We start from the raw sequence: 56,134 nt of genomic DNA, 5'->3' as shown, positions 1-56,134 counted from the left end.
CGTTGACCTGGTGGTTTTGCCGGGGGGTCCCCACCCGATCCCATTCCGAACTCGGTCGTTAAGCCCCTCTGGGCCGATGGTACTTCGTCTTAAGGCGCGGGAGAGTAGGTCGCCGCCAGGTCTACCAAACGGATGTGAGATTCAGACCCTTCAATTCACGATGCCAGACCCAAGGCTTTGCCGCGGGGTGGAGCAGCCCGGTAGCTCGTCAGGCTCATAACCTGAAGGTCACAGGTTCAAATCCTGTCCCCGCACCCAAGTTTGAAAACGGCCCCTGCTGACGCGGGGGCCGTTTTTCGTTGTGCGTGTTCCGACCCCATGAATATTTGGCTTAGACTTGATCAAGCCGCAGCCGGAGCGCGCGATGTACAATATCCAAGGCCTAAAGCGACTGTCGCTGGGCGCTTTCCTCGCTATGGCGCTTGCCTTTCCTGCCGGCGCGCAGGCGCCCGATGAAGGTCACTACGTCTCTGCGGCGGAACTCGCCGGCCTGGTCGAAAAACCCAAGGACGGTCTCGCAACGGCGCCGGTGCCGACCGGGCCGGGTGCGACGGTTCTGGCTGCGCGCCGCGATGGACCGGGCGAGGTCGAGGTGCACGAACGTCTCAACGATGAGTTCGTGGTCCAAGCCGGCCATGCGACGGCGCGGGTGGGTGGAAAGGTCACGGGCAACCGTCGGACCGCGCCCGGCGAGTGGCGCGGCGGAACGATCGCAGGCGGCCGCAGCTATCAGCTGGCGCCGGGCGATGTCCTGTGGATTCCGGCCGGGTCACCCCACCAGGTGACGCCGAAGGGCGGGACTTTCCGCTATCTGGCCTTCAAGTTCGAGGCGAAACCCACCCCTGCACCGCAATAGCGGCGCCTCCCCGTGTTTAGGCTGAGGCCCGGGAATGACCGGGGGAGGGGCTTGCCATGTTGATGCTGATCGCCTCAGTCGTGGTGGCGGGAACGCTGGGCTCGCTTACAGACTGGCTGTTCATGGGCGTCCTTTTCCATGACGCCTACAACACATATCCGGAAGTCTGGCGGCCGGGTGTGCGCGAGGGCCGCAGCCGCGGCGCGATCATCTGGTCTTCGATCCTGGGTTATCTGATGACGGCCGCGGTCGTTGGCCTATGCGTCATCGCCCAGGTCACTTCGATCGCTGGCGGTCTGGCGGTCGGCGCGCTCGCCTGGCTTGCCGGACCGCCGGTCGTGATCATCGTCGCCAATATGTTCGTCAAAATGGACCCGAAGATTACGCTCGCCCACTGCCTTGGCTATGGCGCACGCCTGCTGCTCGCCGGCCTGGCGGCGGGCTTCGTCCTGGGGCGCGGCGTGGGCGGCTGAGTTACTTCGAGAAGATCGCCTTGGGCATCATCACGTGGACGCCCTTGTTTCGGTCCACCACCTCGGTGATGTCGACGTCGCCGGCGACGCTCACCAACATGTAGGCGTCATCGCGAGTCATCCCTTTGGCGGCGACCAGAAAGTCGACCATCTCGCGCACCGCCTTGTGCGCGGCGATCGAGAGGTCGTCGTCGAAGCCCATGGCGACGTAGTGGGTCGGCGTCTCGGCGCGCGGGTAGGAAGACGCCTGGCCCTTGTGCAGAACGAACTGAAGCGTGCCGACAAGCGAGGTCTCCATGGCGGTGACGTCAACCTCGCCGTTGCCCTGGCCGGCGTGACCGTCTCCCACCTCGAAGAGCGCGCCCGTCGCGTGAACCGGCAGGAACAGAGTCGTTCCTGCGACCAGCTCCTTGTTGTCCATATTGCCGCCATTGATGGTCGGAGGGGTTGAGTCATAGCGGCCGAAGCCAGGCGGGGGCGCGACGCCCATGCTGCCGAAGAACGGGTGCAGCGGGATGGTGATCCCCGGTCCGAACCGGGCGACCATCTTTGCCTTGTCGAGCGGGATGATCTTGGTCCGCGAATACGGGAAGTCGTCGGTCAGGATTCCCGCGCCGTAGCGGAACCCGTTGTAGGCGTAGGGGATCGCCAGATCGATCTTCAGGATCCGAATTTCCAGCGTGTCGCCGGGCTCGGCGCCGTCGACAGCGATCGGGCCAGTCAGGATGTGGCCGCCAGGGCCACGGGCTGAGGCGGGGACATTGGCGTAGACATCGCGCAGCGAGGCCTCCACCTGGTCGGGCGGTACGCCGTTCCGCTCAAGACCGGTCGGGCTGTTGGTCAGGAGCGTGTGGACCACGACGGTGTCGCCCGAGTGAACGGTGAGCGCGGGCTTGGCTGCCGCGTCATAGTTGCCCCAGGCGATGGTCTGGGGCGTGGCCTCCAGGGTGAAGGTCTGGCCTGTCGCCTGAGCGCTTGCGACGCCCGCAAAGAGAACAGCGGCCAGGGCCACGGCGGCCGCGGGCTTAAAATAGTCGGACATTCAAGAGGCTCCCTGGGGCCGCATCAGCGGTGAGCCGACTATTGGTCGCGGCCGGACAGCCATGCAAGGCGGCCGTGTCCCCAAAGAATTTGCCGGTCCTGTCGGCCTGGAAGATGGTGGACCGTCTTTCAGATGAGCGTCTGGACAAGGAGAGTGGATGTCATGGCCGGATCAATCACCGCCGACGTATTCCGCGTAGAGCGTTCGACGACGATCGCCGCTTCGCCACAAGCGATTTTCCCCTACATCGACGACTTCCACGCCTGGGAAGTCTGGTCTCCCTACGAGAAAATGGATGCGAACCTCGCCAAGACCTACTCCGGGCCGCCCCACGGCAAGGGCGCGGCCTACGGCTGGGTCGGTAAAAAGGCGGGGTCTGGACGGATGGAGATCCTCCAGTCGGATGCGCCGTCCAAGATCGTCATCCAGCTCGACTTCAGCAAGCCGATGACGGCGCACAACACCGCCGAATTCAGCCTCGAGCCGCATGCCTCGGGGACCAAGGTGACCTGGGCGATGTACGGCCCGAACACCTTCATGTCGAAGGTCATGGGGCTCTTCTTCAGCATGGACAAGCTTGTCGGACCGCAGTTCGAGGAGGGGTTGGCCAGCCTCAAGCGCGTATCAGAGGAACGGGCGGGCGCGGTCTCTACCTGACGAGTTTCCTTTGAGCGCCGGTCTTCGTTGTTGCGGTATGGCGCATGCGAATGCAGCCTTGATTGTCGCCGCGTCACCCCTAGCCTTATGGCGAAAACGCCGAGGGAACACGTAGGCCATGACCGACACGCTTGACTCCGTGGCGACCGACACCACGCCCGTCGATGACCTCGGCTTCGATCCTGAAGCCCTGCATGCGAAGTATCGCGAGGAACGTGACAAGCGCCTGCGGGCCGACGCGAATGCCCAATATCGCGAGATCACCGGCCAGTTCGCCCACTACCTCGACGATCCCTATGTGGAGCCCGGCTTCAGCCGAGCGCCGCTGACCGATGAGGTTGAGGTGGTGGTGGTCGGTGGCGGGTTCGGCGGCCAGTTGGCCGCAGCACGCCTGCGCCAAGCCGGCCTCAGCGACATCCGCATCATAGAGAAGGGCGGCGACTTCGGCGGCACCTGGTACTGGAACCGCTATCCGGGCGCGGCTTGCGACATCGAGAGCTATGTCTACCTGCCGCTGCTTGAAGAGATCGGCTACGTGCCGAAGGAAAAATACTCGCGCGCGCCGGAGATCCTGGCCCACAGCCGCGCCATTGGCGAACACTTCGACCTCTACAAGGGCGCCCTCTTCCAGACCGAAGTCACCGGAATGCGCTGGGACGACACCTCGGCGCGCTGGATCGTGAGCACCAACCGAGGCGACGCGCTTCAGGCGCGCTTCGTCGTCATGGCCAACGGGCCGCTACACCGCCCGAAGCTGCCTGGAATCCCGGGCATCGAAAGCTTCAAGGGACACTCATTCCACACCAGCCGTTGGGACTACGGCTACACCGGCGGCACAAACGAGGGGGGGCTGAGCGGTCTGAAGGGCAAACGGGTGGGTGTAATCGGCACCGGCGCTACCGCGGTGCAATGCGTGCCCCACCTGGGCGAGGCCGCCGCCGAACTCTACGTCTTCCAGCGCACACCGTCTTCGATCGATGTCCGCAACAACCGACCCACCGATCCGGAGTGGGCCAGGAGCCTCGAGGCCGGTTGGCAGCAACGGCGCATGGACAACTTCAATGTCCTGGTCTCCGGCGGTTTCCAGGAAGAGGACCTGGTCAACGACGGCTGGACGGACATTATCGGCAACATCCTGCTGCTTGCCCGCAAGAAGATGGCCGCCGGCGAGGTCGTCGAGGACCCGGCCGCGCTGATGCAGCTCGCCGATTTCAGGAAAATGGAGCAGGTCCGCGCCCGCGTGGACAGTGTCGTCGCCGATCCGGCGACGGCTGAGGCGCTGAAGCCCTACTACAACCAGTTCTGCAAGCGGCCGTGTTTCCACGACGAATATCTGGCGACCTTCAATCGGCCGAGCGTTCACCTGATCGACACGCAGGGCAAAGGCGTCGAGGCCATCACCGAAAAGGGCGTGGTCGCCAATGGCGTCGAGTACGAGCTCGACTGCCTCATCTACGCGACCGGTTTCGAGGTGGGCACCGAATACACCCGCCGCTCAGGCTATGAGTTGCATGGGCGCGATGGCCTGACCCTGTCTGAAAAGTGGCGGGGCGGGGCGTCCACCCTGCATGGCCTGCACAGCCGTGGTTTTCCAAACTGCTTCATCATCTCAAACACGCAGTCGGGGTTCACAGCGAACTTCCCGCACATGATCAACGAACAATCCAAGCATATCGCCTACATCCTGAAGCACGCCGCCGACCATCAGGTTCGGCTGATCGAAGCTTCGGAAGAGGCCGAGAACGCCTGGGTGCAGACGATCATCGACCTGTCGATAATGCGGCAGAAGTTCCTCGAGGAATGCACGCCCGGCTACTACAACAACGAGGGCAACGTGCAGGCTATGAGCGCGCGAAACGGCTCCTATGGCGCAGGGCCGGTGGCGTTCGTCAAGCTGTTGGAGGACTGGCGGGCGGAAGGGTCTTTGGCCGGACTGGAGCTGAACTAGCCGTAGCCTTCTTCACCTTTGCGCCGGTGTCGGCCGGGACGTTTGCCGGCTCTTGGTTCCCCCGTGCTGGTGCATTCATAGATCGGACCCGGCTCAGTGCGGGGGATCTTCCAGACCGCTCATTGCGGCGCTGCGCTGCGCGTAGGCCAAAGCCAGATCATTGGGCGGGTGTGGCTTGTATTTCTTGTGCGCCGTCTTGTGCGCCACCGGCCTCGCCGCCCACCGGGACTTCGCCACGCGCACGGCGGGGGGCTTGGCTATCGGAGCAGTCTTCGGCAGTGGCTGGGCGGCGGGGGCGCTCTCGGCCATTGGCAAGGCCGGCGGGCGCGCCTTCGCGCCGAGCGGGGGGGCAGCCTCGATCTGCGGGGGTGGAACCCCAAGCTCTGTCGCGGGCGTAATGAGGTTGGGCGGTGGCGCGTTCGTCAGGCTCGCGACGGTGGCGATCGGCGCCGGCCGCAGGATCGGCGTCAGCCAGACCCCAAGCCCTACCCCAACCGCCAGCGCGAGGAACACGGCGAGCAGGGTGGCGAGGCCGGAAATACCGGCGGGGGCATCCTCCAGGGGATCCAGATATTCTTCATCTTCCTCCGCTTTTTGCGGAGGCCGCGTAAGGTGCGGTGGGAGCGGCCCTTCATAGATCATGTAGGGCTGGTTCATGTCGTGCACGGCCATAGCGTCGTCGCCCCTGCCGGTTCTATTTCGCCAAGAAGCACCAGCCTCCAGTTCGCGCGATGACTTGACTAGTCGCTCGTTTGCCAGACGCGGGCCCAGAATCACTCTAGATACCGACATCACAACTTAGGATAGGCGTCAAATCTTGTGTGATGGCAATCTATCACACCCAGGGTAGACGAAAACTCCAGACGTGAGCTTTTTGGGCCCCATAGTCGGCGAGAAATCTCGTAACAGCTTGCCGACACCTCCCGCGCCCGCCTGCGCCTCGTCGGACTATTCGCTGACGTCGACGGTTTCCGGCGCGCGGCCCTCTTTCTCGGCGTGCCGGGCGCCAGCCAGAATCCCGGGCAAGGCATAGTTGCCCTCATGACAGGCGTACTCGTAAACGGGGCCCTTGGTGGCGTTCAGGGGCATCTCGGCCTTCCAGACCTGGCTGTATGTGGCCGGGTCGTCGATGGCGAACTGATACAGGATCTGGGTGGGGGAAATGCGCGTGAACCGCTCGGTCACCCTGGCGTTCGGCGACAATAGGATCGAGTTGTTGAAATAGGGCCGAAGGCTCTCGCCTGGATTGAAGTTGGTGGTCTCGACGACCAGGCTGTCGCCTTCCCACCAGCCGACGCTGTCGCCCATCCAGGGGCGGATATCGGCCTGCGGGTGCTTGCGGTCAGTGAGCCGTACGATGCGCGCGTCGTGGTTCATCTCGACCAGGATCGCCACGGCGTCCTTCGATTGTACGATCTGGTAGTTGTTGTTGTAGAGCACGTTCAGCATCGGGGGGCCGGCCGTCGAGCCGAAACCCAGGATGCACCGCTCGCCCAAGGGGCGGTTTTCCGGGCCATCCCAGCTGTTCCGGGCCTTGCGCAGGGCATCGACATAGGCCTTCCGTCCGGCCGGGCTGTACGGCAGCTGGCCGTTCGCCGGGTCAACGATCCAAGACGTGCGGACCTGGCCGTTGATGCGTCCCAGCGCAATGCCTGGGTCAGTCCACGAGGCGTTATAGCCGCCCGGATCATTGGCGGCGGGCGGGGCGCCGGACTTGGGATCGGTGGGCCGGTCCTGGGCGGCGCGAGCCGCGGCCCGGCGCTTTTCCAATGCGACAGCCTCGGCCTCTGTGAGCGTCAGGGATTTGAACATCGCCGGCCGCTGCAGGCTCGTCAGCGAAGCATTCGTCCAGGTGCCCTGTAGGTCCGGCTGCCCGAAGCTGTTGTGCGGCGCGTGGTAGTCGGCGGCGTGGGCCGCAGCCGAGGCGCTCAGCAGGGCGGCGAAAGCAAGGCGGGCGAGGGGTCGCGTCAGGCTGTGCATGGAGGGGATAGTTCGCCCGCATGGCTCGGCTTGCAAGTCGGCTCGTGTATCGTCGAGCGAACGGCTCAAAGGAGACATAGATGGAGGAGCTCTTCGACAGAACCTGGGCGCACATCGCGCTCAGCCGCCGCGAGGCGATCGTCGAGGTGAGGCTGGCCAGGCCCGAGGCCCGCAACGCGCTGAACGGCGAACTGATGGAGGAACTCACCGAGGTGGCGCGGCTCCTTCGGCGGCGGACCGACGTGCCGGCGGTGATCCTGACCGGGACCGAGAGCTACTTCTCCGCCGGGGCGGATCTTTCGGCGAGCCGGACCCGGGCCGCCCAACCAACCCTGCTGGAAGCCAGGCGAACCGTGATGGCCGGGCCGGACCTCTGCGCGGCATGGGAGGAGATCGAGGCCGTGACCATCGTCGCCATCGAGGGCTACTGCATCGGCGGCGCCAGCGCGTTGGCGGTTTCCTGCGACTTCCGGGTGATGGGGGCTTCCGCCTACATGCGCCTGCCGGAGGTCCCGCTGGGCATGAACATGAGCTGGCGCACGCTGCCCAAGCTCGTGGCGCTGGCCGGGCCTTCGCGCGCCAAGCAGTACGTGATGTTCGGCGAGCCTTGCGATGCCGGGCGTTGCATCGCTTGGGGCCTTGCCGACGAGGTGACGGCGGATGGCCAGGCGCTCGCCGCCGCTCGCCGCTGGGCCGACAAGGTCGCTGCTCTCCCGCCGTTGCCGGCGCGAATGACCAAGGAGGCGGTCAACGCCATCGCGGCGGCCAACGCGCAGGCGAGCATCTACATGGACCGTGACCAGTATCTGCTCATGAGCCGGACCGGCGATTATCGCGAGGGTATCGCGGCCTTCCGTGAGAAGCGGCCTGGCAAATTCAAGGGCGATTAGGCCGACGCTCCGGCGCGACTCCTAGGCGTTGCGCGCCATCAGCCCGCCGTCCACCGGGATCGTCGCGCCGGTGATGTAAGAGGCGGCGGGCAGGCAGAGGCTGAGCGTGATGTGGGCCACCTCATCGGGGCGGCCATAGCGCCCCAGGGCGGTGCGGCGCTTGGCGAAGGTCTGGCGGTCAGCCTCAGGGATGGCCTCGGTCATGCCGGTGAGGATCGGGCCGGGGCAGATGCAGTTGACGGTGATCCCCTCGCGCCCGAGCTCAACGGCGAGCGCGCGAGTCAGGCCGGTGACGCCGGCCTTGGCCGCGGCGTAGGCGCTGTCTCGGGCGGTCGCGCCAAGCGCCTCGGTCGAGGCGATGTTGACGATGCGCGCGGCGCCCGACTTGCGCAGATAAGGCAAAGCCGCGCGCACGATCCGCTGGTGCGAGGTCAGCATGACGCCGAGCGCGCGCGTCCAGACGGCTTCGTAGCTGTCCGCGTCGATTGCCGAGAAGCCGCCGACGCCGGCGTTGTTGACCACGATGTCGAGCCCGCCGAACCGCTCGGCCACCAGGACGACGACACTGGCGATGGCCTCGCCGTCGGCGACATCCAGCGTCCAGGCCTCGGCGCTGAAACCGCGGTGGACCAAGTCGTCGGCAACTTCTCGCACGCTCTCCGCGGCGATGTCGGTGAGCGCCACGTGCGCGCCCTCGGCTGCGAACACCTCGGCGGTCGCTCGGCCCATGCCGCTGGCCGCACCGGTGATCAGGACGGTGGATCCGGCGACGGAACGCGCGTTCTCGGTCATAGGCTAAGGCCTCCGTCAACGATCAGGGTCTGGCCGACCACGTAGGCGGCCAGAGGCGAGGCGAGGAACAAGGCTGCTCCGGCCATATCCTGCGGCGTACCCATGCGCCCGAGCGGGATCGATCGCAGGGCGCCTTCCCGGCGCTCGGGATGCTCGGTGGTGACCTTGGTGAGCTTGGTGTCGACCAGGCCCGGGGCCAGTCCAACCACGCGGATCCCATCGCGCGCCCAGGCCTCGCCCAGCGTCTTTGTCAGGCTTACCGCGCCGGCCTTGGACGCTGCATAGGCCGGATTGCCGCGATTGGAGGTGTAGCCGGAAACCGAGCTCACAATGATGATGACGCCCCGGCGGGCGGCCAGCGTGTCGTGAAACTTCATGGCGCAGGCCATCAGGCTGTCGAGGTTGACCGCCATCACCCGGTCCCAGCCTTCGGGCTGGAACTCTCCGCGGCGGTAGACCACGGTCCCTTGGCAGAGGACCAGGATGTCGAGGGCGTTCGGGCCTGCTGCCGCCTCGACCTGGCCGCGGTCGCCGACGTCGACCTGCTGGTAGGCCAGGCCGTTGAGGTTCGACCCCTCGACGCCGTCGTAGTCCGCCGCGCCCGGCCGCGTGCCCCAGACATGGACGGCTGCGCCACGCTCCACAAAGGCGTGCGCGATGCCATTGCCGATGCCGCTCGAGCCGCCCACCACCAAAGCGGCCTTGCCGCTGAAATCGAGCTCACCCATGACCTAGCGTCCCCTGAACACCGGCTCGCGTTTTTCCAGGAAGCTCGCGACGCCTTCCTTGTGGTCGTCCGTCCGCATGAGCTCGCGGATGGCCGCGATCGCCCAGGTCCCGATTTCGCGCGGGTCGCCATGGGCGGTGCGATTGAGGCCCTCCTTCAGGCGCTGCACGGCCAGTGGCGGGTTGGCGGCGATGCGGCCGGCGAGCGCGCTCGCGCGCGCCATGAGGTCGCCATGTCCGGTCACCTCGCTGACCAAGCCGATCCGCAGGGCTTCTGCGGCATCGATGATCTCTCCGGAGAACAGCAACTCGGCGGCCTTGGCCGGGCCGACGACCGCCGGGAGGCGGTAGAACCCGCCGACGTCGCAGACCAGGCCCCGCTTCACGAATAGCTCGGCGAAGCGCGCCTTTTCGGAGGCGATGCGAATGTCGGCGAAGAGGGCCAGCTCCATGCCCCAGCCCACGGCTGCGCCGTTCACCGCGGCGATCACCGGCTTGCCACATTCCAGCGCCGCCATGGCGGCGGGCGTAGGCTTGGGTTCGGCCGGCGCCTTCTGGGCGGAAAACGACTTGGGCCCGGCCATGATTTCGGCGACGTCGTCACCTGAGCAGAACGCCGGATCGGCGCCGGTGACGATCACCGCGCGCACCTGCGGGTCCGCAGAGGCGGCGCGAAAGGCGGCCTCCAGCTGGTCATAGGCGCGATAGTTCAAGGCGTTGCGCCGCTCAGGCCGGTTCAGGGTGATGGTGGCCACGTGCGCCTCGAGCGCGCAAAGCACGCAGTCGAAATCCGCCGTTCGTTCGACGAGCTGACCCATATTTTGTTTCCTTCCCAGGATGATCGTCGCACGGCGGCAGGTCAGGTCAACGCTTCCCCGAAGTCACCCTTGCCACGGTCGCGCCCAGCGCGGAGCATGGCGGCAATAGGGAGCGAGGCGAAATGCCCGAGTTCAAAACCATCGACGCCGGCCAGGTGCAGCTTCGCGTGGCGTTGCAAGGCGCCGGGCCCCTGGTGGTGCTGGTGCACGGCTTCCCGGAGAGCTGGTTCTCCTGGCGCCATCAGCTCACCGCGATCGCCGAGGCGGGATTCACCGCCGCGGCCATAGACGTGCGCGGCTATGGCGGCTCGGACAAGCCAGGGGAGGTGGCGGCCTACGACATGGAGAGCCTGACGGCCGACGTGGTGGGCGTCGCGGCGGCTCTGCAACCGGGCGCGCCGGCGATCCTTGTCGGGCACGACTGGGGCGCACCGATCGTCTGGAACTCGGCGCTCTCCCGGCCGGAACAGTTTTCGGCGGTGGCGGGGCTCTCGGTGCCGTTCTCGGGCGTACCGAACCGGCCCTTCACGGAGATCTTCCGCGAGGCCTTCACCGACAAGGGGCGCTTCTTCTACCAGGCCTGGTTCCAGGAGGTCGGCCCCCCGGAGGCCGAAGCCCAGGCTGATGTGCGCGGCTTCCTGCGCAAATTCTACTACGGCATCTGCGGCGACGCGCCGGACGGGACCTGGCCGCAGAAAAAGCACGGCGCGACCTTGCTGGAAGGCATGGTCGATCCGCAGGTGTTCCCGCCCTGGCTGACGTCGGCTGACCTCGACTACTACGTGGGCGAGTTCGAACGCTCGGGGTTCTTCGGTCCAATCAGCCGCTACCGGAACCACGAGCGCGACTACGAATGGCTGCAGCAGTTTCGCGGCCGCAAGCTCGAGATGCCGTCCTTGCTTATCGGCGGCGATCGCGACCCGGCGTTCAACGGCTTCGGCCGCATCCCCGATCCCGCCGCGATGATGCGCCAGCACGTCACCGATCTGCGCGGGGTCCATGTCCTGCCGGGCTGCGGTCACTGGACCCAGCAGGAACGGCCCGCGGAGGTGAACGCCATCCTCGTCCCCTGGCTGAAAGGACTCTGAAATGGCCGATCTGGACCTGCACCAGGAGGGCGAAGTGGTCTGGGCGACCATGAATCGGCCGACCCGCTTGAATGCCCTCAGCCGCGGCCTCGTCACCGAGCTTCGCGAGTTCTTCGTCGGGCTCTACTGGCGGCGCGACGTCCGTGTGGTCGTGCTGCAGGGCGCCGGCGAGGCCTTCTGCGCGGGCCTGGACCTCAAGGAGCGGGGCGACCCACAGGCTCCTCGGTCGATCGGCTCCGGCCTGACCCGCCAGCGCGAGATCAGCGAGATCGTGATCGCGATGCGCCGGTGCCCCCAGCCTATCATCGCGTGCGTGAACGGGGCGGCGGCGGGCGGTGGCTTCGCCTTGGCGCTGGCCTCCGATGTCCGGATCGCAACGCCCAGCGTCCGAATGAACGCCGCTTTCATCCGCATCGGGCTTTCAGCCTGCGACATCGGCGTGAGCTACTTCCTGCCGCGGATGGTGGGGTCCTCGGTCGCCGCGGAATACATGCTGACCGGCCGTTTCATCGACGCTGAGCGGGCCTATCAACTGGGTCTTGTGAGCAGGGTTGTGCCCAAGGACCGCTTGGCGAGCGAGGCGCGGGCCTTCGCAGACGATATGCTGCACGCCACTCCGCTTGGGCTTCGGCTCACCAAGGAGGCGCTGAACCACGCCCTCGACGCGCAGGGGCTCGAGGCTGTCATCGCCATGGAGGACCGCAACCAGATCCTGGCGAGTTCCGACGGTGACTTCCAGGAGGGTGTCGCCGCCTTCCTGGAGAAGCGGTCGCCGCGCTATGCAAAGCGGGAGGGCTAGGTGTGATCCGGCTCTACCACTGCGCTGACGCGCGCTCGTTCCGCCCACTCTGGGCGCTCGAGGAGCTGGGCCTTGGCTATGAGCTCATCGTAATGCCGTTCCCACCGCGCTATCGGGCGAAGGAATTCATGGCGGTAAATCCGCTCGGCACCATTCCAGCGCTGGTCGATGGCGAGACCTTCATGACCGAGTCCGCCGCCATCGTGCAGTACCTGGTCACACGCTATGGGCCGAGCCCGCTTGCGGTTCCGGTGGAGGACGCGGCCTACGGCGCCTGGCTGAACTGGCTGCATTTCGGCGAGGCGACCCTGACCTTCCCGCAGACGTTGGTGCTGCGCTATCGCCGCTTCGAGCCGGGCAAGGCGGAGGTCGTCGCCGATGACTACGCCAAGTGGTTTCTGGCAAGGCTCAGGGCCGTGGACCGGGCTCTCCAGGACCACGACTGGCTCTGCGCGGGCCGGTTCACTGCGGCGGACATTTCCGTCGGCTACGCCCTGTTGCTCGCCGCCCAGTTGGGCCTCGACGGGGAGTTCACGCCTGCCATCGCCGCCTATTGGGCCAGACTGCAGGCGCGACCCGGCTTCGTGGCCGCGAAGGCCTCGCAGTTGCGGCACGCCCCAACCGGCGCCGAGGCCTTCCCGGCGTGAGGACACATCGATGATCACCCTCTACGACCATCCGCTCTCGCCCTACGGCCAGAAGGTCAAGATCGCCCTGCGCGAAAAGGCCGTGGCGTTCGAGACGGTCTCGCCCGGAGGTTTGGGCGCCGGCGGCGCGCAGGGCGCTTTCGCTGAAGCCAATCCGCGGACCGAGGTGCCGACCCTTGTGGATGGCGATCTGGCGGTGTTCGATTCCACGGTGATCCTGGAATACCTCGAAGACGCTTACCCGACCCCGCCGTTGCTGCCGGCGTCGGCGGCCGAAAAGGCCCGCGTGCGGATCATCGAAGAGGTGATGGACACCCATTTCGAAGCGATCAACTGGGGGCTTTCGGAACTGCGCTGGTTCAAGCGCGCGGAGGGCGATGCCGCCAAGGCGATCGAACAGGCGGCGGGCCGCCAGCTGGACGGCTTTTTCGCGTGGCTCGAGCGGCAACTCGAGCGCCGCGAATGGTTCAACGGCGCCGCCTTCGGCTGGGGCGACCTGGCAGTGGTCCCGTTTCTCAACGGGTCGGCCGGGCATGGTCATCCGCCGCCGCAGGGGTCCAGGCTGGCGGACTGGCTGGCCCGCGCCAACGCGCGGCCCTCAGTCGTCGACACGGTGGCCGAGATCGCCGCCATGCCGCGAACCGCGGGGATGACCAATGTCGCCGAACTGGTCGAGCAGGGCCTGTTCAAACGCGAGTACCGCGACCATCGCCTGGAGTGGATGATCAAATCCGGCGGGATCGAAGTGGTGCTGAAGGGCCTGGAACGCGGCAATATCCGTTTTTCGCCGAGTTTCCGGTAGGCCGATGCCCGGGCAGGCCCCACACGTTGTCGAACGTCACGACCTCGACACGGCTTTCATCGATGACCGCCTTTACGAGTTCAACTGCCAGGCGACCGGCTACCGGGACGGCAAGGACTTCGGGCTCGTCATCGAGGAGGCCGGCGAAATCGTCGCGGCAGCCGCGGGCAATACCTGGGGCGGAACCGGTGAGCTGAAACAATGCTGGGTTCGCGCTGATCGCCGGCGGTGCGGACTGGGCTCGGCCCTTCTGGAGCGGGCGGTCGAACTGGCCCGGCGGCGGGGTTGCAAGGTGATGTACCTCGCCACCCACAGCTTCCAGGCTCCGGACTTCTACGCTCGCCACGGGTTCGAGACCGTGGCCACGATACCCGACAAGCCGCTCGGGCACAGCGATCACATCATGCGACGCAACTTGGGTGATGAAAGATGACCGACGAAATTATCCTGCACCACTACGACACCTCGCCGTTTTCGGAGAAGGTGCGGGTCATGCTGGGGATCAAGGGGCTGTCCTGGCGCTCGGTGATCCAGCCGGTGATCATGCCCAAGCCCGACCTGATCCCGCTGACCGGCGGCTATCGGCGCATCCCGGTGATGCAGATCGGAGCCGACGTCTACTGCGACACCCAGGTGATCCTGGCGGAGATTGAAGCCAGGTATCGCAAGCCCGCCGTGGTCCGCGGCGCCGACTGGGCCGTCAATCTCTGGGCCGACCGGTTGTTCTTCCAGGCGACGGTGGCAGTGGTGTTCGGCGAGATTGGCGCAGCCGTGCCCAAGGAATTCGTGGCCGACCGCGAGAAGCTCTCCGGTCGCCCCTTCGATGTTGCCGCCATGCAGGCGGCTGCGGGGCCGATGAAGGCCCAATGGCGCGCGGAAGCAGCTTGGATCGAACAGGGACTGGCCAGCAACGATTTTCTTGGGGGATCAACGCCCTCGCTGGCGGACATCGCAGCTTACATGAACATCTGGTGGCTTGGGCGCGCCGCGCCTTCCATTGCCGGCGTGCTGCTCGATGGTTTGCCGAAGACCACCGCCTGGCGTGAGCGGATCAAGGCGCTCGGACATGGCCGACGCACTGAAATGACCGGCGCGGAAGCCCTGCAGGCCGCCGCGGCCGCAGCGCCCGCCAAGGCGACGCAGTGCGATCCTGCCGACCCCTCCGGCATGAAGCCCGGCGCGGCGGTCACCGTCCGGGCCGACGACTATGGCCGCGATCCCATTGAGGGGCGGCTGGTGACGGCTAGCGCCGAGCGCATCACAATTGCCCGCGAATGCGGCGAGCTCGACGTCGTGCATGTGCATTTCCCGCGCGTCGGCTACCTGCTGGCCGCGGCCTAGGATCAACGGAGGCTTTTCGATGAACGACCGTGTGACGGTGGATATCCAGGGTGGGGTCGCAGACGTACGGCTGGTGCGCGCCGACAAGATGAACGCCCTCGATGACGCCATGTTCTCGGCGCTCATCGAGACCGGCGAGCGGCTGAAAACCGAGCCCGGCCTGCGGGCTGTGGTGCTGTCCGGCGAGGGCCGCGCCTTCTGCGCGGGTTTGGACATGGGCAACTTCCAGGCGATGGCGTCGGGCGAGCGGACCGGCAACCGGGATACCTCTTCGGCCCTGCTCACGCCCAAGCGCACCGAAGGCGGATCGAACCGGGCCCAGCATGCGTGCATGGTCTGGCGCGAGATCCCGGTTCCGGTGATCGGTGCGGTGCACGGCGTAGCCTTTGGCGGGGGATTTCAACTCGCCCTTGGCTGCGATCTAAGGTTCGTCGCCGCTGACGCCAAGCTGGCGGTCCTGGAGATCAAGTGGGGCTTGGTGCCCGACATGGCCGGAATGGTGCTGATGCGCGGCCTGGTGCGCGAAGACGTAGCCCGCGAGCTCACCTGGACCGGACGCATTTTCTCAGGCGAGGAGGCGGTCGCCATGGGCCTGGCCACCCGCGTCTGCTCCGACCCCCGCGCAGAGGCGCTGGCGCTGGCGAGCGAGATCGCCTCGAAGAACCCCGATGCCATCCGCGCGGGCAAGCGGCTGCTCAACCTGATGGGCGAGGGCGATCAACATGCGATCCTGCTTCAGGAGAGCAAAGAGCAGGGCGCATTGATCGGCTCGGCCAACCAGGTTGAGGCCGTGACGGCGAACCTGCAGAAACGCAGCCCGCAGTTTGCCGATTAGGGGTTACCGGCGGGCGAGCCTTAGGTCCGGATTGGACGTCTGGGCGTAGGTGGCGCGGGTGGTGGTGTCGACGCAGGCGCGCATTTCCTCGACCCGGAAGGTGGCGCCGACGGTTTCCTGGGCGCACAGCCGGTATGCCGCCTTGAAGACCTCGTTGCGCACTTGTGTGGGAGTCTTGCCGACCGTCGAGATGCGGATCGATTCCGCGCTGGCGGGAAGGGCGATGAGGGCGGCCGCGGCCGCCAGCAGAGCAATACGGTTCATGATTTCTGTCCGGATTGAGGTTGCTCACAACCCCTTTCACGGCGTTCCCTTCGGCGGCGGCTCGATACTGACGTCAGCCTGTCGCCGGAACGACCCATAGCCGGGTCGCCCCATACCGATCAATCGAAAATGGTGCGACGCAATAGCAGGCGCTGCATTGCACAATATTGTGGCGTGCGCTGCTCGAACGGATAACGTCGGGCTAGCCCCGGCCGATGAAAGGCATGTCAGTGGCCATCACGGTCATGAACTGCACGTTGGCCTCGAGCGGCAGGCCGGCCATGTAAAGAACAGCATCGGCCACAGCGGAGACATCCATCACCGGCTCTGCAGCGATCGAGCCATCTGCCTGCATGACGCCCTTGCTCATCGCCCGCGTCATGTCGGTCCCGGCGTTGCCGATGTCGATCTGGCCGCAGGCGATGCCGTAGGCGCGCCCGTCGAGCGAGGTCGATCGGGTCAGGCCTGTGATCGCGTGCTTGGTGGCGGTGTAGGCCACCGACCGGGGCCTGGGGACGTGGGCCGAGATAGAGCCGTTGTTGACGATCCGGCCACCGCGCGGATCCTGATCCTTCATCAGCCGGAAAGCGGCCTGGGTGCAAAGGAACGCGCCCGTCAGGTTGATGTCCACGACCCGCTTCCAGTGCTCGAAGGAGAGGTCCTCCAGGGGCACGGGCGGCGCGCCGGTCCCGGCGTTGTTGAACAACAGGTCGAGGCGACCGAAGCGGGTTTTCGTAGCCCCGAAGAGCGCCGCGACCGAGGCTGGGTCGGCGACATCGGTGGGATGGGAGAGGGCGCAGTCCCTTGCGTCTCCGGACAGGGCCGCGGTTTCTGCCAGCAACTCGCTCCTGCGGCCCGCCAGGACGACTGACCAGCCGGCCCTTAGTAGCGCCAGCGCCACAGCTCGGCCGATCCCGCTACCTGCGCCGGTGACAACCGCGACCTTGACTGTTGCGCTCCGCATTCTCGCTGGATAGCCCTTACGTCCGCGAATGCCCAGCATCGCGCTCGCGAGGTCCTGTTCCATGTTCGCCGACACGCCGCCGCCCGCTCCGACGGTTGAAACGGTGGTGGTCTACCCGCCGAGGCTCAGCCCGCTTGGTGGCGACGCCGCATTCAGCGCCGTGCAGGTCGGGCCGCAAATTTTCAAGCAGACCCCAAGGCTCGACCAGGCCCTCGAAAGCGTGCCTGGAGTCTCGCTGTTCCGCCGCACCACATCGCTTTCCGCCAACCCGACGACCCAGGGCGTGTCCTTGCGGGCCATCGCAGGGTCGGGCGCAGGCCGTGCGCTCGTGACTCTCGACGGGGCGCCGGTGAACGATCCGTTCGGCGGCTGGGTGATCTGGACCGCCCTGCCTTCCGAAGGTCTGGAAGGCGCGAACATCACCCGTGGCGCAGGGGCCGGGCCCTATGGCGCGGGCGCGCTCACAGGGGTTATCGCCCTTCAGGAACGCGGCGCGCGCGATGGGCTGTCGGCGCTGGACGTCTTCGCCGGGGAGCGCGGCAGCTATCGCGCCGCGATCTCGGGCGGCACGACGGACGTGCTGGTCACTGCAGCTGCCGAGACGACGGATGGCTACACCCCGGTGCGCGGTCCGGCTGCCGGGGCGGCGGATCAGCCCCTGACCCTGCAAGCCCAATCCATTGCGCTCAGGGCGCAGCACGACTTCGAGGGCGTGGATGCCGCCGCCCGGGTGGGCGTCTTCCAGGAACGGCGCGGCGCCGGCCTCGAGGGCGCGCGTTCCAAGGCGGAAGGTTCGTCGGCGACCTTTACCCTGGCGCGTCCAGCGGCCACCGGCGTTGGTGGCTGGCGACTGCAGGCCTGGGCGCGCACCAGCGACCTGCTCAACACTTCGGTCGCTGTGTCTCCGGACCGCTCGACGACCACGCCAGCCAACAACGAATACTCCACCCCCGCGACGGGCTACGGATTGAACGCCGCGCTCCAGGGACTGTGGGGCCAGGCGTCCTGGGAGCTCGGGGCCGACGCCCGCTGGGCGCGGGGAACCGATCACGAGCAGTTCAAGTTCGTCAACGGCGCCTTCGCCATGGGCCGCGACGCAGGCGGCCACACCTTCGTGGGCGGGGCTTACCTGGAAGGCGCCTACGACGCCGCCCCCTGGATCGTCACCGGCGGCGTGCGGCTGGACCAGTGGACCTCCAGCGACGCTCAGCGCCACGAATACGTCCTGGCGACGGGTGTCACGACGCTGAATTCGTCGGCGCCCGATGCGTCCGGAACCTTGCCGACCGGCCGTGTCGGGGTTCGCTACAATCTGACGCCGGACCTCTGGCTACGGAGCGCCGCCTATGCCGGCTTCCGCGCGCCGACGATCAACGAGCTGCACCGGCCATTCCGGGTGGGCAACGACGTCACCGAGGCCAACCCATTGCTTACGCCCGAGAAGCTCTACGGTATCGAGGGGGGCGTGGGAGGCGACGAGCTTGTCCACTGGCAGGCCACGTTGTTCTACAATCAGCTCAACGACCCGATCACCAACGTCACCCTCGGCGTTGGGCCAGCCACGTTCCCGATCGCGGGCTTCGTTCCGGCCGGGGGCACCTTGCGCCAGCGGCAGAACGCCGGCGAGATCGACGCCTGGGGCGTTGAGGGCGAGGCTTCAGGCGAGGTGGCGACAGCGCTGAGCTGGCGGGCCGCGTTCGCCTACACCCACGCCCGCGTCGACGGCGGATCGAGCGCGCCGCAACTCACCGGCTTGCGGCCGGCGCAGACACCGGAGTGGACGGTCACCACGGGGCTCGACTGGCGGGCCCGGGAGAAACTCACCATCAGCGGTCAGCTGCGGTATGTGAGCGACCAGTTCGAAGACGACCAGAACCTCAGACGCCTGCCGCCGGGCGCGGAGCTCAACGCGCGAGCGGCCTGGTCGCTGGCCCCCGATCAGGAGCTCTACATCGCCGTGGACAACCTCGCCGATGCGAAAATCTCGACCGGCAAGACCGCTGACTTCGTCGATAGCTATTCCGAGCCGCGTACGTTCCGAGTGGGCTTCTCCTACCGCCGCTAGGCGTTCTGGCCAGCTTCGGCAGCGGCCAAAACCTCCTCGTGGCGAGCGACGACTCGGGGCCAGAGGCCGGCAGCTTCCGGGACGTCGAGGCCGAAATCCGAAGCCAGCACGGCGACCAGCTCGTCAGCTGAGCGCAGCAGGCGGGTCTCGACGCCGCGCGGTGTCACCGTGCGGAACACGCGGCCGCGAAGCTGCAGGATCGTGTCCGCGCGAAACCTCTGAACGATCAGGTTAAGCACGAAAGGCGATGTCGGGTCTTGCTGCAGCCACTCGCAGCGGCCAGCCAGAAGGTCGGGATCGGCCGGCTCGACGACGAAGTCGAACGAGCGCGCGCCGCCAAACTCATGATTGTGGAATCGCCACCACCGTTCATCCAAGGCCTCCAGGCGAAACGCATAGCCGCCGATGTTGATAGCGCTCCGGCGAAGGGGGATGGGATCCTGGCATCCGTCGCCGAAGCCGACATCGGCGATCCAGTGCTGACCGTCGATCTCGACCAGCAGGACCAGATGGTTGCCGATCATGATGTCGCCCATCAGCTCGCGCATGGCCGCGCCCGCCATCCCGGTCACCTTGAAGCCGATCTCGGTCAGGGCGGCGCCGAAAACGCCGTTCATCTCGTAGCACCACCCCCCGCGGCGGCGCGCGACGATCTTTTCGACAGCCTCCGCGGGATCTGTCGTCAGCGGACGGCCGAACTGGACGTCGAGGTTCTCGTAGGGGACAGCCTGCAAGTGGGCGCGGTGCAGCGCCTTTAGCGTCACGAGATCCGGCCGCGGCTCCTCACGGAAGCCGATCCGCTCGAAATAGGCCTCCAGGTCCATCCGCCTACTCGGCCTTGGGTGGCGCTGCTGCTCCGGTGATCAGGGCCACGATTTCCGGGCGGATGTTCTGCGCACCCTTCTCCATCATGTGCTGGACGATCCGCGCGCCCACGGCGCCGCGGACCTGGGTTGTGAATTCCTCCTTGTTCTCCTTCACCCAACTCATCGAGGCGTGGCGGTTGTCGTTGAGGTTCTGGAACTTCGGGAAAACATAGCGGGCCATCAATTCGTAGGAGTGCTTGGTAGCGCCCCAGTTGGCCCAGTTGTGGGCCATCAACAGGAAGGCGCCGAAACCGCCGCCGCTCTCGTCGACCAGTTGCTGGATACGCTGGACCGCATCGTCGGGCGTCCCGATCACGGCAAGGCCGGTGTCCACCATCGCTTTCACCGGATCATCGCCCTCGGGGACGATCGGCAAGTTTGCGATCTCGCGGAAGTAGTAGATCCACTTGTCCAGGCCGAAGCGGATGTCCTCCATCGCCTGCTCGCGGGTCTCGGCGATGTGCATCGGGCCCACGAGCCGCCAGCCGTTGCGGTCCATCGCCTTGCCATGTTCGGCCGCCTGTTCCGTGGCGATGGCCCAGTTTGAGGCGAGTGCGTTGAACCCCGCGGTGGACGTGGCCCCGAGCGAGAGCAGGCCAAGGCCGTGCTGGCCCGCCGCCCTCGCGCCGGTCGGCGATACCTGGCTTGCCACGGCGATCTCGACGCTTGGCCGCGAGTATGGCGTCATCTGCAGGCGAGCCTTGTCGAGCTCGAACCAGTCGGATTTGTGGGTGACCTCCTGGCCGCGCAACAGGGCCACGATGCAGCCCAGCGCTTCGTCCATTCGGTCACGCTGCTTGGCGACCGGAATGCCCATCATGAAGGCGTCGGAGACCAGCGCCCCGGGGCCCGCGCCGAACATCACCCGTCCGCGGGTCATGTGGTCGAGTTGGTTGATGCGGTCGGCCAGCATCAACGGGTGGTGATAGGGCAGGGAGGAGACCCCGGTGCCCAGGCGGATATTCTTGGTGCGTTCGGCGGCCGCGGCGATGAAGACCTCGGGGCTGGCGATCAGCTCATAGGCCGCCGAGTGATGCTCGCCGATCCAGGCTTCGTCGAAACCCAGGCGGTCCATCCACTCGACGAGCTCGAGGTCTCGCTGGATCGCCAGCGTCGGGTTCTCCTCGATCGGATGGAAAGGCGCGATGAAAGCGCCGAAGCGCAGGCGCTGGGGCAGCATGATGTTCCTCCGAAGCGTGCGCGGTTCCCCCGCGCCGCTTGTTTCGGTGACCATAGGCGGCCGACGTGGCGGAAGGCTAGCGTTGCGCCTCCCGCGCCGCCGCAGGGGACGCGCGGTCTAGGCGCCTCGCGCCGCAGCGCGGTCGCGCGCCTTTTCAAGGAACGCCAGCACCGCCAGTTCAAATGAGCGGTCGCTCCTTGTGGCCTTCAGGCCCAGCTCGCCGGCCTCGTAGGCCTCCAGAACGGCCGGGTCGATATAGGCTTTGCGACATACCGCCGGGGTATTGCCGAGCAGCGCGGCGACCGCCTTCACACAAGTGACGACGTTCTTCCTGGCTTCTCCATCGCCTTGGCATGGCGCAAGGGTGACGAGCGCGCGGGCCGCGGCCAGGGTGCCGGCCCAAGTCCGGATGTCCTTGGCGGAGAATTCCTCGCCAAGAGCGTCGTGCAGGTAGGCGTTTACGTCGGCGGAGTCGACGCAATGTCGTTCGCCGTCCTCGCCAATGTACTGGAAAAGCCGCTGGCCCGGCAGGTCCTGGCAGGCCTTGAGAATGCGAGCCAGACGTCGGTCGCTGAAGCCGGTCTTGTGGACCTTGCCGCTCTTGCCGCGAAACTCGAAGGCCGCGGTCCGTGAGCCGATCCTGGCGTGGCGATGGCGTAGCGTGGTCAGGCCGAAGGTCTTGTTTGTCTTTGCGTATTCCTCGTTGCCGATCCTGATGAGGGTGATTTCCATGACCCGGATCACCGCTGCCAACACCTTCTCGCGCGGCAGGCCGCGGCGGCGAAGGTCCTGGCTCACCCGGGCGCGAAGTTTCGGCAGCGCGCGGCCGAAGGCGATCAGCCGATCGTACTTGTCGCTGTCGCGCACCTCCCGCCAGCGCTCATGGTAGCGGTATTGCTTGCGGCCCCTCACGTCGCGGCCTGTGGCCTGGATGTGGCTGCGTTCGCTAGGCGCAATCCAGACGTCGGTCCAGGCGGGCGGTATGACCAGCCTTCGGATGCGATCCAGCGTTGTCGGGTCGCTGATCGGTTTGCCGTCGGCGTCCAGGTAGTTGAAACCGCGTGCGGCCTTCTTGCGCCGGATGCCGGGGTCGAGATCGCTCGCATAACTGAGGTGCGCAGCCCTCAGCTCCGCGACCGGTATGCTCTGGTCGGACAGGGCCAGGGCCATCACGGAGCCTCCCCTCGAGCTTCGCCAACGTGGTATGCGGCGGCGCGGTTCCTCAAACGGATCCGGAGGGACCAAGAGCTTGAATTATCGACATGCCTTCCATGCGGGGAATTTCGCCGATCTGGTGAAGCACGCCGCGCTCCTTAGATTGCTCGCAGCCATGGCCGGTGACGGTTCGCTGCGGGTGATCGATACCCACGCGGGGCGGGGGCTCTACGACTTGGCGGGTCCGGAAGCGATGAAATCCGGTGAGGCGCAAGCCGGCATAGTCCGTTTGATGGCGGCTTCGGACGCCCCATCGCAGTTCCAGGCCCTGACGGCTGCGGTCCTGGCCCTGAACCGGGACCGCGCTGTGCGGCGCTATCCCGGATCGCCCTGGCTGATCGCCGAGGCGCTGAGGGCAGGCGACACCTACCTGGCTTGTGAGCTGCGCGCCGAGGAACATCGCGCTTTGCACGATCTCATGACGGGCAGGCCCGGCGTGCGGACGCTCTTCGCCGACGGCTTTGACGCCGCGCTCGCCGAGGCGCCGAGGTCCGGCCCGACGCTGTTGCTCATCGATCCGCCGTTCGAGCGCCCGGATGACTACCCCCGGATCGTTCAGGTCCTCGCCCGCCTGCAGCGCCGCGAGCGGGCCCTGAGCGCGCTGGTCTGGCTGCCACTGAAGGATCTCGAGACCTTCGATGGTTTTCTGCGCGACCTGGAGGACGAGGTCCCATCACCGCTCCTGATCGCAGAGACCCGCATGCGCCCATTGACGGATCCCCTTAAGATGAACGGCTGCGCGCTTGTGCTTCTGGGTGCGCCGCACGGGATGGCGCATGACCTCCGCGCGATCTGCGGCTGGACTGCCGAGACCCTGGGCGATGGCGGCGAGGCCCGCGTCTACGGGCTCTAGAGTCGCCTGATCACAAATTAGGTTTCACGCAGGTTTCGCACTTGCGAGAACTTGCAGCATGATATGTTGCGACGCACAAATTCACGCAGGAGACCGCCATGTCGTTTGCTCCCGGAAACGAGCCGCTCGCCAAGCCTGAAGCCCTATTGCGTGTCCCCGTTGGCCTGAGCTCGCCGCTATGGGGCCTGTTCGCCGGCGCGGCGATGAGCGGGGCGGCTTGGTGGTGGATGACCCGCTGGACGCGACCTGAGAACCTTGAGGCGATGTTCGGCGCCGCGACCAAGGCCGAAGCCGCTATCGAGCCGCAGATCACCACGCTGGCCAGCCCGGTAGTGGAGGCGATCGGGGAAACCGAGCCGGCGGCGATCGTGGAGGCCATGGCCGAGGCGGCGGTCGCGCCGGTCGGCGGAGAGGCCGCGCCGATCTCGCCCGTTCTTGAAGCGATGGCGGCGGAGGTCGCCGAGCCCAAGGCCGCAGAAGCCGAGACTGCCACGCCTGAGAAGGCGCTCGAGGCTTCGAAGGAGGTCGTTGCCGAAATGACGCCGAAGCTGAAGAAGTCTCCTGCGTCCAAGCCCACCTGACTTGGCGTAGCCGCGCGGCTGCGCCTACAACGCCTAGGGTCGCGATCTTGGGCAGGGAGCAGTCTTGAAGCGGGCCTTGGATATCGCCTGCGCTCTGGCCGGGCTGATCGTGCTGTCGCCGGTGCTGGTCGGTCTGGCGATCGCCGTGCGGCTGGACAGCCGCGGGCCCTCGTTGCACTGGTCTCGGCGGGTCGGACGAGGCAACCGCCTATTCGCCATGCCGAAGTTCCGCACCATGGCCACAGGCGCCCCTGACGTGGCCTCCCACCTGCTGGATGACCCCGGTCGGTGGATCACGCCACTCGGCCGTTTCCTGCGCCGCACCAGCCTCGACGAGCTGCCGCAACTCTGGAGCGTGGTGAAGGGCGACATGAGCCTCGTGGGGCCTCGGCCGGCACTCTTCAATCAGGACGATCTGGTGGCGCTGCGTACGAAAGCCGGCGTGGACGCCCTGCGTCCCGGCCTGACGGGCTGGGCGCAGATAAATGGCCGCGACGAACTGCCGATCCCGGAGAAGGCCAAGCTCGACCGGGAGTATCTGGAGCGCAGGTCGCTGCTCTTCGACCTGCAGATCATCGCAACCACCGCGCTTTCGGCGCTCTCGGGCCGCGGGATTACGCACTGACGGGCGCCGAAACCGCTGTCATGCGTTAGGTCCGGCGACGCAGCGGAGCCGGATCGCTTGACCACGGAGACTGCCACCAGACCTGCAGCCGACAGTCGCGACGAGATAGCGCCCGAAACTCGTGCGGATGGTCGAAAGCGGCGCCTGCGCTGGACCGGCGGGGTTCTGCTGACGCTGGCTGTCGCCGCGGGGGCGCTGGCGGCCATCTGGGACTGGAACTGGTTTCGCGGGGCCATCGCCTCCATCGCCTCGGCGCGGATGCATCGGCAGGTGACGATCACCGGCGACCTACGGGTCCACCCCTGGTCCTGGCAGCCCAGCGCAACGCTCGAGGGCGTCCAGATCGCCCAACCGGCCTGGGCGCTCAAGGCGGCCGCAAAGGTCGGCGGCGGCCACTTTGCAGACATCGACCGCATCGCCGTCCAGGTTCGGTTGATCCCGCTCTTGAATGGTCACCTGGACCTGCGGCTGGTGGAGTTCGATCGGCCGCGGGCGCGGCTCTATCGCGACCAGGAGGGACGCGCGACCTGGGACTTTACCGACGTATCCGAGCCGGACCGGCCTGTCCGTCTGCCGCCGATCCGCAAGTTCGTGATCAATGACGGCAAGCTCGACTATCGCGACGACCAGCGGAAGCTCACGTTTTCCGGGATCGTACAGGCCAGTGAACGGCTCGGCGCGAACAACCGCGGCTTCCAGATGACCGGCGACGGGACGCTGAACGCACAGCCGTTCAAGTTGCAGGTGACCGGCGGACCGCTGCTGAATATCGATCGCAACAAGCCCTATCCGTTCGACGCCGACGTCCGCGCCGGCGCCACCCATGTCGTGGCAACGGGCGCGGTCCCGAAGCCATTCGACCTAAGCCGGTTCTATGTGAACACAAACGCCACGGGGCCGGACCTATCCGACCTCTATGGCCTGACGGGCGTGCCGCTGCCAAATACGCCGCCCTATTCGCTGCACGCACGCCTGTCGCGCGACGAGCATCTGTGGAAGCTCGACGGCGTGGGCGGCAAGGTCGGCAGCTCGGACCTCGCGGGCGCGCTCTCGGTTAAGACCGGCGCCAAGCGTCCGTTCCTGACCGGGGAGCTGCATTCGCAGAGCCTCGATTTCCGCGACGTCGGCGCGCTGTTCGGTGGGACGCGGCGCCACGGTAAGCTTGCCTCGCCGGCGCAGCTCGCCGCCGCGCAGAAGCTGCAGGCCGAGGCGCGCATATTCCCGACCGCCACCCTGAATTTCGAACGCATCCGCAATCTCGACGCCGACGTGACCTACAAGGCCGCCTCCATCACCCAGGCGCCGGTGCACCTTCGCTCGGGATCAGCGCGCGTGAAGCTGGATGCCGGGCTGCTGAAGGCCGACCCCGTGGAGTTCCAGTTTCCGCAGGGCCGCGTGACGGGCTCGGTCCAGCTGAACGCACGCGGGCAGAATGCGGTGACCGACCTCGACCTGAAGCTCTCCAACGCTCGATTGGAAAATCTCCTGCCGGTGCGCTTCGAAGGGGCCCCACCGTTTGTCGGGGCGCTGGTCGGCAGGGCCAGGCTGCACGGCGTCGGCGATTCCGTGCACGACGCGGCGGGTGACGCCGATGGCGAGATGATGTTCGTCGTGCCCGGTGGCGAGATCCGCCGATCGCTGGCGGAGTTGGCGGGCGTCGACGTGATCAAAGGCCTTGGCCTGCTGTTCGCCAAGGACCGGACGACGACGCCGATCCGCTGCGGGGTTGTTCATTTCACCGCAAAAAGTGGCGTGCTTAACGCCGATCGCCTGGTGATTGACACCGAGCCGGTGCTGATCGACGGGGTCGGAACGGTCAACCTTGATACCGAGCACCTCCTGTTCCGGGTCAAAGGCCATCCGAAGAGGTTTCAGCTCGTGCGGCTCTCCGCCCCGATCGATCTCGCCGGGCCCATGCTTTCGCCCAAGCTGCGCGTGGAAAAAGGCAGTGCGATAGCCCAGGGCGGCGCTGCGGTCGTGCTGGGAGCCTTGCTGACGCCGCTCGCTGCGCTGCTGCCGTTCGTCGACCCCGGCCTGGCTAAGGACGCCAACTGCGCAAGCCTGCTTGCGGCGGGCAAGGCGCAGGGCGCGCCGGTCACGACGACCCAACCGCCGAGCCGCCCGTTGACGGCGAAGCCTTGATCCCGTCACATCCGGCCACTCGGGTTTAATCCGTTGCGAGGGACGCGCCATGGCGCTGAAGACGATCATGACGGCCCTGGCCGCGACGCTGGGCCTCGCCATGGCGGGGGGGATGGCCCTGGCGGCTGATATCAGTTCGAGCGCCGCCACGGCGGGCGGCAAGGCGCTCGTCGCACGCCAGGCCCACTTCAAGGACCAGGGCGCAGCCTTCAAGGCGATCAACGACGAACTGAGGAAGGACGCCCCGGACAAGGCCGCGATCATCGCCAATACCGCGACGTTGAAGTCCAACGGCGAAGCGCTGCCGACCTGGTTCCCGAAGGGCAGTGGGCCCGAGACCGGCTTGAAAACGGCGGCTAAGCCGGAGGTCTGGACCGACGCCGCGGGCTTCGAGGCGGCGGCGAACAGGTTCCAGGTCGAGACCGCAAGGCTGGCCGATATCGCTTCGGCTGGCGATATGGACGCCCTTAAGGCCCAGGTCCGAGCCACTGGCGGGGCCTGCAAGAACTGCCACGACAGCTACCGCGGACCCGACCCGCACTAGGTTTGCGGCTGCGCGACCGCCAGCGGCCTAGCGCATCGCCGCGTCGCGCAGGCACTTCAGCCAGGCGTCTTCGCGGGCCTTTTCGGCTTCCCGAAGCTGGGTCTCGGCGTCCCGCACGGCGGCGTCGTGCTTGCGCCATTCGGCGACCGCGCCCTCACGGGCCGCGCGAGCGGCTTCCAGGGTCGCAAAGCGCGCGAGGACGGCGCGCACGGAATAGCTGACCGGCGGCCCAACGGTTTCGCGGTCTGGGTAGAAGCCCGTGATGGAATCGGCGCTTTCGGTCTCGATGTGGAAGACGTCCGCCCAGCCAGCGTGGTGGCGCATCAGGGCCCAGGGCCGTTCCATCCGCTCGCTCACCCCTATACCTCCTCAAAAACCCGTACGTTCGAATCCCGCATAGGCGGGAGAGCCGCAAACTAGCCTGCGCCGCGGCGGGCTCCAATGTCGCGGAGCGCGATTTGGGCTTCCGCCGCGCCGGCCTTCCGTGGAAAAGCCTAGGCCATTGATTTGATCGATTGATTCCAAGAGCGATTCCCTTTGGCCAAGATCATGATCGCCCAGCAATTCTGCGGGCCTCCCAACTCCGGCAACGGCGGCTATGTGTGCGGTGTCCTTGCGAGGGACATCGAGGGAGCCACGACCTCCGTCTTGCGCGCCCGCGTTCCGCTCGATGCGGCTCTCGACCTGGCGGTTGCCGACGGCGCGGCGGTGATGACCGACGCCGAGGGGACGCTGATCGGACGCGGTGAGGCCGCGCGGCTCGACATGGATGTTCCGCCGCCGCCGACGCTCGAGGCGGCGCGCCAGGCTATGGCGCGCTATATCGCCCACGAGCAGCGGGTGCATCCGATCTGCTTCACCTGCGGACCGGAACGCGCCGAGGGAGACGGTCTGCGAGTGTTCGCCGGCCAGGTCGAAGGCGCCGCGGCGGGTCATGTGGCCTGCGTCTGGACGCCCCACGAAGCCTTCGCCGACGCCGATGGCCTGACGCCGAGCGAGATTGTCTGGGCGGCGCTGGACTGCCCGGGGTTTTTCGCCTGGGTGGCCAAGGAAGGCCGCCATGGCGCGCTGCTCGGCACCATGACCGGCGAGGTGGTGCGCAGGCCCAAGGCCGGCGAGACCTGCATCGTCAGCGCCTGGCCGCTGGTTCGAGACGGTCGCAAGGAGAGCGCTGGCGTAGCGCTCTTCACCGCCGAGGGCGAACTCTTGGCGCGCGGCCACCAGGTGTGGATCGTGATGGGCCCGCCTTCGCAGCCTGCGGCAGCCCGGCCGGACGCGGTTTCCGCCTGAGGCTTGCGTCGGCCGGCGCTTGGGGCTCCAACTTCGCGGGGAATTTGGGGAGGAATCTGTGCGCCCGGCTTCGGTCTCGGACTATCGTGAGCTCGCGCGGCGCAGGCTCCCGAAGATCTTCTTCGAATACATCGACGGAGGCTCCTATGCGGAGGCGACGCTGGCCCGCAACGTCGCCGACATGGAGGCGATCGCCCTTCGCCAACGGGTGATGCGCGACATGTCCAAGCTGGACATGAGTGTGGTCAGCCTCGGCCAAGCCTTCTCCATGCCGATTGGGCTGGCCCCGGTTGGCATGGCAGGGATGTACGCGCGGCGCGGCGAGACCCAGGCCGCGCGAGCCGCCGCGGCGGCGGGCATCCCGATGTGCCTCTCCACGGTCAGCCTCTGCTCGCTGGAGGAAGTGGCGGCGACCGGCACACCCCCGTGGTTCCAGCTTTACGTGCTCAAGGACCGCGGCTTCATGCGCGACCTGCTCGGCCGGGCGAAGGCTGCGGGCTGCCCGGCTCTTGTGTTCACCGTCGATTTGCCCACGCCGGGCGCCCGCTATCGCGACGTACGCTCAGGGTTCACCGGATCGAGCGGCCTGTCCGGGGCGCTCAACCAGGCCTGGGGCGGGATCACCCACCCGGCCTGGCTTTGGGATGTCTGGGCGCACGGTCGGCCGCATACCCTGGGCTCCGTCGCCGCCGCGGTCGAAGGTAAGGGCAGAGTGACGGACTACCTGTCATGGATCGCACGAAACTTCGATCGATCAGTGACCTGGAAGGACCTTGATTGGGTGCGTGAAGTCTGGGACGGGCCGATCGTTGTCAAAGGTGTGCTGGACGTGGCCGACGCCCGGGACGCTGTGAAGGCGGGTGCGCAAGGGCTGGTGGTCTCCAACCACGGCGGGCGCCAACTCGATGGAGTTCGCTCCTCGATCTCGGCGCTTCCCGCCATCGCCGAGGCCGTGGGCTCGGATCTTGAGGTCTATATGGATGGCGGCGTCCGATCAGGGCTCGATGTGCTGAAAGCCATGGCATTGGGCGCCAAGGCCTGCTTCGTGGGCCGCGCCTGGGCTTATGCATTGGGCGCCGGCGGCCAGGCGCAGATCGACAGGATGCTGGGGACCCTCCGCTCGGAGTTGGCGGTGGCGATGATCCTGACCGGCTGTGCGAACGTGCGCGACGCCGGGCGCGAACTGCTTGACCTCGGGGCTTGAGCGCGGCTCCATGGTCACGATCGCGCGAACGTCGTGCGGAATGCTGCGGCGCCGCGAAACCAGTTTCTGATCTCGCGTGTTGAGCCAGGGTTAGAAACGCGTGGAGCAAGGCCCGATGCGCCAGGACTCGTCTTTCGCCTATTCGCTCAGCCAGGTTGAGGAAGGCTGGCGGTGGAGCGTTTATGACGAGGACGGCGTCATCGTAGCCGGCGGCGCCAACGAGAGCCGCGATGCGGCCGAGGCCGCCGTGGAGTTGACGCTTCAGGCCGCTCCCACCCAGGGTGCGGCCTTCGGTTAGTCGGCGATGAGTGAGAGCCTCCTGCGGCGCTTGAGCGTCAAGGGGCCGATGTCCGAAATCCTACGAAACCTACTGAGACGGATCGAAAGCCGCGCGCTGATACTGGTGATCGCCGCGGCGGGCGCGCTCTGGGCCTTTTTCGGCATCGCCGGGGAGGTCGCCGAGGGGGAAACCCTGGCGATCGACAAGCATATTCTGCTGGCATTGCGCAATCCCGCCGACCTGAGTGATCCGATCGGTTCGCGCTCGTTTGAAGAGGCCATGCGCGACGTGACCGGGCTCGGCGGAGTGACCGTGGTGGTGATGGTCACGCTCGTGGGCGCGCTTGCCTTTCTCATGCATCGCAGGCGCTGGCACGCCGCCATTTTGGCGGGAACCGTCCTTCTGGCCGACATCTCGAGCGAGGGGCTGAAGCTAATCTATGATCGCCCTCGCCCGGACCTCGTGCCACATGGCAGCTACGTCTATTCGGCGAGTTTCCCGAGCGGACATTCCACCCTGTCGGCCGCAACCTTCCTGACCCTGGCGATGCTGATCGCCAGCCTCGAGCCAAATCGGGGCACAAAAATCATGGTCTATGTCCTGGCCATGTTGCTGGTGCTCGCCATTGGTTTCAGCCGGGTCTACCTGGGCGTCCATTGGCCGAGCGATGTTCTGGCCGGCTGGTCGCTGGGCGCGGCCTGGGCGCTCGCGGCGTGGACGACGTTGCTGCGGGTTCACAGGCCCGCCGGCCCGCGATAGCGCCAGAGTCTGCCGGATGCGACGTTCGCCGCACGATCGGACGTCGGTTCCGAAACCCGTCCGGGCCCGGGCAGCACGTGCAGGCGAACCTCGCGACCTGGAACTCGGTTCTATTGGGAATTCTCAATCGGGGGGCCATTGGCCTGGAAACCCGCGCTGCTAGGCTTGAAGGCCGCGAGCCAGGCGTACATCGGCGCCAAGATGCTCGAAACCCGAGCAGAAGACCCATACCGGGACTAGAGTCCGACCTATGAAGCTGTTGATCGTCGAGGACGACAGGGAGGCCGGCGCATACCTCAAGCGGGCCCTGTCAGAGGTCGGCCATACGGTCGACGCCGCCACCGGCGGACGCAGTGGGCTGATGCTCGCCGCCGGCGAGACCTATGACGTAATCATCCTCGATAGGATGCTGCCCGAGATCGACGGGCTGGGGATCCTCCGCACGATCCGTGCATCGGGCGTCAAGACGCCGGTCCTGCTGCTGACCGCGCTCGGCGGCATCGACGATCGCGTGGAAGGGCTTGAGGCAGGCGCCGACGATTATCTCATAAAGCCGTTCGCCTTCGCGGAACTGCTGGCCAGGGTGAACGCCCTTGCGCGCCGTCCTCCCGCCCAGGAGATGCGTACCGAACTTGCGCTCGCCGACCTGCGGCTCGATCTGCTCAAGCGCACCGTAAGTCGCGCGGGCCGCCGTATTGATCTGCAGCCGCGCGAGTTCCAGATCCTCGAATACCTGCTGCGGCACGCCGGCCGGGTGGTCACCCGAACCATGCTGCTTGAGAGTGTCTGGGACTTCCACTTCGATCCCAAGACCAACATCGTCGAGACCCATATGAGCCGGCTGCGGGGAAAGGTCGATCGCGGCCACGGGGTGGAACTGATCCACACGGTCCGCGGCGCGGGCTATGTGTTGCGCGAGCCGGGCTGATGTTCCGCTCGACGACCTTGCGGCTGGCCGCGTTCTACACGGTGGCCTTCGCCCTGGCGGTTGTCGCCCTTGGGGCCATCACGGTGGTCACCACCCGTCATGCGCTTTCCCAGCAGTTCGACGCCCGCATCGCCACGGAGTCCGCCGCCCTCGTCCAGGAATACGGCTCTGAGGGCCTTGGCGGGGTCGTCGAGGCGGTGCGCGAGCGCGATCGAACGCCGGGAGCTGTCGACTATGGCCTGCAGGGGCCGTCCGGTGAGGCGTTGGCTGGTCGGTTGGCCGCCAGCCGAACTCCCATCGGCTGGTCGATGCTGCCACGCGACAACGCCGCTGAGCCAATTCGCATCCTGACGGTCAACCTGCCTGACGGCCACCGCCTGTTGGTCGGCGATGACGAGGAGCGGATCGAGGTTCTGGACGGGACGCTGTTGCGAGGTTTTGCCTGGGCCTTCGTGGGCGTCGTGGTGCTTGGCGTCGTCGGCGGCTATGCGCTGAACCGCGACGTGCACAGGAGGCTTGCGGCCATCTCCGGCACCGCCGAGGCGATCATTGACGGGGACCTGGGCCGGCGTGTGCCCGTCCGTGGGTCGAACGACGATCTCGACCGACTTGCGATCACCTTCAACCGTATGCTCGATCGCATCGCCACGCTTATGGAAAGCCTCAAGCAGGTCTCCAGCGACATCGCCCACGACCTCAGGACACCGCTCACCCGCCTGCGCCAGAAGTTGGAGGCCGGCCTGGCGGTCCCGGGCGATCGCGCCCACGCCCTCGAAGGCGCGCTCGTCGATCTGGATTCCATCCTCGACACTTTCGCCGGCCTCCTGCGGATCGCCCAGATCGAGAGTGGGGCTCGCCGCGCCGCATTCCGGTCCAGCGACCTATCAGCGATCGGGCACACGGTCGTGGAGGCTTTTGCACCTTCCGCCGAGGACGCGCAGCAGACGCTGCGGCTCGAGGGAGACGCCAGCGTACCCGTCGTGGGCGACCCGGAACTCCTAACCCAGATGCTGGTCAACCTCGTGGAGAACGCCTTGCGCCACGCCGGGCCCGGAACCGACATTCGAGTGACCGCCTCGCGCGGTGAGTCGGCCGCTACCCTGGCCGTGATCGACAATGGGCCCGGCGTGCCCAGCCAGGATCGCGAACGCCTCTTCGATCGCTTCTACCGGCTCGAACGGAGCCGTTCGACGCCCGGGAGCGGCCTGGGCCTGGCGCTCGTGGCGGCGGTGGCGCGGCTGCATGGCGCGGAGGTCCGCCTGATCGCCGCCGAGCCGGGACTGGAGGCGCGCGTGACGTTCCCGGTTCCGGGCTGAGCGCGCCCAACATTGGGATTTCGCAATCTGGCTGACATGGCCACGCTAGCACCTGAGGCCTAGGACAGCGCCCAAGAGGGAGAAACACATCATGACCGTCCTACGCTCCGCCGCCTGTTGCCTCGCCGCATTGGCCGTGACCTCCGCCGCTCAGGCCGCCTCCGGCTACCACGTCATCGATCGCATCGCCGGCCCCGACGGCCGATGGGACTACGTCCGGGTCGATCCCACCAACAATCGCGTGCTGGTGACCCATGGCGGCAACGTCATGGCCATCGACTTGACCACGAAGGCGGTATCCTCTTTCGGCCCGGGCCAGATTTTGCATGACGCCATGCCGGTGAATGGCGGCTCAGAGGTGCTGGTGACCAACGGCGGTACGGCGACGGCGGTCTTCATCAACGCCAAGTCCCTGGCGCCGGTCGCTACGGTCGAGACCGGCAAGGGCCCCGACGCCGCGGCCTTTGACAGCAAGACCGGCCTCGTCCTCGTGATGGATCACGCCGGCGGCCAGGTGACGCTCGTCGATCCCAAGACCCACAAGGCTGTCGGCACGATTGACGTGGGTGGCGACCTGGAAGCCGCCGCGACCGACGGTTCGGGAAAGGCGTTCGTCAACGTCGAGGACAAGAACGAGATCGTCGCGATCGACGTAGCCCAGAAGAAGGTCCTGGCGCGCTACCCGCTGCCCGGTTGCGAGGGCCCCACGGGATTGGCCTATAATGCTGCGGACAAGGTGCTGATCGCCGCCTGCGACGGAGCGACCGTCGTCGTGGACGCGAAGTCCGGCAAGGTCATCCAGACCCTTCCCACCGGCAAGGGAGCCGACGGCATCGCCTTCGACCCAAAGCAGAAGCTGGCTTTCGTACCCGCCGGTCGGGCCGGGACGCTCTCGGTGATCTCCTTCGCCGGCGGCAAGGGAACCATCATCGACACCGTGCCCACCCAGGTGGGAGCGCGGACAATCGCCCTGGATGAGCGCACAGGCCGCCTCTACCTGCCGACTGCAAAATTCGGAGCGCCGGCCACGCCGGGCGGCCGACCGACCCTTGAGCCCGGCTCCTTCCAAGTTCTCGTCGTCGGCAAGTGAGGCCAGCTCGGCTCAGCGCCGCGTGCCTGGCGCTCAGCCTGGCGGCCTGCGCGCACTATGCGCCCGCTCCGCCACACCCCGAGACGTTCCCTCCCGCCCTCGACGCCCGCCGGCTCGACGAAAAGCCCGCGGGCGCGGTCTGGACGGGCGCGGACCTTCTGAGCGCGGCGCTTGCGCATAACCCGCAGATTGCTGAGGCGCGGGCGAAATACCAGACGGCCCTGGCCGCGGTACGAACCGCCAAGGCGGCGCCGGGGCCCAGCCTGACGCTTACCGCCGAGTACGCAAACGAGGTTCCGCATTGGGGCTATACCGGCGCGGGCGCCATTCCCCTGGACCTTGGAGCGCGTCGCAGTACGCGGATTACGACGGCCCAGCTGCAGGCCCTGCAGGCTTTCTACGACTACGGCGAGACGGTCTGGAGCGTTCGGACCAGCCTGGAAAAAGCGCAGATCGACCTCACGTCGGCGACGTCCGAGATCGGCTTGGCGGGCGAGGCCCTGAACCTGCGGCGAGAGCGCGCCGAGCGGCTCGCGCAGCGGGTGGCGGCTGGACAGGATGCGCGCGCGCTGGCGGTCACAGCCCAGGGCGATGTGGTGATGGCCGAACACCGCCTGGCCGCGGCGGTCGGACGCCAGCAGGCTGCGAGCCTCGATCTTGCCAAAGCGCTCGGCGTCAGCGCGCCGGCCCTGCGCGGGCTGTTGCTTGCGTCTGGCCCAGCGGCGGCGACGCCGAGCGACTTCGCCGACTGGCGCCGCGACGCGGCCCTGTCGCGGCGTGACGTGCTGAGGGCCATCGCAGACTATGACCTGGCTGAGAACGCGCTCCGCCTGGAGATCGCCAACCAATATCCCTCGGTGAGCCTCGGCCCCGCCTACAACTATGATCACGGGGTGACCAAGCTGCCGTTCGGCCTGTCGCTGGCGCTGCCACCGTGGGATCTCAATCGTGGCGCCATCGCCCAGGCGGAAGCGGCCCGGGCGGCCGCGGGTCGGTCGCTGGAGCTGGCGCAAGCAAACGCCCTCGCCGAGGTCGACTCGGCCGCGGCCGCGCTTTCGCAAGCCCGCAAGGAGCTTAGCCGCACTCGTGATGGCGACCTGCCAGTCGCCGAACGCGCCGCAGCGGCCGCTGCGCGCTCGGTCGACGCGGGTCAGGCCGATCGGGTGGATGAATTGGCCGCAAGGGGCGCTGTGCTTGACGCAAGACTGAACCTGCTTGACGCCCAGCATACGGCCGCGACCGCCGCGGCGGGCGTCGAGGACGCACTCAGGCGATCCTTCGATCCAGCTGAGACCGCGGCGATCCAGGCAGCGATCACCCAGACGGGAGGGACACCATGACGGCGTTGCGGGCCGGGGTCTTGGCGCTTTTGCTCTCGGCGGGTAGCGCGCTCGCCGCCCCGGCGGATGTGCTGAAGATGGATCAGGCGACCCAGACCCGGATCGGGATCGTCACCACGCCGCTGCAGGCCGCGCGCCGGGCGGCGACGGCGAGCGGCTTCGCTCGTGTGCTCGACCCGGGGCCGTTGGCGCAGTTGGACGCCGACATCAACACCGCGATCGCCGCCCAGGCCGCCTCGCAGGCCGAGGCCGCGCGGACCCGAACGCTCAACGCCGCCGACCAGACCGTCTCGAAACAGGCGGCCGAAGCCGCAGCCGCCCAGGCGCGGTCGGACGCGGCCAAGCTCGTGTTGCTGCGCCGGCGAGTCGGAATGGAATGGGGCCCGGCGCTGGCCAGGCTGTCTGACGCGCGCCGTGGCAGGCTGGTGGCCGACATCGCCGCCGGTCGCGCCGCCCTGGTGCGGATCGACGCGGCTTCCGGCCTGTCGCGGGCCGCCGGGACAGCGACCATCGACCTGGGGGCGGGTCAGGTCGCCCGGGCCACAATCCTCGGCCCGACCCGCACCGGGGATCCCCGACTGCAGTCGACCGGGGTTCTTGCGCTGGTGAGCGGCGCACAGGCCCTGCAACTTGGCGCGGGCACCGTCGCTCCCGCCACCGTCGCCGCCGGCGCAGACGGGCAGGGCGTCCTGATCCCACGCGCGGCGCTGCTGCGCACCGCCGGCCAGACCTTCGCTTACGTCCGCCGCGGCGCCGGCGACTTCGAACGGCGCGCCGTCACCGCCGGACTGAGCGATCCCGAAGGGCTCTTCGTGACGTCTGGTTTCAAGGCCGGCGAACCGGTGGTGACGACGGGCGCGGCCCAACTCTTCGCGGCCCAGACCGCCGCGCCCGGCAAGGCCGACTGAGAATGCTCTCACGGATTGTCGGTTGGACGCTGACCCGGCCCCGGTTGATGGTGGCTGCGGCGATCCTCCTCCTGATCTACGGCGGTATCGTCCTGGGTCGCGCCAAGCTCGACGTGTTCCCCGACTTCGTTCCGGCTCAGGTGGAGGTGCAGACGAATGCGCCGGGCCTGACCGCCGAACAGGTCGAGCAACTCGTCACCCGACCCGTGGAGCAGGCGATCAACGGCTCGGCAGGCGTCGCGGCCCTGCGCTCGGAGTCCATCGCCGGGCTCTCGATCGTGAAGGTGAACTTCACCCAGGGATCAGATCCCTTCCGTGACCGCCAGGTGGTGTCGGAAGCGCTGAACGAGGTGGACAAGATGCCGGCGGGGGTCGCCGCGCCCAAGGTGACGCCGCTGACGTCGTCGACCATGGACCTGCTCAAGGTGGGATTCACCAGCGACCGGCTCAGTCCCATGCAGCTTCGCGACTTGGTCGACTGGACGGTCCGGCCCCGGATCCTTGCCGCCAGCGGCGTGGCGCGGGCGACAGTTTACGGCGGCCAGCAGCGGCGCATCGAAGTCCGGGTGAAGCCTGCGGCGCTGGCCGCTCGCGACCTAAGCCTGGCCGATGTGCTCGCCGCAGCGAAGGCTGCGGTCGGCCTTGCGGGAGGCGGTTACATAGACACGCCGCAACAGCGGATCCTCATCGAGTCGCGAGGCAATGTGCAGAGCGCTGCGGATATCGCGGCGGTGTCCCTGCCGGCCATCGCCGGCGCCGCGCCGGCCAGGATCGGCGACGTCGCCGAAGTCGTCGATGGCCCAGCGCAGCTCAACGGCGACGCGCTGATCATGGGGCGGCCCGGCGTCCTCCTCAGCATTTCCAGCCAGTACGGCGCCAACACCCTGGAGGCGACGCACGCCGTCGAGGCCGCGCTCGCCGAGATGGAACCGGCGTTGAGGGCCCAGGGCGTGACGGTCAACGCCAGCCTGCATCGGCCGGCGAACTTCATCTCCTCGGCCCTGAAGGGCATCGGCGACGACCTAGCGATCGGCTCGGTGCTGATCGCCCTGGTGCTGTTCCTGTTCATGCGCGACCTGCGCACCGCAGCGATCGCCTTCATCTCCATTCCCCTGGCGCTGCTGACGGCGGTCATCGTGCTCGACCTCATGGGCTCGACGCTCAACACCATGACGCTGGGCGGGCTGGCCGTCGCCCTGGGCGTGGTGGTCGACGACGCCGTGATCGGCACGGAGAACATCGTGCGTCGCTTGCGGGGGCGGGCTGCGGGCGTCACGCCGAGCGCGGTCATCCTGGCTGCCTCCGTCGAGGTGCGGGCGCCGGTCATCTACGCGACGCTCATGCTGGCCCTCGTGCTGTTGCCCGTCCTGCTCCTGCACGGCCTGCAAGGGGCCTTCTTCTCGCCCCTGGCCGCCTCGTTCATCATCGCCACGCTGGCTTCCCTGGCAGTCGCGGTGGTGATCACTCCGCCGCTCGCGCTGCTGCTCTTGCAGCGCGCCACCGTGCACGGAGAGCCACCCTTCCTGCGCCATACGAAGGCCTGGCATCATCAGGTCCTGAGGCGGGCGGTCGGCGCGCCGGGCCTGGCGCTCGGCGCGACCGCCGTCGCGCTGGCCGTGACGGTCGCGGGGTTCGTTCTGTTCAATTCCGAGCTCCTCCCCAGCTTTCGCGAAGGCCATTTCGTGCTCGGCGTCTCGGGGCCGCCGGGCACGTCGCTGGGCGTCATGCGAGACTATGGACAGCGGATCAGCAAAGAGCTGATTGCGATCGATGGGATCGGCAGCGTCGAGCAGCAGATAGGGCGGGCCGAAGGCGGCGAGGACACCTGGGGCACCGAGAAGAGCGAATTCCATGTCGAGCTGAAACCGGGGCTTTCGGGGCGCAAGCAGGACGCGATCCAGGACGGCATCCACAAGGTGCTGGACGGCTATCCCGGACTGAAGACCGAAGTCCTTACCTTCCTGGGCGACCGGATCGGGGAGTCTCTCTCCGGCGAGACGGCGGCGCTCGCGGTGGGAATCTACGGCGCCGACCTCGACACTCTCGACAAAGTCGCCGCCGACGTGGCCGCCGTCCTGAGGACTGTGCCTGGAGCGGTAGACGTGCAGATCCAGACGCCGCCTTCGACGCCGGTGGTGCGCGTCGATCTTGATCTCCCCTCGCTCGCCCGGTTCGGGATTTCGCCTTCCGAGGCCCTGGACGCTGTCGGATCGGCCTATCAGGGTGCATCCGCAGCAGAGATATTCAAAGAAAACAGAACACTGTCTGTCGATGTTACGACGCCGCCCGAGCTTCGTCGGGATCCCGAGACGGTCGGCGACCTGCTGATCCGTTCGTCGGGCGGCACGGCGGTGCCGCTTCGCGCCATCGCCAAGGTCTACCTCACGGAGGGCCGCACCCTGGTGACACGCGAGGGCGGCCGGCCACGGCAGGTCGTCACCGCGAACCCCGCGCCGGACGACACGGCGAGGGTCTCCAAAGCCGCCGAAGCTGCGATAGCCGCCAAGGTGAAACTGCCGCCCGGGGTCTATCTCGACTATACCGGAACTGCTCAGGGCGCGGCTGCGGCCCGCCAGGAACTCCTGTTCAACCTCACGCTCGCTGTCGGCGGGGTCGTGGCGCTGCTGTTGCTGGCGTTCAGCAGCGGACGGGCGACGATGCTGATCCTGGGCGCCACGCCCTTCGCCCTGATGGGCGGCGTGATCGCCGTGGCCCTGACCGGGGGCAGCCTGTCCCTGGGCTCACTGGTCGGGTTCGTGACCCTGTTCGGGGTCGCCGCGCGCAATTCGATTCTGTTGGTGGCTCACATCGAGCAGCTAATCGCCGAGGAAGGGCACGACTGGTCGCTCAACACCGTGATGATCGCAACGCAGGAACGGGTGACGCCGATCCTTATGACGGCCCTGGTCACTGGCCTAGGCGTGCTGCCGCTGGCGCTTTCGACCGGTCAGGCGGGACGCGAGATCCAAGGGCCGATGGCGATCGTGATACTGGGCGGCCTGGTCACCTCGACCATCGCCAGCCTCGTGCTTCTGCCGTCGCTGGCCTGGCGCTACGGGCGTGCGCCGGCGCAAGCTTAGTCAGGGGCGCTTGGCCAGTTCCTGCGCCACAACTGGCGCGAGCTTCGCGGCGATCACCTGGACTCCGCGCGCGTTGGGGTGGATCGCGTCACCCTGGTTCATCGCCGGGTTACGTCCGACGCCGGCCAGGAGATCCGGGTAGAGAACGACACCGTGAACCTTGGCCAGGCCCGTGAACACGGCGTCGAAGTCGTGGGCATAGCCGCGGCCGAGTTCCGGAGGGGCGTGCAGGCCGGCGAGCACGACGCCCATATGACGCTGCTTTAGCCGCACGAGGATGCGCTCGAGGTTGGCGCGCGTGGTTCGAGGGTCGATCCCCTGCAGCAGATCGTTGCCGCCCAGCGCCACCACGACGACGGCTGTGTCAGGCTGGACGCTGAAGTCGACGCGGTTCGCACCATCGCCGCTGGTGTCGCCTGAGACGCCCGCGCCGCGCACCACGTTGTGGACGCCGAGCTTCTCGAGCGCGAGGTGCAACTGGGCGGGGAGCGCTGCCTGGGCGGTCAAGCCGAGCCCCGCGGTGATCGAGTCTCCCAGGATGGTCACGACCTGGCCGCGGGCCGCCAATGCCCTCGCGGGCAGGGCGGCAAGGCCCGCGATCAGCACGCCGCGGCGGGAAATCCGGGAGGCTTGGAAGAATCGGGGTCGTGTATCGGCCATGAGCCTGTCCTATTTAAGGGATCGTGTTCTGCGCTCAACGCCCGAAGGCCCGTCATTGACCGAAGTCGCCGCAGATCCCCTCGTCCTGGAAAATGTCGCCCTCACGCTGCCGTCCGCGGCTGGTCCGGTGGAGATCCTTCGGGGCCTCGATGTGCGGGTGGCGAGCGGCGAACGTGTGGCGTTGGTCGGGCCGTCAGGATCGGGCAAGTCCTCGCTGATCGCAGTGGCGGCCGGTCTCGAGCAGCCGACCGGTGGACGCGTTCTGCTGTTCGGGCAGGACCTGGCCGGCGTGGATGAGGACGGCCGTGCGCGGCTTCGCCGCGGGCGGGTGTCGCTGGTCTTCCAGAGCTTCCACCTCCTGCCCAACATGACGGCCGAGGAAAACGTCGCAGCGCCGCTCGAGATCGCTCGTGCGCCCGACGCGACGGAGACGGCCCGGGCCTGGTTGGAGCGGGTCGGCCTGTCCGCCCGCGGCCGGCACTATCCGCACCAGCTCTCCGGCGGAGAGCAGCAGAGGGTGGCTCTCGCCCGCGCGCTCGCCAGCCGACCGGCGCTTCTGTTTGCCGACGAGCCCACCGGCAACCTCGATGCGGCCAACGCCGCTCACGTGTCCGAGCTGATGTTTGACCTGGTCGCCGAGACCGGGGCCGCTCTGGTGCTGGTCACCCATGATGAGGCGCTTGCGCGACGCGCCGATCGGACCGTGCGGCTGCGCGACGGACGTGTGGCGCAAGAGAGCCTGACCCCCGCATGATCCCGCTGGCGCTGCGATTTGCGGGGCGGGAGCTTCGTGGCGGTGTCCGCGGGTTCCGCATTTTCCTGGCCTGCCTGGCTTTGGGCGTCGCCGCCATCGCCGCCGCAGGATCGACGGCGGAAGCTTTTCGTCGCGGCCTTGCCAGCCAGGCCAGCCAGATCCTCGGCGGCGACCTGGCCGTCAGCATCCGCCAGCGGCAGTTCGAGAAGGCTGAGCGCGCCGCCCTGGAGTCCGAGGGCCGCGTGTCCTACGCCGCAATGTCGATGGCCATGGCCGAGGCTCCGAGCGGGGAGCGGCGGCTGATCGAGCTGCGCGGCGTGAGCGACAGCTACCCGCTGGCCGGTCGAGTGACGCTGGCAGGTGGCGGCGCCTTGCAGGATGCTATCGCGCCAAAGGGCGGGATTGCGGGAGCCGTGGTCGAACAGCCCCTGCTCGATCGGCTCCATCTGAAGGTCGGCGACCGGTTCCTGGCAGGCAACCTGCCGCTCGAAGTCCGCGGCGTCCTGATGCAGGAGCCAGATCGGCTGTCGCGAGGCTTCGCCCTGGGCCCGCGGGTGATGACCAATCTGGCTGCGGTGGAACAGGGCGGCTTCATGGCGCCCGGCCTGCCGTTCGGCGAGACGGCTCGCGTGGCGCTGCGGCCCGGCGCCCCCCTTGAGGCCGCCAAGGCGCATCTGCGAACCGAGCTTGGCGCGATCGCGCGCATTCGCGACCGCGAGGACGCCGCGCCAGGCATCCACCGGTTGATCGACCAGCTGGAATATTTCCTGGGTTTCATAGGCCTGGCCTCGCTGGTGGCGGGTGGCCTCGGCGTGTTCGGAGCCGTCAGCGCCTACCTCGAAGTGCGCAAGCCGGTCATCGCCACGCTCAAGGCGCTGGGGGCCGAAGGCCGGTTGGTGCGCGACATCTACCTGCTCCAGATCGGCCTCCTCGCAGGCCTTGGCGTCGCCATCGGCCTGGCGATCGGGGCGGCCGCGCCGCTGGTGCTCGGAGCTCTCGTCAAGAACAGCCTGCCGATCCCGGCGCTCTTCGCCGTCTACCCCGGGCCGCTCCTGAAGGCCGCGGGCTTTGGCCTGCTCTCAGCGGCCGCCTTTTCGCTGGTCCCGCTTGGACGGGCCCGCTCCACGCCGCCAGCCAGCCTGTTCCGCAGCGACCTCTCCGGGAGCGTAAAAGTCGGACCCGAGATCATCGGCGCCGTCCTCGCCGCCGCGGGCCTGGCCGCCATGGCGGTGGTCACCGCGCCCACCAAGCTCGCCGCAGTGATCATGATCGCCGGCGTTGCAGTGTCATTCGGCCTCCTGTGGCTGCTGGGACGGGGGGCGGCATGGGCTGCCGGCGCGGCGCGGGCGGGCTCTCGGGGACCTGTGCGCATAGGGTTGGCCAATCTGGCGGGCCCGCACTCGGCGGCGCGGACCGCATCGCCGGCCATCGGGCTTGGCGTGGCACTGCTTGCAGCCGTCGTGCTGATCCAGTCGGCGTTGCTGAACCAGGTCTCCGAGGTCGCGCCTCGCACGGCGCCGGCGCTGGTGTTCACGGACATCCCGAGCGACCGCGCGGCCCAGTTCGACGCCGCCGTCGCCCACGCTTTCGGGCAGCCTTTGACCCAGAAGACCTATCTGCGCGAACCCTTCGTCACCGGCAGGATCACCCGGGTCCGCGGCGAGCCGGTTGTCGCTGAGCACATCGCGCGCCAGGACCGTTGGGCCTACGACAGCGACATCTCCATGTCCGCCATCGGGGCGAGGCCGGATGATCCCGGCATTCTCGACGGACGGTGGTGGCCGGCCAACTACGCCGGCCCGCCGCTGGTGGCCATGGATGTCGACGTGGCCAAGGGCAAGGACGTAAAGGTCGGCGACGCGGTCACGCTATCTGTGCTGGGCCGTGAGATCGAGGCCCGCGTGGCCGTGCTGCGAAAGGTCGATTTCGGCGGCTTCGGGGCGAGCTTCCCGCTGGTGGTGACGCCGTCGGCCGTCGAGGGTGCGAACCTTCGGCAGGTGGCCATCGCCAAGGCCACGAAGGAGCAGGAAGCTGCTGTGACCCATCAACTCGGCCGCGACTTTCCGACGGTCAACGTGATCTCGGTCCGCGAACAGCTGGAAGCGGCCACCGACCTCTTCGACCGGCTGGCGTTGGCGGTGCGCGGCGCCGCGGGGGTGGCGGCCCTGGCGGGCCTCCTGGTGTTGGCAGGCGCCATCGCCGCGCGCGCACAGGCTCGGACGCGCGAAGCTGCGACGTTGAAGGTGCTGGGCGCCTCGCGTGCGCAGATCCTGAGCTCCTATGTGCTGGAATATGGCGCCGTCGGCGTTATCGCAGGCGCTGCGGGCGTGGTTCTGGGGTACGCGGCCGCCTGGCCTGTGGTGGTCAAGGTGTTCCACGCCAAGTGGAGCATGGATTGGGCGGGTGTGGCGGCCTTGCTGGCCGCGGCAGCCTTGGTCGCAGGCGCAGGAGGCTTGTTGGCGGCCTTCCAGGCGCTCTCAAAGCGGCCGGCGCCGGCCCTGCGAGCGGAGTAGGGGACGGTCGACCTCGCCGCCGTCCGACGACTGGCCCTGGGCCTGCCGGGCGTCGAGGACCGCTCGAGCGAGGCGCGCCTGGCGCTGGAGGTGCGGGGCGGAAGGGGCCTTGTTTGGACCTATCTGAAGCGACAATCGCCGAAGAAGCCCCGCGTGCCGCAGCCCGACGCCGTGGCCGTGCGCTGTGAGCTCACGCGCAAGGAAATGCTGGTGACGGCCGCGCCGGACCGCTTCTTCGACGACGACCACCATCGCGGCTACCCCGCTGTCCTGGTCCGCCTGCCGGCGATCGAGGAGGAAGAGTTCGCAGCGCTGCTGCGCGAAGCTTGGCGGCTCGCGGCGCCCAAGGCGCTATTAGAGGACGCCTCTAGTCGAACCCGCTGAGGTCTGGACCGCGCCCGTTCCATCCGGAGACCGTCTCGAACGCTGCGCCCAGCGCCACGACCGTGGTCTCATCGCGCGGCCGGCCGAGGATCTGTAGTCCGACCGGCATTCCGTCCTTGGTGAGGCCGCAGGGGAGGCTGATGCCAGGCAGATCCAGATAGTTTGCGGCGCGGGTGAGCCGGCTGAGCGGGGAGGCGGTTTCGTCGACCTGATCGATCGGCGGGGCTGGAATCGGGCACGTGGGGGTGAGCAGTCCGTCGTAGCCGCCCAGCCATCCGTGGAACTGCGCCTGGTCCTCGGCGCGCTGGGCGTGGACCTGGGCGAGGCGCTCATCGGTGATTTCGCGGCCGACCTCAAAACGGCGGACGATCCATGGGTCCATGAGCTTTCCGTGGGTTTCGATCCGGTCACGCCAGATCCGCCAGCCCTCGCCGGCCATCAGCACGCCGTTGGGCGCGAAGCTGTCCTCGAGGGCCTTGGGGGGGCGGACCATCTGAACGGTAACGCCCGTCTTGCGCAGCCGGTCGAGAGCCGCGAGATAGAGACGCCCGACCTCGACGTCGATCTCGCCCAGGTGCTCCAGCGGAATGGCCGCCAGCCGCCGGCCGGTCACCTCCGTCGCCAAGGCCACGTCCGCGTCGAACGGCCCGCGCGTCGCTGCGGCGTCGTCGGGACCGGAGATTACGGCGAGCATCCGGGCCGCCGTCGTCACGTCGCGGGCAAGCGCGCCAACGGTGTCCAGGGCCGGCGCAAGCGGATGGACGCCTCTCAGGCTGACCAGGCCACGGCCGGGCTTCAGGCCGACGACGCCGCATACCGCAGACGGGATTCGCACTGAGCCGCCGGTGTCGCTGCCCAAAGCCGCGTCGACCAGCCCCGCCGCGACCGCCACCGCCGAGCCGGACGAGGAGCCGCCCGGCGCACGATGTTCAGACGCGTCCCAGGGGTTCCAGGGAGCGCCGACGGCCCGATTGGTGCCCCAGCCGCCATAGGCCAGCTCCACGGTGTGGGTCTTGCCTACCGCGCGCCAGCCGGCATCGAGCAACTTGCGGACCACAAGGGCGTGGGCCGGCGGGTGTTCGGCCAGGGGGACTTGGGCGCCGCCACCGGTTGGCACGCCCTCCACGTCGAACAGATCCTTGATCGCGAACACCGGCCCGTCGCCCTTGCCGAGTGGAGAATCGAATACACGGACAAAGGCCTTCAGGCGGCCGTCATAGCGGCGGATCCGGGTGAGAGCCTCGTCGGGGGACATCAAGCTTCCTCTCAGCTTTGAGGACTATCGCTGGTCCAACGCCAGGAAACCAGATGACGTGCGCAGCTTGCTGTGGCTTTCCTCCGGATATGGCGACCGCTCTTCCCGACCAGTTGCGAACCACCGTCCGGTTCCTGGGCCGGGTGCTGGGCGATGTGATCCGCGCCGAGGACGGCGAGGCGGTGTTCAGCCAGATCGAGGAAATCCGCCAGGCCTCGGTCGCTTTCCACCGCGAGGGGACGCCAAAAGCCGCCAAGCTCATGGCCGAGCGGCTGGAGGGGCTGAGCCTGCCCGACACCGTGCGGTTCGCCCATTCCTTCGCCTGCTTCCTGCAGATCACCAACATCGCCGAGGACCAGATCCAACGGCAACGCGGGCGGGGCGGCGACAGCCGCCCGGACACGCTGGCTGGGGCAGTCCGCGCTCTGAAGGCTGAAGGCGTCAGCCAGGACGCTGTGGTCGAGCTTCTGCGGCACGCCCTGATCTCGCCCGTGATCACCGCTCACCCAAGCGAAGTGCGCCGCAAGAGCGTGCTCGACCGCGTGGGCGCCATCGCCGACGACCTCGACACTTACGATCACGCCCGCACCGAGGCCGAGCGCGCCGCCATCGAGCGCGAACTGATGCGCCAGGTGTCCATCTTTTGGCGTACGCGACTGTTGCGCTCGGTGAAGCTCGGCGTTGGCGACGAGATCGAGAATGCGGTTTCCTATTTCGAACGCAGCTTCCTGCCCGAGCTGCCGAGTCTCTATGCGCACTGGCTGGAGGTGCTGGGCGAGCCGCAGGAGCTGACCAGCTTCCTGCGCGTCGGCTCCTGGGTGGGCGGCGACCGGGACGGCAACCCGTTCGTCACAGCCGAGGTCCTGCGCCAGGCGATGAGGCGGCAATCGCGAGCGGCGCTGCGGATCTACCTGGAGGATATCCACGCGCTGGGCGCCGAGTTTTCAATGTCGGCCAGGCTGGCGTCTGTCACTCCACAGCTGCAGGCGCTCGCCGACGCGGCCCACGACGCCTCACCGCACCGGGCAGACGAGCCTTACCGCCAGGCGCTGACCGGGGTCTACGCGCGCCTGGCCGCCAGCTACGTGCGGCTCATCGGGGAGCCTTCGCCGCGCCCGCCGGCCGCCGACGCCGAGCCCTACGATAGTCCCGACGCGCTCAAGGCGGACCTGGAGACGGTGCTGGCCAGCGTCCTGGCAAAGCACGGCCCCACATTCCGGCGCGGTCCCCTGCCGGACCTCATCCGCGCGGTTGACACTTTCGGGTTCCATCTGGCTCGCCTCGACCTGCGCCAGAACTCGGCCGTTCACGCCCGCACAGCCGCGGAGCTGCTGAGGGTGGCCGGCGTCTGCGCTGACTACGAGGCGCTCGACGAGGCGCAACGCTGTGACCTCCTGATCGGTGAGCTGAGCCACGGCCGGCTGCTGCATTCGCCTTTCGCCACCTACAGCGAGGAGACCCAGCGCGAGTATGGCGTGCTGACCGCAGCGGCCGAGGTGAAACGGCTCTACGGACGTGACGCGATCCGCGCCTACATCGTTTCGAACACGACCTCGGTCTCGGACCTGCTGGAGGTCTATCTGCTGCTGAAGGAGGTGGGCCTCTACGCTCCGGGCGATCCGCCTCGCGCACCCCCGACCACCCAGGTCTTCGCCGAGCCGCTGTTCGAGACGATCAGCGACCTGCGCGCCGCGCCGGAGACGCTCAAGGCCTATCTGGCCCTACCGCTGATCCGCAAGCTGGCTGAGCCGATCGGCCTGCAGGAGGTGATGATCGGTTACTCGGACTCGAACAAGGACGGCAGCTACCTGACCTCGACCTGGGAGCTTTACCAGGCCTCCCGGGCCCTGGGCCGTGTCGCCCGCGACGAGGGCCTTCGGCTGCAGCTGTTCCACGGTCGAGGGGGCGCTGTCGGCCGCGGCGGCGGCTCGAGCTTCGAAGCGATCCTCGCCCAGCCCGGCGGCACCGTGAATGGGCGTATCCGGATAACCGAGCAGGGCGAGGTGGTCGCCAACAAGTACGCCGATCCTGAACTTGCCCGGCAGAGCCTCGAAACCCTGACCGCGGGCGTGGTGCTTGCTTCCTTCCGCGGCGAGGCCGACTCCGGCGTCACCGAGCCCCACGCCAAGGCGATGGAGGCCCTATCCAGGGGCTCGATGGCCGCTTACCGCGCGCTGGTGCACGACACCCCAGGTTTCGTCGACTACTTCTACGCCGCCACGCCGATCAGTGAGATCGCTGACCTGAACATCGGCAGCCGTCCGACCTCGCGCCAGGCGAGCCGCAGCATCGCGGGGCTTCGCGCCATCCCCTGGGTGTTCTCCTGGTCGCAGTCGCGCGCGTTGCTGCCCGGCTGGTTTGGCTTCGGTTCGGCTGTGCGTGACGCCGGCGTCGCCATCGAGGAACTCGCTGAGCTCTACCAGAGCTGGCCGTTCTTCTCCTCGGCCCTGGCCAATATGGAGATGGTGCTGGCGAAGGGTGACATGGCTATCGCCGGACGCTACGCGGGGCTGGTCGAGGACCGAGAGCTGGCTGACAATGTCTTTGGCCAGATCAGGGCCGAATGGGAGCGGACCAACGAGGCCCTGCTCAGGATCACCGGCCAGGCGGCGTTGCTTGAGAAGAACCCCGACCTTGCCGCCGCCATCCGCTCGCGCCTGCCCTACATCGATCCGCTCAACCACCTGCAGATCGAATTGATCCGCCGCCGGCGCCGGGGAGACGAGGACGAGGCGGTGAAGGAAGGCATCCACTTGACGATCAACGGGATCGCCGCCGGTCTTCGGAACACCGGCTAGCGGCTGGCCGCGCCGAAGGGTTTGACGGGCGCACAGCTTTCCATGAAGTCGAACCGTCCGACGATGTGGGGAGCGACTCGATGCGCATTTGGCCTCTGGCCTGCCTGACCCTGGCGATGGGGGCGGCGGCTCCCTCGCTCGCACAGCCGGCCTCGGTCACTTCGGCGGCCAACCAGAGCGAGTCCGACGCACGCTTCCAGGCGATCTACAAACGTGAATGGGCCTGGCGGGAGAACGAGTTCCCGGGGAAGGACCGCGGCGATGCTCCGATCGCTGATCGATTGCCGAAGGTCGATGCTGAGAGTCAGACCCGCAGGCTGGCCTACTGGCGCGATGTGCGCCGGCAACTCGATGGGATCGCCGAGAGTAGCCTCTCGCCCGAAGAGGCGGTCAATTACGAGGTCTATCGCGACCAGATCGACACCCTGATCAATCAGCAGAAATTCCGGGAATACGAAAAGCCGTTCAACTCCGACTCCTCCTTCTGGTCGGCCCTGGGCTTTACGGCCTCGCGGACATTCCACACGGCGCAGGATTACCGCAACTACGTCGCCCAACTGAACGACATCCCGCGCTACTTCGGCGAGGAAGTCGCCAACATGCGCGCAGGCGAGGCGCGCGGCTTTACGCCCCCGAAGGTGACGCTGGCCGGGCGTGACGTCTCGGTCTCCGCCGTCGCCGAGGCCAAGGACGCCGAGAGCACCAACCTCTGGAAGCCGTTCAAGGCGATGCCGGCTTCGGTGTCGCCCGCCGAACAGGCTGCGCTGAAAGCCCAAGCCAAGGCCGCGATCGAGACCCGGGTGAAGCCGGCCTACGGCGAACTCCTCACCTATCTGCGGACCGACTACATCGCGCACGCCGCCACTAGCCTGGCGGCCGAGGACCTGCCGGACGGAAAGGCTTACTACCGCGCGCAGATCCGTGAGTTCACAACGCTGGACATGGATCCCGAGCAGATCCATCAGCTCGGTCTCGCCGAGGTCGCCAAGATCCATGCGCAGATGCTCGACGTGATGCGCGAGACCGGCTTCAAAGGCGATTTCCCAGCCTTCCTGGCATACCTGCGCAACGATCCGCGCTTCTATGTCAAAGACCCGCAGGAACTCCTCAACCGCGCCGCATGGATCGCCAAGCGCGTCGATGGCAAGCTGTCGGCCTATTTCGGCTGGCTGCCGCGCAGCCGCTTCGGCATCGAGCCGGTCGCGCCCGACATCGCGCCCTTCTACACCAGCGCTCGTGGAGGGACGTCGACCTACCTTCTGAACACCTACGACCTGCCGTCGCGGCCGCTGTACAATCTTACGGCCCTGACGCTGCATGAGTCCGCCCCCGGCCACTCGCTGCAGGGCGGCCTGGCGGAGGAGCAGGCGGGCCTGCCCGACTTCCGCCGGGAGGTCTACATTTCCGCCTACGGGGAGGGCTGGGCGCTCTATTGCGAGCGACTGGGCGTGGAGATGGGGATGTATGACACGCCCTATGACCGCTTTGGCATGCTGACCTTCCAGATGTGGCGCGCGGCGCGGCTGGTGGTCGACACCGGCGTCCACCACAAGGGTTGGACCCGCGCCCAAGCGATCGCCTACCTTCACGACAACACCGCGCTCGCCGACCACGACATCCAGATCGAGGTCGATCGCTACATCTCCTGGCCCGGTCAGGCGCTGAGCTACTATCTGGGCGAGATGGCGATCATCGATACACGGGCCAAGGCCGAGGCGGCGCTGGGCCCGAAGTTCGACATCCGCGCATTCCACGACACGGTGCTGTCGATGGGCGCGGTGCCGTTGCCGGTGCTGCGCGCCCGCATCGACCGGTTCATTGCAGAGGGGGGCCGCGATCCCATGCCGGTGACCTGGCAGAAACCGCAAGGGTAGGGGCTCAGATGGCTAACCTCTACGACCTCCTGGCTGAAGGCTTTCCGGCCGACCGATCCAAGCCGGCCTTCCTGCTGAGCGACGGCTCGCAGGTGAGCTACGCCGCCTTGGAGGCGGGCGCAGCCCAGGTCGCCGGCCAGATCATCGTTCAGGGCGTCGAACCCGGCGACCGGGTCGCGCTGCAGGCGGAGAAGTCCGTCGAAGGCGTTATGATCTATCTGGGGGTCCTGAAGGCCGGGGCGGTCTTCTTGCCTCTGAACGCGGCCTATACCGCCGCGGAAGTCGACTATTTCGTCGGGGACGCCGAACCCAAGCTCTTTCTCAAGGACGCACCGGCGTTCCTTGCGCAGGCCCAGGCAGCCGAGCCTCTGGCCGCCGCTGTCCCGCGCGCCGAGGAAGACCTCGCCTCGCTGATCTACACCAGCGGTACGACGGGCCGTTCCAAGGGGGCGATGCTGAGCCACGGCAATCTCGCCGCCAACGCCCTGGCGCTTCACGAGGCCTGGGGATTCACACCTGACGACGTGCTGTTGCACGCCCTGCCGATCTTCCACGTGCACGGCCTCTTCGTGGCTCTGCACAGTGCGTTTCTGTCGGGCGCGCCGATGGTCTGGCTTGCGAAGTTCGACGACGCCCAGGTGATCAGCGGGCTGGCCCACTCCACCGTCATGATGGGTGTGCCGACCTTCTACACGCGCTTGCTGGCCAACCCTGATTTCACCAAGGCGCGTGCGCAGCACATGCGGCTCTTCATCTGCGGCTCCGCGCCTCTGCTGGAATCCACGTTCGCCGAATTCGAGGCGCGGACCGGCATGCGGATCCTCGAGCGCTATGGGATGAGCGAGGCGGTGATCATCACCTCGAACCCGCTGGCCGGCGAACGTGTGCCAGGAAGCGTCGGCTATCCGTTGCCGGGCGTAGACCTGCGGATCGCCGGTGGAGAGGAGACCGGCGTCATCCAAATTCGGGGTCCAAGCGTCTTTTCCGCCTACTGGCGCATGCCGCAGAAGACCGCCGAGGAATTCACCGCCGACGGCTATTTCATCACCGGCGACGTCGGCCGGCGCGACCCCGACGGGCGTGTCTGGATATCCGGGCGGGCCAAGGACCTGATCATCTCCGGGGGCTACAACGTCTATCCCAAGGAGATCGAATTGCTGCTCGACGAGCTGGCCGGCGTGACGGAGAGCGCCGTGGTGGGCGTACCACACCCGGACTTCGGCGAGGGCGTGGTGGCCGTGGTGATCGGGGCCGGCGACGAAGCTGCGATGATCGCCGAGTGCCGCTGCAGACTCGCGCCCTACAAGGCGCCCAAGCGGATCGTCTTCGTCGACGAACTGCCGCGCAACGCCATGGGCAAGGTGCAGAAGAACCTGCTACGCGACCGCTACGCCGGGCTCTTCGCAGCGGGCGGATGAGCATGGGAGGGACATCATGGATCTGCATCTGAAGGGAAAGACTGCGGTGGTGACCGGCGCCACGCGCGGCATTGGCCTGGCCATCGCCGAGACCTTCGCCGAGGAGGGCGCCAATGTCGCCATCTGCGCCCGCAATGCCGACCAGGTCGCCGAAACCGTGAAGGCGCTGGAGGCCAAAGGCGTGAAAGCCTGGGGCCAGGTCGTCGACATCGCCGAAGGCGGCGCCCTCAAGGCCTTCGTCGAAGGCGCGGCCGAGGCGCTGGGCGGCATCGACGTCCTGGTGTCGAACGCCAGCGCGCTCGTCCAGGGCAATTCGGAAGAAGCCTGGAAGGCCATGTACGACATCGACATGATGGGCGCTGTCCGCAGCTTCGAGGCGGCTCGGCCGTTCATGGAAGCAGCCGCCCAGAGGTCCGGCGATGCTGCCTTCATCATCACGTCCTCGGTGTCCTCCGTCGAGACCGACAGCCCCAACTCCTATGGGGCGATAAAGGCCGCGCTGATCCACTACGCCAAGGGTGTGGCCCGTGAGAACGCGCCCAAGAAGATCCGCTGCAACGTCGTTTCGCCGGGCACGGTGTTCTTTGAGGGCGGGGTGTGGGCCAATGTGAAGGCCGGCATGCCCGGCTTCTTCGAGCAGACGATCAAGCGCAATCCGACTGGTCGCATGGCCACGCCGCAGGAAGTGGCGGCGGCCACAGTGTTCCTGGCCTCGCCGCGCTCGGCCTTCACGACCGGCATCAACATGCTCGTCGACGGCGCCATCTCACGTCGCGCGAATTTCTAGATGTAAGTCGCTGAAAACGGAGGCAATGTCATGGCGGCGCTTACTGGCTTGAGGGTCCTGGACTGCACCCACGTCATCGCCGGCGCCTATTGCTCCATGGTGCTCGCCGACCTGGGCGCCGATGTCGTCAAGATCGAGCCGCCAGCCGGGGAGACCACCCGCGGTCACCCCGGCGCGGCCTTCCGCGCCTTCGACTTCGTCAACCGCAACAAGCGGGCAATCGCGCTTGACCTCAGCACAGAGCGGGGCGCTGCGACGCTGCGCAAGCTGGCGGAGACGGCTGACGTTTTCGTGGAGAACTACCGGCCGGGATCACTGGAGCGCATGGGGCTGGGCTATGAGCAGCTTTCGGCGCTGAACCCGCGGCTGATCTACTGCTCGGTGTCCGGTTTCGGCCTCGACGGCCCCTATCGCGACCGGGGCGGCTTCGACCTGATCGCCCAGGCCATGAGCGGCATCATGAGCTTCACCGGCGAAGACGGGAGCGACATCCCCTGCGCCGCAGGCGTGCCGTTGTCGGACCTCAACGCCGGCGTGTTCGGCGCGGTGGGCGTGCTGGCCGCTCTGCAAAATCGGCATGCCACCGGCAAGGGTCAGCATGTTGAGACCTCGCTTCTGGAGTCTGCGCTGGCCTACACGATCTGGGAGAGTGGCCTCTTCCTGACCACGGGCGAGGTCGCGACCCGCAAGGGGACCCGACATCGGCTGGCCGCGCCCTACGAGGCGCTGAAGACAGCCGATGGGCACATGGTGGTCGGCGTCAACAACCAGCGCCTCTGGGGGCGGTTCTGCGAGGCGCTGGGCCAACCCGGCCTTGCCGAGGAGGACGGCTTCGATCGTCCCAATCGCCGGGTGAAGAACCGCGACGCCCTGCAGGCGCGGATCGAAAGCGTCCTTGCCGGCGACACCACCGCCAACTGGATGGCGAAGCTTGAGGCCAAGGGCGTGCCCGCCGGGCCGCTCAACACGATCGCCCAAGCTTGGGGCGATCCGCAGATCAAGGCGCGCGGCCTCCTCGCCGAGGTCGCCGGACGTCGTTTTGTGCGAACGCCGATCAAGCTGCACGACACGCCGGTCGAGCTGCGGCGTGGCCCGGCCGAGGTCGGCGAGCACACCCGCCAGGTGCTGGCCGAGGCTGGTTTCGCCGATGCCGAGATCGAGGCGCTGATCGCCGAGGGCGCAGCGGCCTGCGAACGCAAACCGGAGAGCGCGGAATGAGCGGGCAGGTCCACGTCGAGCCGATCAGCGAAGCGGTCGTGCTTCTGGAGATCGACAATCCGCCGATGAACCCCCTAGGCGTCGAAATGCGCCGGACGTTCATGGACGTGCTCGATCGCGTGGAAGCTGACGAGGGCCTGCGCTGCCTCATTCTGACCGGCCGCGGACGGGCGTTCTGCTCGGGCGACGACCTGAAGAATGCATCGCCGCAAAGCGATGACCTGGCCGGATTCGGAAAATTGCTCGACAGGTTGGAGGCGACCCGCGTGCCGGTGGTCGCCGCAGTCAACGGCTGGTGCGTCGGCGGCGGATTCGAGTTGGCGCTCTGCTGCGATATCCGCCTCGCCTCGAGCGAAGCCAAGTTCGTCTGCGCCGGCGTCAACGTCGGTCTGATGGCCTCTACGTACCGCCTGCCTCGGCTCATCGGAGTGAGCCGCGCCAAGGCCATGTTGCTCACCGGCCTGCCACACGACGCCGAAACCGCCGAACGCTTTGGCCTGGTCACCGGCCTACATGCGCCGGACCGCCTGCGTGAGGCCGCGATCACCCTGGCCGAACGCATCGCCAGCCGCGCGCCGCTCTCGGTGGAGGCCACCAAGCGCATGGCCACCCGCGCCCCTGATCTCTCGCCTGAGGAAGCTGCGGCCATGCAAGGCCCGGAGTTGCGGATCTTGCGCCGCTCCGACGACCATAAGGCGGCGCTGGCGGCGTTCCGCGAGCGGCGCGAACCGACTTTCACGCGAAGCTAGGACCCTGCCTTTGCGATACGTCCGCATGCCGATCGAGGTGGAGTCGCCGGAGGAGTACGGCTACGCGCGCATCCGCTACAACCTCTCGGAAAGCTCGGTCGCCGACCAGAAGCTCTCTGACCTGGGCCTCACCATCCCAGACCTGCCGCTGTTATACGGGGAGCACCGTGGCCGAGAGCGGCTGCGCGAGCTGATCGCGGCCGACGGTGAGGGTCTGAGCGCTGGTGACGTGCTGGTCACCACGGGGGCGGCCGGTGCGCTCTTCATCGTGGCGACCGCGCTGCTCGGGAAGGACGACCATCTTGTCGTGATGCGGCCGAACTACTCGACCAACCTGGAGACGCCGCGGGCCATCGGCTGCCAGGTGACCCACATCGATCTCTCTTTCGAGGAGGGGTTCGGCCTGGATATCGATCGCCTCGCTGCGGCCCTTACACCGCGCACCAAGATCATCAGCGTCACCTGTCCGCACAATCCGACCGGATTGATGATGAGCGAGACGGAACTTCGCCGGCTTGTGGAGCTGGCGGCCCGGCACGATTGCCGGCTGCTGGTCGACGAGACCTACCGCGATCTCTCCTACGTGGGTCGGCTGCCGCCGGCCGCGGCGCTGGGTGACCACGTCATCAGCGTCTCGTCGCTCTCCAAGGCCTACGGCGTACCGGGCATCCGGATCGGTTGGCTGATCACGCGCGACCCGGCCTTGCAGGAGGTGTTCCTGGCGGCCAGCGAGCAGATCAGCATCTGTGGCAGCGTGATGGACGAGTGGGTTGCCGAACAGGTGATGGAGCGCCGCACAGAGATCCTAACGCCACGATTGGTCGAGATGCGGCGCAGGCTGGCGATGGTCGACGAATGGATGGCTGGCGAAGACCGCCTTGAATGGGTCCGGCCAAGCGGCGGGGTCGTCTGCTTCCCGCGAATGAGGGCAGAGCCCGCGGGCGGCACGCGGGCCTTCTATCGACGCCTGTTGGAAGAGCACGGGGCCTATGTGGGGCCCGGTCACTGGTTCGAGATGCCAGACACCTGCTTCAGGGTCGGATACGGTTGGCCGACTTCGGAGGATCTTGCAGCCGGTCTCCTCGCCGTTTCCGCGGCCCTGGGCGGCTAGCCCACACCATGAGCCTGATCGACGCCCGCCAATCTCAGATGTTTCCGGTGCTCGACGCCGCCCAGATCGAGACTGCGGGGCGCTTTGCAAGTGGCCCTGCACGGACGTTTGCGCCGGGTGAGCTCGTGTACGATGTCGGTGAGCGCAACGTGCCCGCATGGCTGCTGCTCGACGGCGGAATCGAACTGACCCGCCATGACGGCCTTGGCCATCAGGAGGCGATTGGCGTCGAGACCGCAGGCCAGTTCACCGGCGAGGTCAATCAGCTCGCGGGCCGGGGCACCCTGGCGACGGCGCGGGCAGGGCCGCAGGGCGCGACGGCGTTGCCCTTTGACGCCGCTCACTTGCGCGCGCTTTTGATCGGTACGGCGGAGCTCGGCGAGATCGTCATGCGCGCTCTGATCCTGCGGCGCATGGGCCTCTTGGAGTCCTCGTCGGTGGGATCGATCCTGGTTGGGGCGCCGGATCATCCCGATGTCGTCCGGCTACAGGGCTTTCTGTCGCGCAACGCTTACCCGCACACGGTGCTGGCGGCCCTGGGAGATGGTGAGGGGCACGCCCTTGTCGAACGAATGGGTGTGCGGCCAGACGAGCTGCCGCTGATGGTCTGCCCGAACGGGTCCGTGCTGCGACGGCCCACCAACGCCGAAGCGGCGGCCTGCCTTGGCCTTATCATCCCGCTCGACCCGGAAAAACTCTATGACGTGGCCGTGGTGGGTGCGGGGCCGGCAGGCCTCGCCACCGCCGTTTACGCGGCCTCGGAGGGCCTGTCGGTGCTTGTTCTCGACCAGCGGGCCATGGGCGGTCAGGCGGGCGCCTCGGCGCGGATCGAGAATTACCTGGGCTTCCCGACCGGTATCTCCGGCCAGGCGCTCGCGGGACGGGCCTGGAACCAGGCCCTGAAATTCGGCGCGGAGATCGCCGTGCCGCTTGAGGTCGCAAGGCTGGACTGCGCGCCGGCCCCCGGCGAGCCGCTGCGGCTGGAGCTGACTGATGGTTCGACAGCGCGCGCCCGAACCGTCGTGGTCGCATCCGGCGCCCGGTACCGGCGTCCGGACATTCCCGACATCGCGACGTTTGAGGGGGCTGGGGTCTCCTACTGGGCTTCCGCCGTCGAGGCGAAGCTCTGCGAGGGCGAAGAGGTGGCCCTTGTGGGCGGCGGAAATTCTGCGGGCCAGGCGGTGGTCTACCTGGCGCCGAGGGTCAAGCGGTTGCACCTGGTGGTGCGTGGGCAGGGCCTTGAAGCGACCATGTCGCGCTACTTGATCGATCGGATCAAGGCCTTGCCAAACGTCGAGTTGCACACCCATACCGAGATCGTCGGGATCGGCGGCGAACGTTCAAAGGGCGTCTCATCGATCACGTGCCGCAACCGCCAGACGGGCGAAACCAAGACCCGGGCGCTGCGCCACCTCTTCCTGTTCA

General features: G+C 67.5%; 53 protein-coding genes, 1 tRNA gene and 1 rRNA gene. 41 read left to right on the top strand and 14 right to left on the bottom strand.

The features are described from left to right. The first annotated feature begins 6 nt into the window (after window positions 1-6). From rrf to VGI62_RS15030, 4 genes are all read left to right on the top strand, one after another. Window positions 7-121: ribosomal RNA gene (gene rrf / locus VGI62_RS15045) — 5S ribosomal RNA — on the top strand. 60 nt (window positions 122-181) lie between these two features. Continuing rightward, a tRNA-Met gene (locus tag VGI62_RS15040) sits at window positions 182-258 on the top strand. A 106-nt stretch (window positions 259-364) separates the two neighbouring features. Beyond that, on the top strand, window positions 365-856 hold the full coding sequence (locus tag VGI62_RS15035; RefSeq protein WP_331505327.1) for a cupin domain-containing protein: 492 nt from the start codon (window positions 365-367) through the stop codon (window positions 854-856). A 56-nt stretch (window positions 857-912) separates the two neighbouring features. Further along, window positions 913-1,329, top strand: a complete 417-nt coding sequence (locus tag VGI62_RS15030; RefSeq protein WP_331505326.1) for a hypothetical protein — start codon at window positions 913-915, stop codon at window positions 1,327-1,329. A gap of 1 nt (window position 1,330) precedes the next feature. Here VGI62_RS15030 and VGI62_RS15025 read toward each other — a convergent pair whose 3' ends face one another. Next, complete coding sequence (locus VGI62_RS15025; protein ID WP_331505325.1) at window positions 1,331-2,371, bottom strand: acetamidase/formamidase family protein; 1,041 nt, start codon at window positions 2,369-2,371, stop codon at window positions 1,331-1,333. A gap of 162 nt (window positions 2,372-2,533) precedes the next feature. Here VGI62_RS15025 and VGI62_RS15020 point away from each other — a divergent pair, with 162 nt between their 5' ends. Then, entirely contained in the window at window positions 2,534-3,028 is a 495-nt protein-coding gene (locus tag VGI62_RS15020; RefSeq protein WP_331505324.1) for an SRPBCC family protein, read from the top strand. Window positions 3,029-3,146: 118 nt separating this feature from the next. Then, on the top strand, window positions 3,147-4,976 hold the full coding sequence (locus tag VGI62_RS15015) for an NAD(P)/FAD-dependent oxidoreductase (RefSeq protein WP_331505323.1): 1,830 nt from the start codon (window positions 3,147-3,149) through the stop codon (window positions 4,974-4,976). 93 nt (window positions 4,977-5,069) lie between these two features. Here VGI62_RS15015 and VGI62_RS15010 read toward each other — a convergent pair whose 3' ends face one another. Next, window positions 5,070-5,648, bottom strand: a complete 579-nt coding sequence (locus tag VGI62_RS15010; protein ID WP_331505322.1) for a hypothetical protein — start codon at window positions 5,646-5,648, stop codon at window positions 5,070-5,072. 276 nt (window positions 5,649-5,924) lie between these two features. Then, a complete protein-coding gene (locus VGI62_RS15005; protein ID WP_331505321.1) occupies window positions 5,925-6,956 on the bottom strand; it encodes a hypothetical protein in 1,032 nt (343 codons plus the stop codon). Between the two features lie 80 nt (window positions 6,957-7,036). On the opposite strand from VGI62_RS15005, the gene VGI62_RS15000 reads away from it, so the two are divergent. Then, complete coding sequence (locus VGI62_RS15000) at window positions 7,037-7,846, top strand: enoyl-CoA hydratase/isomerase family protein (protein WP_331505320.1); 810 nt, start codon at window positions 7,037-7,039, stop codon at window positions 7,844-7,846. 21 nt (window positions 7,847-7,867) lie between these two features. Here VGI62_RS15000 and VGI62_RS14995 read toward each other — a convergent pair whose 3' ends face one another. The 3 genes from VGI62_RS14995 to VGI62_RS14985 are packed head-to-tail and all read right to left on the bottom strand — an operon-like array spanning window position 7,868 to window position 10,182. Then, complete coding sequence (locus VGI62_RS14995) at window positions 7,868-8,638, bottom strand: SDR family NAD(P)-dependent oxidoreductase (protein ID WP_331505319.1); 771 nt, start codon at window positions 8,636-8,638, stop codon at window positions 7,868-7,870. Continuing rightward, the gene (locus tag VGI62_RS14990) at window positions 8,635-9,366 is read right to left on the bottom strand and encodes an SDR family NAD(P)-dependent oxidoreductase (protein WP_331505318.1); all 732 of its coding nucleotides are present in this window, start codon (window positions 9,364-9,366) and stop codon (window positions 8,635-8,637) included. The genes VGI62_RS14995 and VGI62_RS14990 overlap by 4 nt, the downstream gene beginning before the upstream one ends. Before the next feature lie 3 nt (window positions 9,367-9,369). Continuing rightward, window positions 9,370-10,182 carry an enoyl-CoA hydratase/isomerase family protein gene (locus VGI62_RS14985; protein ID WP_331505317.1) on the bottom strand — a complete coding sequence of 271 codons (813 nt, stop codon included), beginning with the start codon at window positions 10,180-10,182 and terminating at the stop codon, window positions 9,370-9,372. 122 nt (window positions 10,183-10,304) lie between these two features. Between VGI62_RS14985 and VGI62_RS14980 the strand changes: the two genes are divergently transcribed. The 7 genes from VGI62_RS14980 to VGI62_RS14950 are packed head-to-tail and all read left to right on the top strand — an operon-like array spanning window position 10,305 to window position 15,694. Further along, a complete protein-coding gene (locus VGI62_RS14980; protein ID WP_331505316.1) occupies window positions 10,305-11,270 on the top strand; it encodes an alpha/beta hydrolase in 966 nt (321 codons plus the stop codon). Window position 11,271: 1 nt separating this feature from the next. Beyond that, on the top strand, window positions 11,272-12,069 hold the full coding sequence (locus VGI62_RS14975) for an enoyl-CoA hydratase/isomerase family protein (protein WP_331505315.1): 798 nt from the start codon (window positions 11,272-11,274) through the stop codon (window positions 12,067-12,069). A 2-nt stretch (window positions 12,070-12,071) separates the two neighbouring features. Continuing rightward, window positions 12,072-12,716 (top strand): glutathione S-transferase family protein, encoded by a 645-nt coding sequence (locus VGI62_RS14970; RefSeq protein WP_331505314.1) that lies wholly within the window; start codon window positions 12,072-12,074, stop codon window positions 12,714-12,716. A gap of 10 nt (window positions 12,717-12,726) precedes the next feature. Further along, on the top strand, window positions 12,727-13,518 hold the full coding sequence (locus VGI62_RS14965) for a glutathione S-transferase family protein (RefSeq protein WP_331505313.1): 792 nt from the start codon (window positions 12,727-12,729) through the stop codon (window positions 13,516-13,518). A 4-nt stretch (window positions 13,519-13,522) separates the two neighbouring features. Further along, window positions 13,523-13,951: a GNAT family N-acetyltransferase gene (locus VGI62_RS14960; protein WP_331505312.1), complete on the top strand. Its 429-nt coding sequence runs from the start codon at window positions 13,523-13,525 to the stop codon at window positions 13,949-13,951. Then, the gene (locus VGI62_RS14955) at window positions 13,948-14,859 is read left to right on the top strand and encodes a glutathione S-transferase family protein (protein ID WP_331505311.1); all 912 of its coding nucleotides are present in this window, start codon (window positions 13,948-13,950) and stop codon (window positions 14,857-14,859) included. The genes VGI62_RS14960 and VGI62_RS14955 overlap by 4 nt, the downstream gene beginning before the upstream one ends. Before the next feature lie 19 nt (window positions 14,860-14,878). Beyond that, window positions 14,879-15,694 (top strand): crotonase/enoyl-CoA hydratase family protein, encoded by an 816-nt coding sequence (locus tag VGI62_RS14950; RefSeq protein ID WP_331505310.1) that lies wholly within the window; start codon window positions 14,879-14,881, stop codon window positions 15,692-15,694. A 3-nt stretch (window positions 15,695-15,697) separates the two neighbouring features. Here VGI62_RS14950 and VGI62_RS14945 read toward each other — a convergent pair whose 3' ends face one another. Further along, window positions 15,698-15,958, bottom strand: a complete 261-nt coding sequence (locus tag VGI62_RS14945; RefSeq protein WP_331505309.1) for a hypothetical protein — start codon at window positions 15,956-15,958, stop codon at window positions 15,698-15,700. Between the two features lie 202 nt (window positions 15,959-16,160). Beyond that, the gene (locus VGI62_RS14940; protein ID WP_331505308.1) at window positions 16,161-16,922 is read right to left on the bottom strand and encodes an SDR family oxidoreductase; all 762 of its coding nucleotides are present in this window, start codon (window positions 16,920-16,922) and stop codon (window positions 16,161-16,163) included. 61 nt (window positions 16,923-16,983) lie between these two features. Between VGI62_RS14940 and VGI62_RS14935 the strand changes: the two genes are divergently transcribed. Continuing rightward, entirely contained in the window at window positions 16,984-18,987 is a 2,004-nt protein-coding gene (locus tag VGI62_RS14935; protein WP_331505307.1) for a TonB-dependent receptor, read from the top strand. Here the strand turns inward: VGI62_RS14935 and VGI62_RS14930 are convergent. From VGI62_RS14930 to VGI62_RS14920, 3 genes are all read right to left on the bottom strand, one after another. Continuing rightward, on the bottom strand, window positions 18,984-19,811 hold the full coding sequence (locus VGI62_RS14930) for an arylamine N-acetyltransferase family protein (protein ID WP_331505306.1): 828 nt from the start codon (window positions 19,809-19,811) through the stop codon (window positions 18,984-18,986). The genes VGI62_RS14935 and VGI62_RS14930 overlap by 4 nt on opposite strands. A gap of 4 nt (window positions 19,812-19,815) precedes the next feature. After that, on the bottom strand, window positions 19,816-21,033 hold the full coding sequence (locus VGI62_RS14925) for an LLM class flavin-dependent oxidoreductase (RefSeq protein WP_331505305.1): 1,218 nt from the start codon (window positions 21,031-21,033) through the stop codon (window positions 19,816-19,818). Window positions 21,034-21,150: 117 nt separating this feature from the next. Beyond that, on the bottom strand, window positions 21,151-22,203 hold the full coding sequence (locus VGI62_RS14920) for a DNA topoisomerase IB (protein WP_331505304.1): 1,053 nt from the start codon (window positions 22,201-22,203) through the stop codon (window positions 21,151-21,153). A 79-nt stretch (window positions 22,204-22,282) separates the two neighbouring features. Here VGI62_RS14920 and rlmJ point away from each other — a divergent pair, with 79 nt between their 5' ends. The 5 genes from rlmJ to VGI62_RS14895 all read left to right on the top strand — a co-directional run bounded on the left by rlmJ (window position 22,283) and on the right by VGI62_RS14895 (window position 26,993). Next, window positions 22,283-23,101, top strand: coding sequence for a 23S rRNA (adenine(2030)-N(6))-methyltransferase RlmJ (rlmJ, locus tag VGI62_RS14915; protein ID WP_331505303.1), 819 nt, complete (start codon window positions 22,283-22,285; stop codon window positions 23,099-23,101). A gap of 98 nt (window positions 23,102-23,199) precedes the next feature. Further along, window positions 23,200-23,682, top strand: coding sequence for a hypothetical protein (locus tag VGI62_RS14910; RefSeq protein ID WP_331505302.1), 483 nt, complete (start codon window positions 23,200-23,202; stop codon window positions 23,680-23,682). Window positions 23,683-23,746: 64 nt separating this feature from the next. Continuing rightward, the gene (locus VGI62_RS14905; protein ID WP_331505301.1) at window positions 23,747-24,307 is read left to right on the top strand and encodes a sugar transferase; all 561 of its coding nucleotides are present in this window, start codon (window positions 23,747-23,749) and stop codon (window positions 24,305-24,307) included. A 57-nt stretch (window positions 24,308-24,364) separates the two neighbouring features. After that, the gene (locus VGI62_RS14900; protein ID WP_331505300.1) at window positions 24,365-26,449 is read left to right on the top strand and encodes an AsmA family protein; all 2,085 of its coding nucleotides are present in this window, start codon (window positions 24,365-24,367) and stop codon (window positions 26,447-26,449) included. Window positions 26,450-26,498: 49 nt separating this feature from the next. Continuing rightward, a complete protein-coding gene (locus tag VGI62_RS14895; RefSeq protein WP_331505299.1) occupies window positions 26,499-26,993 on the top strand; it encodes a cytochrome c in 495 nt (164 codons plus the stop codon). A 27-nt stretch (window positions 26,994-27,020) separates the two neighbouring features. Here the strand turns inward: VGI62_RS14895 and VGI62_RS14890 are convergent, their stop codons facing one another. Continuing rightward, window positions 27,021-27,350, bottom strand: coding sequence for a hypothetical protein (locus VGI62_RS14890; protein ID WP_331505298.1), 330 nt, complete (start codon window positions 27,348-27,350; stop codon window positions 27,021-27,023). A gap of 180 nt (window positions 27,351-27,530) precedes the next feature. On the opposite strand from VGI62_RS14890, the gene VGI62_RS14885 reads away from it, so the two are divergent. The 10 genes from VGI62_RS14885 to VGI62_RS14840 all read left to right on the top strand — a co-directional run bounded on the left by VGI62_RS14885 (window position 27,531) and on the right by VGI62_RS14840 (window position 39,188). Further along, entirely contained in the window at window positions 27,531-28,283 is a 753-nt protein-coding gene (locus tag VGI62_RS14885; protein ID WP_331505297.1) for a hypothetical protein, read from the top strand. Between the two features lie 58 nt (window positions 28,284-28,341). Next, window positions 28,342-29,487, top strand: a complete 1,146-nt coding sequence (locus tag VGI62_RS14880) for an L-lactate dehydrogenase (RefSeq protein WP_331505296.1) — start codon at window positions 28,342-28,344, stop codon at window positions 29,485-29,487. A 115-nt stretch (window positions 29,488-29,602) separates the two neighbouring features. Next, window positions 29,603-29,785 (top strand): hypothetical protein, encoded by a 183-nt coding sequence (locus tag VGI62_RS14875; RefSeq protein WP_331505295.1) that lies wholly within the window; start codon window positions 29,603-29,605, stop codon window positions 29,783-29,785. Window positions 29,786-29,791: 6 nt separating this feature from the next. Further along, a complete protein-coding gene (locus tag VGI62_RS14870) occupies window positions 29,792-30,526 on the top strand; it encodes a phosphatase PAP2 family protein (RefSeq protein WP_331505294.1) in 735 nt (244 codons plus the stop codon). Between the two features lie 250 nt (window positions 30,527-30,776). After that, window positions 30,777-31,454 carry a response regulator transcription factor gene (locus tag VGI62_RS14865; protein ID WP_331505293.1) on the top strand — a complete coding sequence of 226 codons (678 nt, stop codon included), beginning with the start codon at window positions 30,777-30,779 and terminating at the stop codon, window positions 31,452-31,454. Continuing rightward, the gene (locus VGI62_RS14860) at window positions 31,454-32,770 is read left to right on the top strand and encodes a sensor histidine kinase (RefSeq protein WP_331505292.1); all 1,317 of its coding nucleotides are present in this window, start codon (window positions 31,454-31,456) and stop codon (window positions 32,768-32,770) included. The genes VGI62_RS14865 and VGI62_RS14860 overlap by 1 nt, the downstream gene beginning before the upstream one ends. Window positions 32,771-32,861: 91 nt before the next feature. After that, on the top strand, window positions 32,862-33,860 hold the full coding sequence (locus VGI62_RS14855; protein ID WP_331505291.1) for a YncE family protein: 999 nt from the start codon (window positions 32,862-32,864) through the stop codon (window positions 33,858-33,860). Further along, window positions 33,857-35,200 carry a TolC family protein gene (locus VGI62_RS14850; RefSeq protein WP_331505290.1) on the top strand — a complete coding sequence of 448 codons (1,344 nt, stop codon included), beginning with the start codon at window positions 33,857-33,859 and terminating at the stop codon, window positions 35,198-35,200. The genes VGI62_RS14855 and VGI62_RS14850 overlap by 4 nt, the downstream gene beginning before the upstream one ends. Then, window positions 35,197-36,108 (top strand): hypothetical protein, encoded by a 912-nt coding sequence (locus VGI62_RS14845; protein WP_331505289.1) that lies wholly within the window; start codon window positions 35,197-35,199, stop codon window positions 36,106-36,108. Before VGI62_RS14850 ends, VGI62_RS14845 begins: the two co-directional genes overlap by 4 nt. A 2-nt stretch (window positions 36,109-36,110) precedes the next feature. Further along, window positions 36,111-39,188 (top strand): efflux RND transporter permease subunit, encoded by a 3,078-nt coding sequence (locus tag VGI62_RS14840; RefSeq protein WP_331505288.1) that lies wholly within the window; start codon window positions 36,111-36,113, stop codon window positions 39,186-39,188. Here the strand turns inward: VGI62_RS14840 and VGI62_RS14835 are convergent, their stop codons facing one another. Continuing rightward, entirely contained in the window at window positions 39,189-39,848 is a 660-nt protein-coding gene (locus VGI62_RS14835; RefSeq protein WP_331505287.1) for an arylesterase, read from the bottom strand. A 55-nt stretch (window positions 39,849-39,903) separates the two neighbouring features. On the opposite strand from VGI62_RS14835, the gene VGI62_RS14830 reads away from it, so the two are divergent. Genes VGI62_RS14830 through VGI62_RS14820 form a run of 3 tightly spaced genes read left to right on the top strand, consistent with a single transcriptional unit; the run spans window position 39,904 to window position 43,499 of the window. After that, complete coding sequence (locus VGI62_RS14830; protein ID WP_331505286.1) at window positions 39,904-40,602, top strand: ABC transporter ATP-binding protein; 699 nt, start codon at window positions 39,904-39,906, stop codon at window positions 40,600-40,602. Beyond that, window positions 40,599-43,115: an ABC transporter permease gene (locus VGI62_RS14825; protein ID WP_331505285.1), complete on the top strand. Its 2,517-nt coding sequence runs from the start codon at window positions 40,599-40,601 to the stop codon at window positions 43,113-43,115. The genes VGI62_RS14830 and VGI62_RS14825 overlap by 4 nt, the downstream gene beginning before the upstream one ends. Window positions 43,116-43,145: 30 nt before the next feature. After that, complete coding sequence (locus tag VGI62_RS14820) at window positions 43,146-43,499, top strand: MmcQ/YjbR family DNA-binding protein (protein WP_331505328.1); 354 nt, start codon at window positions 43,146-43,148, stop codon at window positions 43,497-43,499. Here VGI62_RS14820 and VGI62_RS14815 read toward each other — a convergent pair. After that, entirely contained in the window at window positions 43,483-44,754 is a 1,272-nt protein-coding gene (locus tag VGI62_RS14815; protein WP_331505284.1) for an amidase, read from the bottom strand. The two genes, VGI62_RS14820 and VGI62_RS14815, sit on opposite strands and share 17 nt — an antisense overlap. Window positions 44,755-44,843: 89 nt before the next feature. On the opposite strand from VGI62_RS14815, the gene ppc reads away from it, so the two are divergent. The 8 genes from ppc to VGI62_RS14775 form a co-directional block, all read left to right on the top strand. Further along, window positions 44,844-47,552 (top strand): phosphoenolpyruvate carboxylase, encoded by a 2,709-nt coding sequence (gene ppc, locus VGI62_RS14810; protein WP_331505283.1) that lies wholly within the window; start codon window positions 44,844-44,846, stop codon window positions 47,550-47,552. An 80-nt stretch (window positions 47,553-47,632) separates the two neighbouring features. Beyond that, window positions 47,633-49,426: a DUF885 domain-containing protein gene (locus VGI62_RS14805; protein WP_331505282.1), complete on the top strand. Its 1,794-nt coding sequence runs from the start codon at window positions 47,633-47,635 to the stop codon at window positions 49,424-49,426. An 8-nt stretch (window positions 49,427-49,434) separates the two neighbouring features. Next, window positions 49,435-50,844, top strand: a complete 1,410-nt coding sequence (locus VGI62_RS14800; protein WP_331505280.1) for an AMP-binding protein — start codon at window positions 49,435-49,437, stop codon at window positions 50,842-50,844. A gap of 16 nt (window positions 50,845-50,860) precedes the next feature. Next, window positions 50,861-51,631: an SDR family NAD(P)-dependent oxidoreductase gene (locus VGI62_RS14795; protein ID WP_331505279.1), complete on the top strand. Its 771-nt coding sequence runs from the start codon at window positions 50,861-50,863 to the stop codon at window positions 51,629-51,631. Window positions 51,632-51,661: 30 nt separating this feature from the next. Further along, window positions 51,662-52,849, top strand: a complete 1,188-nt coding sequence (locus tag VGI62_RS14790; RefSeq protein WP_331505278.1) for a CoA transferase — start codon at window positions 51,662-51,664, stop codon at window positions 52,847-52,849. Further along, the gene (locus VGI62_RS14785; protein WP_331505277.1) at window positions 52,846-53,598 is read left to right on the top strand and encodes an enoyl-CoA hydratase/isomerase family protein; all 753 of its coding nucleotides are present in this window, start codon (window positions 52,846-52,848) and stop codon (window positions 53,596-53,598) included. The genes VGI62_RS14790 and VGI62_RS14785 overlap by 4 nt, the downstream gene beginning before the upstream one ends. Before the next feature lie 10 nt (window positions 53,599-53,608). Then, the gene (locus VGI62_RS14780; protein WP_331505276.1) at window positions 53,609-54,709 is read left to right on the top strand and encodes an aminotransferase class I/II-fold pyridoxal phosphate-dependent enzyme; all 1,101 of its coding nucleotides are present in this window, start codon (window positions 53,609-53,611) and stop codon (window positions 54,707-54,709) included. 8 nt (window positions 54,710-54,717) lie between these two features. Then, window positions 54,718-56,134: FAD-dependent oxidoreductase (locus VGI62_RS14775; protein ID WP_331505274.1), on the top strand; the 1,417-nt coding region annotated here is incomplete at its 3' end.

This window comes from Phenylobacterium sp., assembly GCF_036495085.1.
Taxonomy (GTDB): Bacteria; Pseudomonadota; Alphaproteobacteria; order Caulobacterales; family Caulobacteraceae; genus Phenylobacterium.
This window is presented reverse-complemented; position numbering and strand designations above follow the sequence as displayed.

Bases quoted from the DNA above. Each gene is read 5' to 3' on its own strand.
- VGI62_RS14910 (WP_331505302.1), top strand. From the start codon at position 23,200: ATGTCGTTTGCTCCCGGAAACGAGCCGCTCGCCAAGCCTGAAGCCCTA.
- VGI62_RS14860 (WP_331505292.1), top strand. From the start codon at position 31,454: ATGTTCCGCTCGACGACCTTGCGGCTGGCCGCGTTCTACACGGTGGCC.
- VGI62_RS14950 (WP_331505310.1), top strand. From the start codon at position 14,879: ATGAACGACCGTGTGACGGTGGATATCCAGGGTGGGGTCGCAGACGTA.
- VGI62_RS14995 (WP_331505319.1), bottom strand. From the start codon at position 8,638: ATGACCGAGAACGCGCGTTCCGTCGCCGGATCCACCGTCCTGATCACC.
- VGI62_RS14845 (WP_331505289.1), top strand. From the start codon at position 35,197: ATGACGGCGTTGCGGGCCGGGGTCTTGGCGCTTTTGCTCTCGGCGGGT.
- VGI62_RS14815 (WP_331505284.1), bottom strand. From the start codon at position 44,754: ATGTCCCCCGACGAGGCTCTCACCCGGATCCGCCGCTATGACGGCCGC.
- VGI62_RS14925 (WP_331505305.1), bottom strand. From the start codon at position 21,033: ATGCTGCCCCAGCGCCTGCGCTTCGGCGCTTTCATCGCGCCTTTCCAT.
- VGI62_RS14825 (WP_331505285.1), top strand. From the start codon at position 40,599: ATGATCCCGCTGGCGCTGCGATTTGCGGGGCGGGAGCTTCGTGGCGGT.
- VGI62_RS14795 (WP_331505279.1), top strand. From the start codon at position 50,861: ATGGATCTGCATCTGAAGGGAAAGACTGCGGTGGTGACCGGCGCCACG.
- VGI62_RS14875 (WP_331505295.1), top strand. From the start codon at position 29,603: ATGCGCCAGGACTCGTCTTTCGCCTATTCGCTCAGCCAGGTTGAGGAA.
- VGI62_RS14945 (WP_331505309.1), bottom strand. From the start codon at position 15,958: ATGAACCGTATTGCTCTGCTGGCGGCCGCGGCCGCCCTCATCGCCCTT.
- VGI62_RS14865 (WP_331505293.1), top strand. From the start codon at position 30,777: ATGAAGCTGTTGATCGTCGAGGACGACAGGGAGGCCGGCGCATACCTC.
- VGI62_RS14985 (WP_331505317.1), bottom strand. From the start codon at position 10,182: ATGGGTCAGCTCGTCGAACGAACGGCGGATTTCGACTGCGTGCTTTGC.
- VGI62_RS15010 (WP_331505322.1), bottom strand. From the start codon at position 5,648: ATGGCCGTGCACGACATGAACCAGCCCTACATGATCTATGAAGGGCCG.
- VGI62_RS15035 (WP_331505327.1), top strand. From the start codon at position 365: ATGTACAATATCCAAGGCCTAAAGCGACTGTCGCTGGGCGCTTTCCTC.
- VGI62_RS14790 (WP_331505278.1), top strand. From the start codon at position 51,662: ATGGCGGCGCTTACTGGCTTGAGGGTCCTGGACTGCACCCACGTCATC.
- VGI62_RS14940 (WP_331505308.1), bottom strand. From the start codon at position 16,922: ATGCGGAGCGCAACAGTCAAGGTCGCGGTTGTCACCGGCGCAGGTAGC.
- ppc (WP_331505283.1), top strand. From the start codon at position 44,844: ATGGCGACCGCTCTTCCCGACCAGTTGCGAACCACCGTCCGGTTCCTG.
- VGI62_RS15020 (WP_331505324.1), top strand. From the start codon at position 2,534: ATGGCCGGATCAATCACCGCCGACGTATTCCGCGTAGAGCGTTCGACG.
- VGI62_RS15005 (WP_331505321.1), bottom strand. From the start codon at position 6,956: ATGCACAGCCTGACGCGACCCCTCGCCCGCCTTGCTTTCGCCGCCCTG.
- VGI62_RS14835 (WP_331505287.1), bottom strand. From the start codon at position 39,848: ATGGCCGATACACGACCCCGATTCTTCCAAGCCTCCCGGATTTCCCGC.
- VGI62_RS15015 (WP_331505323.1), top strand. From the start codon at position 3,147: ATGACCGACACGCTTGACTCCGTGGCGACCGACACCACGCCCGTCGAT.
- VGI62_RS14990 (WP_331505318.1), bottom strand. From the start codon at position 9,366: ATGGGTGAGCTCGATTTCAGCGGCAAGGCCGCTTTGGTGGTGGGCGGC.
- VGI62_RS14980 (WP_331505316.1), top strand. From the start codon at position 10,305: ATGCCCGAGTTCAAAACCATCGACGCCGGCCAGGTGCAGCTTCGCGTG.
- VGI62_RS14805 (WP_331505282.1), top strand. From the start codon at position 47,633: ATGCGCATTTGGCCTCTGGCCTGCCTGACCCTGGCGATGGGGGCGGCG.
- VGI62_RS14975 (WP_331505315.1), top strand. From the start codon at position 11,272: ATGGCCGATCTGGACCTGCACCAGGAGGGCGAAGTGGTCTGGGCGACC.
- VGI62_RS14965 (WP_331505313.1), top strand. From the start codon at position 12,727: ATGATCACCCTCTACGACCATCCGCTCTCGCCCTACGGCCAGAAGGTC.
- VGI62_RS15000 (WP_331505320.1), top strand. From the start codon at position 7,037: ATGGAGGAGCTCTTCGACAGAACCTGGGCGCACATCGCGCTCAGCCGC.
- VGI62_RS14920 (WP_331505304.1), bottom strand. From the start codon at position 22,203: ATGGCCCTGGCCCTGTCCGACCAGAGCATACCGGTCGCGGAGCTGAGG.
- VGI62_RS14935 (WP_331505307.1), top strand. From the start codon at position 16,984: ATGTTCGCCGACACGCCGCCGCCCGCTCCGACGGTTGAAACGGTGGTG.
- VGI62_RS14870 (WP_331505294.1), top strand. From the start codon at position 29,792: ATGAGTGAGAGCCTCCTGCGGCGCTTGAGCGTCAAGGGGCCGATGTCC.
- VGI62_RS14800 (WP_331505280.1), top strand. From the start codon at position 49,435: ATGGCTAACCTCTACGACCTCCTGGCTGAAGGCTTTCCGGCCGACCGA.
- VGI62_RS14895 (WP_331505299.1), top strand. From the start codon at position 26,499: ATGGCGCTGAAGACGATCATGACGGCCCTGGCCGCGACGCTGGGCCTC.
- VGI62_RS14960 (WP_331505312.1), top strand. From the start codon at position 13,523: ATGCCCGGGCAGGCCCCACACGTTGTCGAACGTCACGACCTCGACACG.
- VGI62_RS14785 (WP_331505277.1), top strand. From the start codon at position 52,846: ATGAGCGGGCAGGTCCACGTCGAGCCGATCAGCGAAGCGGTCGTGCTT.
- VGI62_RS14930 (WP_331505306.1), bottom strand. From the start codon at position 19,811: ATGGACCTGGAGGCCTATTTCGAGCGGATCGGCTTCCGTGAGGAGCCG.
- VGI62_RS15025 (WP_331505325.1), bottom strand. From the start codon at position 2,371: ATGTCCGACTATTTTAAGCCCGCGGCCGCCGTGGCCCTGGCCGCTGTT.
- VGI62_RS14840 (WP_331505288.1), top strand. From the start codon at position 36,111: ATGCTCTCACGGATTGTCGGTTGGACGCTGACCCGGCCCCGGTTGATG.
- VGI62_RS14955 (WP_331505311.1), top strand. From the start codon at position 13,948: ATGACCGACGAAATTATCCTGCACCACTACGACACCTCGCCGTTTTCG.
- VGI62_RS15030 (WP_331505326.1), top strand. From the start codon at position 913: ATGTTGATGCTGATCGCCTCAGTCGTGGTGGCGGGAACGCTGGGCTCG.
- VGI62_RS14855 (WP_331505291.1), top strand. From the start codon at position 32,862: ATGACCGTCCTACGCTCCGCCGCCTGTTGCCTCGCCGCATTGGCCGTG.